Genomic DNA, 55400 nt, shown 5'->3' with positions numbered 1-55400 from the left:
CGCTTTCTCGTCGTACTTGTCAGGACCGACGTCCGCGCGCTCTGGGTACAGCACCTGCAGCTCGCCCAGGGTCATGCCGACCTTGCCGCCGCCCGGAGCGACGATCGCCGCACTGCGCACGTCATAGCGCACCAGCTTGCGTGCCTCGATCATCAGGCGAGGGTCTTCGGCGCCCTGCGGACGCAGGAAGTAGCAGCCGTCGTTGCTGTCGTCGGCCGGCAGGGGCTTGCCATTGGCGTCGGTGCCCAGTCCTTGCAGCGGCGTGCCGAAGCCGCTGCGGACCTCGGCGATGCCGGCGCCCAGCGTTGCACCGCCGAAGCCGTCCAGGCGCGCTGGACTGTCCTTGCGGAGGTCGTTGGCCGGGCGGGCGGCCAGGTCGGGATCCGCCGACTGCGCGGGCCCGGTCGCCGAGGCGGTTTCGGCCGGGGTGTCGCTGCCACTGCCGGCCGCCCCCTGCTTGTCGGGGCCAGCACTGCAGGCGGTGAGCGAAAGGAGTAACAGACCAGCAAGCGGAAGGTGCTTCATCGGTGCGGTTCCCTGGCACGAAGATGGCTGCACGCTAGCCCATCCCGTGTGCAGGCGCTGCATTGTCATCGCGGTTTCATCGCCTTCGTTCAGGCTCGGCGTGCACCGACTTGGCTGTCCCTTCCATGCAACCGCGCAAGACCGAACTCGCCCGAACCGCGCTGCAGGCCCATCGCGCGCCGCTGGACATGCGCCAGCGCCGGCTGCTGATCCTGTGCGACGGCCAGCGCAGCATCGCCGACCTGACCGGCCTGCTCGGCCAGGACGCGCCCGCCATGGTCATCCAGCTGGTGCAGGCCGGCTACCTGAGCACCGGTACCGGCGCCACAGCCGCACCGCCACCACCCGCAGACGCGGCAGCACCGGCACCCACCACGCCGGCGGCGGCACCGGCTGCACCCGCAACCGGCAGCGAGCGCCGCCGCTCGCTGGTGGCCGCGCGCATCTATGTACTGGGCATCCTGGAAATGCAGCGCCACCCGCAGGCGGCGGCGCTGTTCCGCGACCTGCAGCAGGCGCGCGCCGAAAGTGAAGTGCTGCAGGTGCTGCACTCGGCGATGCAGATGCTGCCCGGGCTGACCTCGGAGGGTTATTGCCAGCGTGTGCGGCAACGCCTGCTGGAAGCGCTGCCGCTGGAGCATTGCGACGCGTTCACCGAGGCCGCCTGAAGAAAAAGGGGACGGAGGGGATTAAGTCGTTTCAGGCACACGTGTGCTGATTGCGGCTTAATCCCCTCCGTCCCCTTTTTCGGGTCAGCGGTAGTTGTTGCGCAGGCCGTTCCAGCACTGCTGGTAATCGCCCTGGCGATGGCCGGCGGCCAGCGCCTGCGCGGTCGGGCGGATCACCGCGCGGGTCTCGAACATGAAGGCCATCGTGTCCTTGATCACATCGGCCTTGGACAGATCGGCATTGGAGGCCTTGTCGAAGGTCGGCGCATCCGGGCCATGACCGCTCATGCAGTTGTGCAGCGATGCGCCACCCGGCACGAAGCCTTCGGCCTTGGCGTCGTAGGCGCCATGCACCAGGCCCATGAACTCGCTGGCGATGTTGCGGTGGAACCACGGCGGGCGGAACGTGTTCTGCGCCACCAGCCAGCGCGGCGGGAAGATCGCAAAGTCCATGTTGCTGGTGCCGGGTGTGTCGCTGGGCGAATGCAGCACCAGGAAGATCGACGGGTCCGGATGGTCGTAGCTGATCGAACCGATGGTGTTGAAGCGACGCAGGTCGTAGCGGTACGGCGCGTAATTGCCGTGCCAGGCCACCACGTCCAGCGGCGAATGGTCGATCGGCGCGCGCCACAGGCGGCCCTCGAACTTGGCGATCAGTTCGAAATCGCCATCGACATCCTCGAACGCCGCGTGCGGGGTCTCGAAGTCACGCGGGTTGGCCAGGCCGTTGGAACCGATCGGGCCAAGGTCGGGCAGCTTCAGCAGCGCGCCGTAGTTCTCGCAGATGTAGCCGCGGCTCGGGCCATCGGGAAGTTCCACGCGGAACCGCACGCCGCGCGGGATCACCGCGATCTGCTGCGGCTCGATCTCGATCACGCCCAGCTCGGTCAGCAGGCGCAGTGCGCCCAGCTGAGGCACGATCAGCAGTTCACCGTCGGCGTCGTAGAAGTAGCGGCCGACCATGTCGCGGTTGGCAGCGTAAAGGTGGATGCCCACGCCGGCATGCGCGTCGGGCGAGCCGTTGCCACCCATCGTGTACAGGCCTTCGACAAAGTCGGTCGGCAGCTCCGGCAACGGCAGCGGGCTCCAGCGCAGCTGGTTCGGTGAAGCCGGCTGTGCGCCGAAATCACACTGCAGCTGCGACTGCGCGAACGGAGTGAACTCGCCATGGGTCACCGCCGGGCGGATCCGGTACAGCCAGCTGCGGCGATTGCTGCCGCGCGGCGCGGTGAAGGCGGTGCCGGTCAGCTGTTCGGCGTACAGGCCGTGGGCCACCTTCTGCGGTGAGTTCTGCCCGACCGGCAGCGCGCCGGCGACGGCCTCGGTGGCGAATTCGTTGCCGAAGCCGGACTGGTAGCCGCGGGCGGTGATGGCGGGGGACATGGGAACTCCAGAGATTGCCGGCCAGCGGCCGGCACTACCATTCGGACAGGCAATGCCGACGGGACGCCGACATTGCCTGCGGACCTTACAGCACGCCGCGGCGGATCTGGTCGCGCTCGATGCTTTCAAACAGCGCGGTGAAGTTGCCTTCGCCGAAGCCTTCGTTGCCCTTGCGCTGGATGATCTCGAAGAAGATCGGGCCAATGCAGTTCTGGGTGAAGATCTGCAGCAGCTTGCGCTGGTGGGTTTCCGGATCGGCGTCGATCAGGATCTTGTTCCTGGCCAGGCGCGCCACGTCTTCACCGTGGTTCGGCACGCGCTGGTCGATCACGTCGAAATAGGTTTCCGGCGTGTCGAGGAAATCCACGCCCTGCGCGCGCATCGCTTCGACGGTCTCGTAGATGTTCTCGGTGAAGCAGGCGATGTGCTGGATGCCCTCGCCCTTGTATGCGTCCAGGTACTCGTTGATCTGGCTCTTCGGGTCGGACGATTCGTTCAGCGGGATGCGCACGATGCCGTCCGGTGCGGTCATCGCCTTGGACACCAGGCCGGTCTTCAGGCCCTTGATGTCGAAGTAGCGGATCTCGCGGAAGTTGAACAGGCGCTCGTAGTAGTCCGACCACTGCTGCATGTTGCCGAAGTACAGGTTGTGGGTCAGGTGGTCGATGAAGGTCAGGCCGAAGCCGAACGGGTGCAGGTCGGCCCCTGCGATCGGCTCGTAGTCGCCGTCGTAGATGCTGCCGGCGCTGCCATAGCGGTCGACCAGGTAAAGCATGCAGTCGCCGATGCCCTTGATGACCGGCGCGCTGACCGCCTTGCTGTCCGGCTTGAAGGCGATGGCTTCGGCGCCGTTGCCCAGCGCGGTCTGGTAGACCTCCTGGCCCGGCTTCTTGAAGCGGATGGCAAAGCCACAGGCGCACGGGCCGTGCTTTTCGGCGAAGTCGGCGGCGAACGAATCGGGGTCTTCGTTGACCAGGAAGTTGACGTCGCCCTGGCGATAGACGGTAATCGGACGCTGCTTGTGCTTGAGCACCGCGCTGAAGCCCATCTTCCGGAAGTACTCGTGCAGCTCCTGGCCACGGCCGGCCGGGGCGGCGAATTCGACGAACTCGAAGCCGTCGATGCCCATCGGGTTCTCGAAGGTGGTGACCTGCATGCCGGGGTTGGGATGCGAGGCGGTCGGGACTGCGGTATTCATGGCGTGGCTCCGAATCGGTACCGCATCGGTACAAACCAGGTGCGGGCAGGTAGGGACCCGGCGAGAATGCAGGGTCTGGACCCACCCCTTATAGTTACACTTGAAACCACCAGCAAGGTGCACCGCAACATGAGCCCCGCCGATCCCGTTTCGACCCGCCTGCGTGCCTCGCACGTCCTGCTCGACCTGGAACAGTTCCTGCCGTACCGGCTGAGCGTGCTGTCCAACCGGGTCAGCGGCAACATCGCCAAGCTGTACGGCGATCGTTACGGTCTGGCGATCCCCGAGTGGCGGGTCATCACCATCCTGGCGCTGTACCCGGGCTCCTCGGCCAGCGAGGTCTCCGACCGCACGGCGATGGACAAGGTGGCGGTCAGCCGCGCCGTGGCCCGCCTGCTGGAGCGCGGCTTCATCAAGCGCGAGACCCACGGCGACGATCGCCGCCGCTCGGTGCTGGCGCTGTCGGCCGCCGGTTTCGAGGTGTACGAGACCATCGCGCCGATGGTGATCGAGATCACCCGCAAGCTGATGTCGGTGCTGAGCGAAGAGGAAGAGCAGGTGCTGGAAAAGCTGATCCTGCGCCTGGCCGGCGAAGGCCTGGAGCGGATGGGCGAAGGCGTCTAGAAGAAAAGGGGACGGAGGGGATTAAGTCGCATCAGGCACGCCTGTGCTGATTGCGGCTTAATCCCCTCCGTCCCCTTTTTTCAGCTGAGGTGCTTGCGGCGTGCGTGGATCCACGGCACGGCCAGTGCTGCGATGGCGCCGCCGGCGAAGCCCAGCGAGGCGGCCACCGTCGCTGCTTCGACCGCCCCCGGCAGCGCCAGCGCCGCCGCCACCAGCAGCAGCGACGGCAGGCCGACGAAGGTGCCCAGGAAGAAGTGCCAGCGCGGTGACCAGGTGTTGAGCTGGAGCAGGCTGACCGGCTGCCAGGCGTCAGAGGCGGCGTCCTCGGCGATCTTCGCCACGGCCTTGGCCAGGTCCACTTCCGGCAGCGCGCGCCCCAGGCGGGCGGTCGCCAGCAGCTCGGCCACCGCTTCCACCGGCGGGAAGCTGGACGGCCACGCAACCGGCGCCGGCACGCCGTAGGCGCTCAGCAGCGGCACGCTCAACCACGGCGCCACCAGCGGGCGCATGCGGCGGCGCCCGTGCACGCACCAGATCTGCGGCTGGCCGTGCGCAGTGACGCTGTACAGCGCCAGTTCGTTGGCCGGCGGATAGCCGAGCATGGTCACCCGCGCGGCCAGGCTGTCCTGGCCCATCGCGCGCAGGAAGCCGGGGCGGCTGCGACCTTCCTGCATCCACGCCAGGCCCAGTGCGCCCACCAGATACGCCTCGGCGACATCCTTGCTGCCGGCCGTGGCGCGCTCGTCACTGGCCAGATACCACGCCAGTGATTTCGGTTCGGCCACATCGTCCAGGCCCCAGCGGCTGTCGTCACCCAACACATGGCGCACCGGCAGTCGCGCGGGGGCGGTCTCGCCACGCTCGCCGGTCTGCAGGAAGGGCAGCACGCCCTGGATGAAGGTGGACAGCTCGATCGCGCGCGCGCCGTGGCCCTGCCATTCGGGCGGCAGCAGCCCGGCCAGCTGGCCTTCGGCGGCCAGCGCATCAAGCCGGGACTTCTGCTCGACCAGCTTCTGCACCGCCCCCTTCAGCACCACGTTGTCGGGCAGCGCGATCTGCGGCAGGCGATGGCGTGGCGGCGCCAGTTCAACGGCGTCCTCGCCGGTGCCCGCGTCGTCCAGCAGGGCCTCCTGCGCTGGCAGGGTCACGCCCTCGCCTGCCCCACCCTCGGCCAGGTCGCTGGCGGGTTCGGGCAATCGTTCGGCGTGGTCGCTGTGCATGGGCGTTCCGGAAGGTTGCATCGACGGGATGTCGACTGAGGTCCTTGCCGGTAACGGCGTGCTCACGGTGAAGTTGAGACGCCGATTCAGAGAGTGTGACGGTGCGCGCAGTAGATCCGCGCCAGGCGTGGATGCGCCTCAGTGCCGACCAACGGTCGGCACCCACCGGGGTGGGCGGTCAGCGGTCGGCACCCACCAGAGCATGCCGGCCAGCGGCCGGCACTACCCTATTCCGGTTTGTCAGGCGCCCACTGCTTGAGGAAGGCACTCACCCGCGCAGGCTGGAACGCCTCGCCCCTGCGCAGCTCGCCGGTGGCCTGCGATACCAGCAGGCCGCCATCTGCATCGAGCACCAGCAGGTACGGGTAGTCGCGCGCCATCACCGGGTACTGGGCGAAGAAGGCGGTGTTGGGCTGCTCGTCGCTGGCGTTGACCTTCACCCACACGTAGTGGGCATCGCGGAAGCGACGCAGGTCGCCGTTGCCTTCCACCACGTCGTCCAGCGCCCGGCAGCGCTCACAGGCGGCGTTGCCGACCTCCAGCAGGATCCGCTTCTTGCCACGCTGGGCTTCCACCTTGGCGGTGGCCAGGTCGTCGGCGGGGTTGCGGGCCGGGTCGAACTGCGCGCCGAGCCCGGCGATGGCGGCGATGTCCGCCGCCACCGGGGTGTTGCCCGAGGCCACCGGTTCGCTGGGGTCAGCAACCGGTGGCTCGGTGGGTCGGGTATCCAGGGGCTGCGTGGGCTCGGCGGCGGCAGGCGGTTGCGGTTGCGAACAGGCGCCGATCAGCGCCGCACAGACCACCACCATTGCACCACCGAGCTTGCTGCGCATGCCTTCTACCCTCTCATCATTACTTGACGCCGTGCATCAGCTTGTTGATCAGCGGGGCGATCAGGAACAGCACCACGCCGGAGCCGATCAGGGCCCAGAACCCGAAGGTATACCCCTTCAGGGCCGACTCGACCGTCATGCCGCCTTCACCACTGACCACGCCGGCGAAGATGCCCGACAGGTTGTTGCCGATGCCGGTGGACAGGAACCAGCCACCCATGCCGAAGCCGACCAGGCGCACCGGGGCCAGCTTGGTCACCATCGACAGGCCGATCGGCGACAGGCACAGCTCACCCACCGACTGGATGACGTAGACCATGAACAGGGTCCAGAACGGGATCTTGCCGTCCACGACCATCTGCGACAGGGCGAACATCAGCAGCGCGAAGGCGGCGCCGTTGAACAGCAGGCCCAGGCCGAACTTGCGCGGGATGGACGGATTGGCGCGGCCCATGGCCACCCAGATCCAGGCAATGACCGGGGCCAGGGTGATGATCGCCACCGAGTTGACCGACTGGAACCACGCGGTCGGGAAGGTCCAGTCACCGAACTGGCGGTTGACGATGTTCTCGGCCAGGAAGGTGAACGAGCTGCCGGCCTGTTCGAAGAACATCCAGAACATCACGTTGAAGGCGAAGATGATCAGCATGGCGATCACGCGGTCGCGCTGCACCTTGCCTTCGCGGACGCCCTCGACCAGCAGCAGGATGGCCAGCGCGGTGAACATCGCACCCAGGATCCAGGCCAGCGCGGTGGCGCCGGTAGCCAGCAGGAAGTACGCCACCGGGATGGCGACCACGGCACCGGCCAGCACCATGATGATGCGGCCGAAGCCTTCAGCGCCGGCCGGCGGTGCACCGATGCCCTTCAGGCCGGCGCGACCGATGTAGAACCACACCAGCGAGATCAGCATGCCCACGCCCGAGGCGATGAACACGACCTTGTAGGACGGCATCGCGTCGGTACCGAACACCTTGCGGGCCAGGTACTCGGTCAGCACCGGGGCGATCATCGCGCCGATGTTGATGCCCATGTAGAAGATGGTGAAGCCGGAGTCGCGGCGCTCGTCCTTCAGGCCGTACAGCTTGCCGACCATGGTCGAGATGTTGGGCTTGAACAGGCCGTTGCCTACGATGATCGTGGCCAGGCCAAGCTTGAAGATGTGCTCCTGCGGCAGCGAGATCATGAACAGGCCGGCGGCCATGATGATCGCGCCGGTCAGGATCGAGCGCTGGTAGCCCAGTACCCGGTCGGCCACGTAGCCACCGAAGATCGCCGCGGCGTATACCAGGGCCAGGTAGGCGCCATAGATGCGGCTGGCGTCGCCTTCACCGGCAGCGCTGCCGTTGTAGAACTGGGCGACGATGTACAGCACCAACGCCCAGCGGATGCCGTAGAACGCAAAGCGCTCCCAGAACTCGGTCATGAACAGCATCCACAACGGGCGCGGGTGGCCCAGCGTGGTCTTGAAGTCCGGCAGCGCCGGCTCTGGGGTGTTCGCAGTGGCGTTTACGCTCATGCGGATTTCCTGGTTCGGTGGATGACGAGCACGTCCGCTGTGCAGTTGGAGCAACGCGCGAGGATCACCGACTTCTGCCGTTCACGTCAAATACACGCCGTTTGAGGCAGGTGCCAGCCTGCTCGCTGAACTTGCATCTGAAACGATCCAGCCAATGGCCGGGGTCCAAGCTGAATGGGGGTCAGCCCAGTTCTGCCGGGGGTGCCGCCTGCAGGCTGGTGCGCACCTGGAACAGTTCGGGGAAGAAGGTCAGCTCCAGCGCCTTGGCCAGGAAGCCCACGCCGGACGAGCCGCCGGTGCCGCGCTTGAAGCCGATCACGCGCATCACCGTGCGCATGTGTCGGAATCGCCACAGCTGGAAGGCGGTCTCCAGGTCCACCAGGTCCTCGCACAGCGCGTACTCGCGCCAGTAGCGGTCGGTGTCCTGGTAGATGCGCTCGAAGACCGGCTGCAGCGCGTCGTCAGCCACGTGCGGCTGGGTCCAGTCGTGGGATTCGTACACCGCCGGCACGGCATGGCCGAAGCGGGCCAGGTACTTCAGGAATTCCTCGTACAGGCTCGGCGCCTCCAGCACGATGCGCAGCTGCGCCTGCCCGGCCGGGTCGTGCTCGAACACCTGCAGCATCTGCGCGTTCTTGTTGCCCAGCAGGAACTCGATGTAGCGGTACTGCAGCGACTGGAAGCCCGAAGACGGGCCCAGCACGTCGCGGAAACCCATGTATTCGGACGGGGTCAGCGTTTCCAGCACCGACCACTGCTCGGTGAGCTGGCGCAGCACCTGCTTGCTGCGCGCCAGCACCTTGCGGCACTGCCAGACTTCATCGCGCTGCAGGAAGCCGATCGCCGCACGCAGTTCGTGGCCGAGCAGCTTCAGCCACAGCTCCGAGGTCTGGTGCTGGATGATGAAGAGCATCTCATCGTGGTGCGGCGGGTTGGACAGCGGCTGCTGCGCGCTGAGCAGCTGGTCCAGCCGCAGGTAGCCGCCGTAGGTCAGGCGTCCCTGCAGGTCGGTGTGGATGCCGGCTTCGAGATCGCGTTGGTTGTTGTCGACAGACATGGGCGGGACCAGATCGGGGGCGGCAAGGGTAGCGCGTTGCCGCCGCGCTGGCAGCCGCCGGGTCCATACCGGGGCGTGCGGTGCCCCGTGGAGCATTGGCCGATGCGGGGCCTGCGCGTGGAACCGATCGGGTCGTTGCGCCAGCGGTCAGCCAGAGGCGTATTCTGATGCTTTGCAGCAACGACTGAATACGTTGTTGTTATTGGCCCCCCACCCGCCGGCAGGGGTAAAACAGGGCGTTGCCGTGTTGCGGCGCAGGAAGGCTATTCCGTACGCGTTCCTTAACATGGCGATTCATATCATTTGTAACTTCTCTGTCGAAGGTGCAGTACGCAATGACGGTTGCCGCTGAATTCAAGATCGAATACCTGCAGTACCTGGATACGGACGGCAAACTCGTCCGCGATGACCTGCCCGCGTCGCTGCGCGACCCCCAGGTCCTGGTACCGCTGTTCAAGCAGATGCTGTTCGTACGTACGTTCGACAGCAAATCCATCGCACTGCAGCGCACCGGCAAGCTGGGCACCTATGCCGCCTGCCTGGGCCACGAAGCCGCGCACGTGGGTATCGGCGCGGCGATGCAGAAGGACGACGTGTTCGCGCCTTCATACCGCGAGTATGGCGCGATGTTCATGCGTGGCGTGCGCCCGCACGACGTGCTGATGTACTGGGGCGGCGACGAACGCGGCAACGATTACGGCGGCAACGCGGCCAAGGACTTCCCGTTCTGCGTGCCGATCTCCACCCAGTGCCTGCATGCCGCAGGCGCCGCGCTGAAGTTCAAGCTCAACAAGGAACCGCAGATCGCCGTGGCGGTGTGCGGCGACGGCGGCAGCTCCAAGACCGACTTCTACGCGGCACTGAATTCGGCCGGCGCCTACAAGCTCCCGCTGATCCTGTGCATCGTCAACAACGGCTGGGCCATCTCGGTCCCGCGTTCGGCCCAGACCGGTGCCGAAACGCTGGCGCAGAAGGGCCTGGCTGGCGGCCTGCACTGCCTGCAGGTGGACGGCAACGACCTGATCGCCGTGCTGGCTGCCATGGAGCAGGCGCGCGAACGTGCGCTGGCCGGCGACGGTGGCACCGTGCTGGAACTGATGACTTACCGCCTGTCCGACCACACCACCGCCGATGACGCGCGCCGCTACCGCGACGACGCCGAAGTGAAGGATGCCTGGCAGCGCGAGCCGATGCTGCGCCTGCGCAAGTACCTGATCAACGCCGGTGCGTGGAGCGAGGATGAGGAAAGCGCCTGGGTCGCCGAGTGCGGCAAGCGCGTGGACGAGGAAGTGAACCTGTACCTCAACACGCCGGTGCAGCCGGTCGAGGCGATGTTCGACTTCCTGTATGCCGATCCGCCGCCGGACCTGCTGGCCCAGCGTGCCCAGGCGATCGCCCTGGAGAAGCGCCATGGATGAGATCAAGAACGGCGCGCCCGGCGCGCACACCAACGCCGCCGACAGCGCTGCGGTCGCGCGCGGAGAAGAGAGCATGACCACCACCCCGATCACCCTCATCGAAGCCATCACCCAGGCGCTGGCCTGGGAGCTGGAACACGACCCGTCGGTGCTGGTGCTGGGCGAGGACGTGGGCGTCAACGGCGGCGTGTTCCGCGCCACCGCCGGGCTGCAGCAGCGCTTCGGCTCGGACCGCATCCTCGATACCCCGCTGGACGAAACCACCATCGCCGGCCTGACCATCGGCCTGGCCGCACAGGGCATGAAGCCGGTGGCCGAAGCCCAGTTCGACGGCTTCATGTACCCGATGGTCGACCATATCGTCTGCCACGCGGCACGCCTGCGTTACCGCACGCGTGGCCGCCTGCACTGCCCGATGGTGCTGCGCGTGCCGTGGGGCGGTGGCATCCGCGCGCCGGAACACCACAGCGAAGCCAACGAGGCGATCTTCACCAACGTGCCGGGCCTGCGCGTGGTGCTGCCGTCGTCGCCGCAGCGTGCCTATGGCCTGCTGCTGGCCGCGATCCGTGAGCCGGATCCGGTGATCTACATGGAGCCCAAGCGCATCTACCGCCAGTACAAGGAAGTGGTCGTCAACGACGGCGAAGCCTTGCCGCTGGACGTCTGCTTCGTGCTGCGCGACGGCACCGACGTGACCCTGGTGACCTGGGGCGCGCAGGTGAAGGAAGCGCTGGAAGCGGCGGACAAGCTGGCCGGCGAAGGCATCAGTGCCGAAGTCATCGACGTGGCCACGCTGCGTCCGCTGGACTTCGCCACCATCGCCGAATCGGTGGCCAAGACCGGCCGCTGCGTGATCGTGCAGGAGGCCCCGAAGACCGCGGGCTTCGGCGCCGAGATCGCCGCGCGCCTGGCCGAGGAATCGATCTACGACCTGCTGGCACCGGTCGAGCGCGTCACTGGCTACGACACCCACATTCCGCTGTTCCGCCTGGAAATGAAGTACCTGCCGAGCGTTGAGCGGATCGTGGCTGCGGCCAAGCGCGCGGTGGCGGCCGGCTGACATGCGGGCCCGCCTTCTGGGGGCTTACCGCAGCCAGTATCCCAACCCGCTCCGGTTCCGCACCGGCCAGATCGTCGAAGTAGGTGTCCGTGACGAGGAATGGCCGGCGTTTGCCTGGGTACGCACCAACGATGGGCGCGCTGGATGGGCGCCCATCGCCTGGTTGCAGCTGCTGGACGAGGGTCGCGCCGAAGCGCTGTGCGACTACGACGCCCGCGAGCTGGATGTGGAAAGCGGCGAGATGGTGAAGCTTCATCACGAACACGGCGGGTGGTGGTGGTCCGAGCGCGCCAATGGCGCGACGGGCTGGCTGCCGGCCCGCGAACTGGAACTGCTGGAAGAGAACTGCAAATGAGCCAGACCAAGAACTTCAACCTGCCCGACCTGGGCGAAGGCCTGCCGGACGCGACCATCGTCGAGTGGTTCGTCAAGGAAGGCGATGTGATCAAGCTGGACGAGCCGCTGGTGTCGATGGAGACCGCCAAGGCCGTGGTGGAAGTGCCCTCGCCGTTCTCCGGCAAGGTGCTGAAGCTGTCCGGCGGCGCCGGCGACATCATCCCGACCGGCTCGGTGCTGGCCAGCTTCGAACTGGACCCGAACCTGCCGCAGCGAGCCGATGGCCAGGACACCGGCCACAGCCATGGCCACGCTGCACCGGCGGCCGCACCGACCCCGCCGCCGCTGCCGGCTGCGGCCGCTCCGGTTGCCGCCGAGGAGGCCAAGCCCGCCGCGGCCGAGCGCGATGACGCCGGTACCGTGGTCGGCGCGATGCAGAGCTCCAATGCCGTGCATGCCGAACAGGCGCTGGCCGTCGGTGGCGTCAAGGCCGTGCCGGCCGTGCGTGCGATGGCGCGCAAGCTGGGCGTGGACCTGAGCCGCGTGGCCGCTACCGGCACCGATGGCGCGGTCACCATGGCCGACGTCAAGCAGGCTGCCGCCAACGGCAGCGCCAAGCTCGGCGCTGCTCCGGCACCGGTTGCCGCTGCTGCCTATGCCGCGCCGGCCCCGGCGCAGGTGTCTGCCCCGGTGCAGAGCGAAGCCCGCACCCCGCTGTCCGCCGCCGGCAAGCCGATGCGTACCCAGCCGCCGGGCGTGGTCGCCAAGGGCCAGCCGGAACCGCTGAAGGGCGTGCGCCGCAACATGGCACGCGTGATGGCCGATGCGCACAGCAAGGTCGTGCCGACCACGCTGAACGACGACGCCGACATCCACGCCTGGCTGCCGGGCAACGACGTCACCGCGCGCCTGGTGCGTTCGATCGTGGTCGCCGCGCAGAAGGTGCCGGCGATGAACGCCTGGTTCGACGGTGAAGCGCTGACCCGTACCCTGCACGCGCAGGTGGACATCGGCATCGCCGTGGACACCGACGACGGCCTGTTCGTGCCGGCCCTGCGCAACGCCGACATGCTCGACGCACGCGGCATCCGCGAAGGCGTCAACCGCCTGCGCGAGCAGGTGGAATCGCGTTCGATCGCGGCGTCGGAACTGAGTGGCTACACCATCTCGCTGTCCAACTTCGGCATGTTCGCCGGCCGCTACGCGACCCCGGTCGTGGTGCCGCCGTGCGTGGCCATCGTCGGTGCCGGCCGTGCCCGCCACCAGATGACCCCGGTGATGGGCGGCGTGGAAGCGCACAAGGTGATCCCGCTGTCGGTCACCTTCGACCACCGCGCAGCCACGGGTGGTGAAGCTGCCCGCTTCCTGCGCGCGATGATGGACGACCTGGCACTGGCCAGCTGATCGGCCACCTGACCGGTGGGTGCCAACCGTTGGTTGGCACATGACTTGGAGAGAACGCCGGGCATTGCCCGGCGTTTTTTTTCCGGCATCCACGCATGGCGTGGATCTACACAATGCGGGCGATCAATCGCGCGCGACCATGCCTTCGGCGCGGCTGTACACACGCAGCCGGTGGCCATCAGGGTCGGCACCGACGAAGGTGTGGCCGAACTCCAGCGTCACCGGCGACTGCAGGATCTGCACGCCGAGCCCACGCCACGCATCGTGCATCTGCTGCACGGCCTCGGGGTTTGCGACCACCATCGCCAGTTCGGCGGCGCCTGCCTGCGCAGACACCGGCGGTTGCACGTCATCGCGTTGCCACAGGCCGAGTGCGGCGCCATCGCCGAGCAGGAACAGGGCGAAGCCAGGCGACTGCTCGACCGGCGGTTTGCCGAGGATGCCGCTGTAGAAGGTGGCGCTGGTGGCGACGTCGCGCACGTACTGCAGCAGGGTGCTGGGCGTGAACATGGGGAAGCTCCGTTGTTGGGAGCGATCATGGTGGTACGGCCCTGCTGACAGATTCTGTCAGTAGCGGCGAGCGTGCTCTACTGCCGTCGCTCCTGCCCTGGTAGAGGTCGAGCTTGCTCGACTGCCGTTGCCACTGCCCTGGTAGAGGTCGAGCTTGCTCGACTGCTGTTCGCGAAGATCAAAGGCGGTCGAGCAAGCTCGCCCCCTACCAGGAGCAAAGTGCGAAGGCCGCCCTCCCCCAGAGGCAGGAAGCAGAACGCAGCAGCAGTCGAGCAGGCCCGACGCTACGAACGATCCAGCCAGTCCGGCGCGATGCCCTGCGCCTTCTGCCAGCGCCGCAGCAGCGTGGCGCGTGGTACGAGGTAGTGCTCCTCCAGCACGCGCACCTGGCGGATGCGATCCAGGCGGAAATGGCGAAAATCCTCGCGGCGCTCACACCACGCCGCAAGCATCGGCACCTCATCGAAGTAGCCCAGCGCGAACGGCCAGACGATGCGCTCGCTGCGCTGGCCGTGCGCGTCCTCGTAGCCGAACTTCAGGCGCTGCTGTGAACCGACAGCCTCTCGCACGGCCTGCAGACGAGCTGGGGGAACCTTGGCCGCCGCACGCGAAGGGCCCACCCGCAGGCCACTGTCACGCAGGGCCTCGCGCCGCGCTGCGGGCAACACATGGGCGATACGCGCCAGGGCATCGCGTGCGGCTTCGGCCAACGCGGGTTCGGTACGGGCCGCAACCCAGCGCAGGCCCAGCACCAGTGCGTCGATCTCGGCCGGTGGCAGGGTCATCGGCGGCAGGGTATCGCTCGGCGTCAGCTGGTAGCCGACGCCGGCCTCGCCGCGCAGGTCGGCGCCCTGCTCGCGCAGGGTTTCGATATCGCGGTACAGCGTGCGCAGGCTGACTCCCAGCGCGTCGGCCAGCACCTGGCCGGCCACCGGCCGCCGATGGCGGCGCAGCAGCTGTTGGAGCTGGGTCAGGCGCAGCGCACGCGACATCAGCCGGCCAGTGCGCTCGATGCCACCACGTGCTCACCCGGTTGCGGGGCCAGCGCGGCCTCGACCAGCGCCTTGGCGATCTCGCTGGCCGGGTTGATCCGCCACGCCCGTGGCAGTACCGGCCCCAGCACGCCCAGCACCTTCAGCGCGAGACGCTCACCGCGCCGCACCTCGTTGCGCTCGCCACCGATCAACCCTGGGCGGACCAGGGTCAACGAGGTGAAGCCCAGCGCGCGCAGATCGCGCTCCAATTCACCCTTCACCCGGCTGTAGAAGATCGACGACCGCGGATCGGCACCGGCTGCGGAATTCAGCACATAGGTCTGCGCACCCTTCGCCTGCGCCAGACGGGCGAACGCCAGCGGGTAATCATGGTCGATGCGATGGAAGGCCTCGCGGCTGCCAGCCTGGGCAATGGTGCTGCCGAGCGCGCAGATGACCGCGTCCACGCCCGCCCACCCGGCGGCGGCGGGCAGCGCATCGAAGGCCAGTACCGGGTTCTCCAGCTTCCCGTGGGCTGCGCCCAACGGGCGACGGGTCGGGGCGATCACGGCGCTGCAGCGCGGGTCGTCCAGCAGCCGGGGCAGGGTCAGCCCACCGACCAGGCCGGTCGCCCCCAGCAACATCACGCGCATCACCACCTCCACTGCGGCATCCTGTCGCCCATCCTAGCCGTTCAAGCCGTCGGCGGCCGCGCCGATATGCTGGAACCAGTCCCTGCCAGCCCCCAGGATTCGCTCCATGACGGACCAGCCCGACCACCGCCCTGCCCCCGGTACCGCCCTTGGGCCGCCGGCACGCGTGCGCGCGGTGGTGGACGATGGGCTGGGCGACCGCGTGGTGCTGCAGGGCGGCGGTGGCGTGGCGCTGCAGCAGCTGTTCGCAGGCGCCGACGCGCCGGAACCGCTGCTGGCCGCGTTCGCCAACGGCATGGCCACCCTGCCCGGCGAGCTGGGCGACATGGGCGACCGCCTGCAGTCGGCGCAGGCCAGCGCCGATTGGCCGCGCTACGGGCGCGCGATGCGGCAGTTGATCGACAAGTACATCCGCACCATCGAACAGCATTCGCCGGATGGGCAACCCGAAAGCCTGCGCCTGTCCGAGCAGCTGCGGCTGCTGCTGGGCGGCGCGGTGGTGGCGCTGCTGCAGCACGACCCGGACCTGCGCGAACAGGCGCAGGCACTGGCCATGCACCTGCGCCAGTGGCAGCCAGGCACGGCGCTGGAACCGATCGAGCAGGGCGTGCGCGAACTTGGCCACCAGGTCGGCGTGCGTGCCGAGAGCTGGCAGGAGCAGCAGGCGCTGCTGCTGGAGCTGTTCGCGCTGCTGCTGGAGAACGTGAGCGAGCTGCTGGATGACCGCAGCTGGCTGCAGGGCCAGATCGCCGCGGTGCGCCAGCTGCTGGACGGGCCGTTGGAAGCTGAGGCGGTCGAGCGCACCCGCGCCGAACTGCGCGAAGTGATCTACAAGCAGGGCCTGCTGCGCCAGGGCATCGACGATTCGAAGGCGGCGATGCGCGGGCTGATGGGCGAGTTCATCGAGCGCATGGATGGCATGGCCACCAGCACCGGCGAATACCACGATCGCATCGGCAGCTATGCGCTGCAGCTGCGCGAGGCGCGCAGCATCGCCGACCTCAACCAGCTTCTGCAGGACGTGATGCGCGACACCGGCAAGGTGCAGCAGCAGGCCGCGCAGGCGCGCGATCACCTGGCCAACGCACGGCAGGAAGTGGAGCGTGCCGAGCAGCGCATCGCCGAGCTGGAGCAGGAACTGCGCGCGGCCGGTGACCTGGCACGCATCGATCCACTGACCCAGGCGCTGAACCGCCGTGGCCTGGACGAACTGCTGCAACGCGAGCTGGCCCGTGCCGCACGCAACAACTCGCCGCTGGGCGTGGCGGTGATCGATCTGGATGATTTCCACCAGACCAACGATGCACATGGTCATGCCGGTGGCGACGCACTGCTGCAGCACCTGGTGGCCGTCTGCAAGCTGCTGCTGCGCGCCACCGATGGCATCGCGCGGCTGGGCGGCGACGAGTTCGTACTGGTGCTGCCGGAAACCCAGGGCGCCGACAGCATGGCCACGGTGCAGCGCCTTCAGCGTTCACTGGCGCATCGCGTGCTGACCGTGCAGGACCGGCGCGTACCGGTGCATTTCAGTGCCGGGCTGGCGCAATGGCAACCCGGCGACGACACCGAAACCCTGCTGCGGCGCGCGGACGACGCGCTGTATGCCGCCAAGCGGCAGGGCAAGAACCGCGTGCAGGCAGGCTGACCGTCCGGCCCGCAGCAAACTACGTTGGTAGGTGCCAACCTTGGTTGGCACACGCAGAAACAAAGCGCCGACCAAGGTCGGCCTCTACCCGGCGACCCGCCGGCGATGATCCCGACCACCCTGAACCGCTTTGGTAGGTGCCAACCTTGGTTGGCACACGCAGGAAACAAAGCGCCGACCAAGGTCGGCCTCTACCGGGGAACCCGCCGGCGACGATGCCGACCACCTTGAACCGCTTTGGTAGGTGCCAACCTTGGTTGGCACGCGTGGGAAACAAAGCGCCGACCAAGGTCGGCCTCTACCGGGAACCTGCCGGCGACTACTTGCCGCGCAGCTTCTGGAACCCGGTCACCGCCGCCAGCACGATGGCGCCGGCGATGATGCCCACCACCATGTTGCCCGCCGCGCTGACCAGCCAGCCCCACTGGCCCTCGCCGCCCAGCGCCTGTACTGCGTGGTGCAGCGCCGGCACGTTGTGCACCAGGATGCCGCCGCCGACCAGGAACATGGCAATGGTGCCGGCCACCGACAGGAACTTCATCAGCCACGGTGCCGAGGCGACCAGGCCGCGACCGAAGGCGGCAACAGCCCCACCCTTGCGCGACAGGTACAGGCCCACGTCATCCAGCTTGACAATGCCCGCCACCAGCCCATAGACGAAGACCGTCATCGCCAGTGCAACCACGGCCAGCGTGACCAGCTGGTTGGTGAACGATGCGGTGGCGACCACGCCCAGGGTCAGTACGATGATCTCGGCCGAAAGGATGAAGTCGGTGCGGATCGCACCCTTCACCTTGTCCTTCTCCCACGCGACCATGTCCACCTGCGCGTCGGCCAGCGCCTTGCGGCGTTCGGTCTGGCGCTCGGCATCGTCGTCGGCCGAATGCAGGAAGCGGTGCGCCAGCTTCTCCACGCCCTCGAAGCACAGGAAGGCACCACCGATCATCATCAGCGGCACGATCAGGGGCACGTTCCAGCCGCGGCTGTGCAGCCAGGCTTCCAGCGCACTGATCGCCAGGGCCGCCGGCACCAGGATCACCTTGTTGACCAGCGAGCCCTTGGCCACCGCCCACACCACCGGCAGTTCGCGGTTGGCGTTGACCCCGGTGACCTGCTGCGCGTTCAGCGCCAGATCGTCACCGAGCACGCCGGCGGTCTTCTTCGCGGCGACCTTGGTCAGCACCGAGACATCGTCGAGCAGGGTGGCGATATCGTCGAGCAGGGCGAACAGGCTGGCACCGGCCATGGGGCGTCCAAGAAAGGGAATAGGCGGATTCTGACCGATCCGGTGTGGACTGCGGAAGACACCGGGTTCACCGCATGCCCACCGCCCCCCGGCGACACTGCGGAATCCGGACATTGCCGGCCCGCAGCCGGCGCTACCTGTCTTCGTCGCATGGGAGTCCCGCTTGAGCAATCCGTCCGCCGCCAATGGCAATCCCCCGCTGGTCAAAGGCATGAGCCGGCGCAGCCAGATCCTGCGCCTGCTGATGCGCTACCGCCATTCGGGCGTGTTCTCGGGCATGAACCTGGATGCGGCAAGCAACCAGGCCGACGTGCCCGCCGACGGCAATCCGGAACAGTTCGTCAGCGACCTGGAAGCGTTGGGGCCGACCTTCGTCAAGCTGGGCCAGATGCTGTCCACGCGGCCGGACATGGTGCCGGTGGAGTTCGCCACGGCGCTGGAGCGCATGCAGGAGAAGGTGGCGCCGATCCCGGTCGAGCGCATCCACGCGATCATCGAGCAGGAACTGGGCGTAGGGGTGAACAAGCTGTTTGCCTCGTTCGATCCCGAGCCGTTGGGCTGTGCTTCGATCGCGCAGGTACATCGCGCGGTGCTGCACGATGGCCGCCAGGTGGCGGTGAAAGTGCAGAAGCCCGAAGTGGCCGCACAGCTGCGCTCGGACCTGGAGGCACTGCGCAGCTTCGCGCTGGCCGCCGATCACCTGACCCAGGTCGGACGCCGCGTGCGCCTGCGCGACTGGCTCAACGAGTTCGCCAAGACCCTGATGCAGGAGCTGGATTACCACGCCGAGGCCGAGAACCTGGCGCGCTTCGGACGGCACCTGCGGCCGTTCCGCCGGTTGTGGGTGCCGCAGCCGATCTGGGACTACAGCAGCCAGCGCGTGCTGACGATGGAGCTTGCCACCGGCGTGCGCGTGGATGCGATCTCCGGCGTACGCCGCACCGAGCAGGACATGGACCCATTGGCGGCGGCGCTGATCCGCGGCTACCTGGACCAGATCTTCGTGCATGGCGAGATCCATGCAGACCCGCACCCGGGCAACCTGCGGGTGATGCCCGACGGCCGGCTGGCGATCTTCGACCTGGGCATGGTCGCGCACATGCCGCCGCGCCTGCGCGAGCGTCTGCTGAAGATCCTGTTCGCGGCGGTCGACGGCCGTGGCGAGGAAGTGGCCGATGACCTGATCAGTATCAGCACGCGGCTGGAGGCCTTCGATGAAGAGCGCTACCTGCGCGAAACCGGTCAGCTGATCGCGCGCTATGCGGCCAGTGGCAGCTTCTCCGAAGGCCGCGTGGTGCTGGACATGGTGCGCATCGCCACCGCCTGCGGCCTGCGCACGCCGCCGGAACTGAGCCTGCTCGGCAAGGCCCTGCTCAACCTGGAAACCGTGTGCCGGCTGCTGGCGCCAGAGCTGGACACGCGCCGCATCGTCGAGCGCCAGCTGCAGCACGTGATGCGTGCGCGCCTGAAGAAGTCGCTGTCTGCAGCCAACATCGCCAGCGAGGCGATGGAGCTGCAGCAGCTGCTGCGTGATGGGCCGCGCAAGCTGTCGGACATCATGGCGCTGCTGGCCGAGAACCGCCTGCAGATGAAGGTCACCGGCCTGGAAGAATCGCGGCTGATGGAGAACCTGCAGAAGATCGCCAACCGCGTGGCGGCCGGCATCATCAGCGCCGCATTGATCATGGCCGCCGCGATGATGATGAGGATCGACACCGGCTGGCACCTGTTCGGTTACCCGCTCATCGCCCTGATCCTGTTGTTCATCGGCGTGGTGCTCGGCCTGGGCATCGTAACCAGTGCATTGCTGTTCGACCGTCGTGCGCGGGCACGCGAAGAACGCGGGCATCGCTAGCGCATCGACGAAAACGCCCGTATTCATGCAGTTTTTAATGCAATCCAGCTACCCCTTTCACGCTCGTTTTACCTTCTGAGCGCGATTACGCGCGCGTCATTTCAACAAACATTTCAGTCAGGTTCGTGCATGCACTATCGGGTCATCGGCCTGTCACATGCATGTGCTTGCGGCAGCGCCGGTCGGATGGACACGCGTCGGTACGACGTCCATCACCACCACCCCGTCACTGCCGAAGCTGCCTATGCTCTGGATACTGCTGCTGTCGTTGTTGCTGTTGTGCTGGTTGTTCCTCGCGTCCGACAAGTGGGTGTGGTGGAAGGCCGGCGCGTTCTCGCTGCTGCTGCTGATGCTCAGCGCGTGGTGGCTGATCGACAAGCTGTCCGGTGATGGGCTCAATGCCGCCACCCTGTACCACCTCGGCGCCGACATGGAAGGTGCCGGTGTCTCCGACTTCAAGGGCTACATCGCCGGCTTCATCGTGTTGGCGCTGGTCTCGCTGCTGCCACTGTTCGCCACACGGGTGAAGCGCTGGCGCCGGCCCGGCCACGGTGGCGCGTTGTTCGCCGGTTTCGCGGCCGTGTGGGTGGCCACGATCATGATCAGCCCGCTGGCCCGTGACGGCCAGCGCCTGTACCAGCAGCTGCGCCCGGTCGACTTCGCCCGCATCGCCCCTGAGTACCAGGTGCCGACGCAGCCGCTGCAGCGCCCGCGCAACATCGTCTGGATCTACGGCGAAAGCCTGGAACGCACCTATCTGGACGAGGCCGTGTTTCCCGGCCTGATGCCCAACCTCAACCGCCTGGCGTCCGAGTCGCTGGACGTGCGTGGGCTGGCCTCGGCCGAAGGCAGCGGCTGGACCATCGCCGGCCTGGTGTCGTCGATGTGCGGCGTGCCGCTGACCACCTCGCAGGGCGATGAAAACAGCATGGACCGCATGGGCAGCTTCCTGCCCAAGGCGGTCTGCCTGGGCGACTACCTGAAGCAGCAGGGCTACACCAACCATTACCTGGGCGGTGCCAACGGCCAGTTCGCCGGCAAGGGCCAGTTCCTGGCCAGCCACGGTTTCGATGAAGTGCACGACCTGGCATGGTTCAAGCAGCAGAAGAAGATCGGCCGCATCCACTACTCGGCCTGGGGCGTGCACGACGACGTGCTGCTGGATACCGCCTACCAGCGCTTCGAGCAGCTCTCGCGTGCCGGTTCACCGTTCATGCTGACCACGTTGACCATGGACACCCACCACCCGGCGGGCCACCTGCCGGTATCGTGCAAGGGCGAGCGCTACCAGAGCCAGTACGGCAACATCAACATGCTCAACGCGCTCAAGTGCAGCGACCGGCTGATCTCGCAGCTGGTGCAGCGCATCCAGGCCAGCCCGTACGGCAAGGACACGCTGATCGTGATCGCCTCCGACCACCTGGCGATGCCCAACGATCTGACCCACATCCTGACCCGGCAGAAGCGCGAGAACCTGCTGCTGTTCCTGGGCGATGGCATTACCCCGCAGCAGCTCAGCGCCGACGCCGGCACCACCCTGGATTCGGGTGCCACCCTGCTCAGCCTGCTGGACCCGAACCTGAAGACGATGGGCTTTGGCCGCTCGTTGATCGACAGCCAACGCGCACCCAGCGCCAGCGTGGCGGCCCGGCGCGATGGTGGCCGCGACTACCCGCAGTACCTGGCCTTCGCCCGCTCACTGTGGCTGGGCGAACCGACCCGCGAACTGAAGATCGATGGCGATGACCAGGTAGTAGTCGGCCTGCAGCACGTGCAGCCGCCGGTGCTGCTGGAGTACGACAAGGACTGGGGGCTGAAGTCGGTCTACCTGGAGAACACCTCGCGCCAGTTCGATGACGCGGATCCGGACAACACGCTGGCCTATGTTGATCGCTGCACCGCATTCGAGGACGGCTCGGCCGACGGCGACTGGTGTGCGCTGCTCGTCAACCGCGACAACGGCATCAAGCTGTACCGCGACAACGACCTGCGCGGTGGCATCGCGGTCGATGCACCGCTGGACGCATTCCAGGGCCCGCGCCCGAGCGTGCGCCAGGCGCACATGATCACCCAGAAGGGCCGCCGCACCCGTGCCGGCCAGTACATGCTGCAGCTGGTGGCGAGCACGCGCCCGGATCGCGGTTTCTGGATCGAGGCGGTGTCCTCGCAGCGCAAGGTGGTGCTGGCCCAGCAGTGGGTGCAGCCCGATGCCGACGGCAAGATCAACGTGTCGTTCGGGCTGGACCACGAAGTGGATGATCTGGAGATCCGCGCGTGGTTGAACCATGCCGAGAAGCTGGCGGTGGATACGTTCGCACTGGTGCCCTCGCGCAGCCGACCACGGGGGTAGGGTTTTGCAGGGCTGCGCCCTGCACCCGTGGTAGTGCCGGCCGCTGGCCGGCAACCTCAGAAGCAACGGCAACAGCGTGCAATCCGTGGTTTGGCGGGGCGGTGTCGACCTTGGTCGACACACTCTGTCAGATATCGAAAATCAAGATGGGGTCAGATCCGTTTTCCTCCGGAAAACGGATCTGACCCCAAGAGCATTTCCGACAGATCGCGGGAAACTGTCGAAGGCGGGGTGGGTCCGGTCGCGGGAGTGTCCGCGGCATGGATGCCGCGGCCAAGCCCCCATGGGTGAGGGCGCTTTGCTTGCGAAGCACTGCTTCGCAAGCGCCCGAACGCACAGCCGCCAGCGGCTGAGCCGGCCTGGGGGTTTACGGCGTCTCCCGCAACCGGACCCACCCCGCCATCCCGCAGGAAATCAGCTGTTGCTGTTGCTGTTGCTGTTGCTGTTGAAGTTGCCGGCCAGCGGCCGGCACTACCGCGGGTGCAGGGCGCAGCCCTGCAAAACAACCCCTACTCCTGCGGGTCGCGGATGATGTGGATGTCGGTCGGGGTCGACAGCGGAATGTTACGCTCGGCCAGGATCTGCAGCAGGCTGAAGTACAGATCGCTGCGGGTTGCATACACCTGCCGCGGGCTGGCCACGTACGCGAAACTGTTGATGGTGATCTGGCCACCGGCAATGCTGTCGATGTAGACCGTCGGCGCCGGCTGCTTCAGCACGTTGGTGTGCGCGGTGTACGCATCCAGCAGCGCCTGCCGCAGGTTGCCGACATCAGTGCTGGGCGGCACCGCGAACTGGATCTGGATGCGGCCCTGGTTGTTGCCCATCGTCATGTTGCGCACGGTCTTGGTGACCAGCTCGGAGTTGGGCACGATCAGCGTCGACTTGTCGCCCACCTGGATCTCGGTCGATCGCAGGCTGATGCGGCGGATGTCGCCCTCCTGGTCACCCAGCTTCACCCAGTCGCCGATCTTCACCGGGCGCTCGGCCAGCAGGATCAGGCCGGAGACGAAGTTCTGGGTGATCACCTGCAGGCCGAAGCCAATACCCACCGACAGTGCGCTGACCAGCAGGGCCAGCTTGCTCAGCTGCAGCCCCATCGCCGACAGCGCCCAGATCACCGCGATGATGATGCCCACGTATCGGGCAACGGTGCTCACCGAATTGCGCGCGCCCAGGTCCAGCTCGGTCTTGGGCAGGTAGGTGTCGGTCAGCCAGCGCTGCACCAGCTGGGTGATCGCCAGGCCGGCCAGCAGCGCCAGTACCGCCAACACGATCCCCGCCGGTGCCAGCTTGGTGCCACCGATATCGAATCCGGTCGTGAACAGTGAAGTGAAGCGCTCCACCACCGCGCCGATGTTGCCGAACGGTGCCACCAGCGCCAGCAGCGCGATCAGTACGACGATGGTACGCAGCGCTGCCGACAGCAGCACGCCCGCCTGTTCCAGCCGCGATACGCTCAGGCCGGTGCTGAGCAGGATGGTCTGGCCGACCTTGCTGTCGGCGTTGAGCATCCACGTGCTCAGGTCATCGACGAACTTGAACAGCAACGTCGCGGCCAACACCACGATGCTGCCGCCGATCAATTGCTGGTTCACGAACTTGGCGAAATTCAGGTAGCCCAGCAATGTGGCAATGATGGCGGCCACCACCGCGATGTTGCCCGCTACCCGGGCCAGTACCAGCCAGCTGCTGCGGCGCACCGGCGTGGCTGCACCCACGCCATCGGCCTGCGCTTCCAGCTTGGCCTCGGCCTCGGCGGTCTGCCGGCGATGCAGGCGCGCCAGGGTCACCAGCATGGCCATGATCAGGCCGAGGTAAGTCAGCGCAATCAGTCCGTCCAGCGCCACCGTGGTGACGTCGCTGGTGCGCGTGGCCTGGTCCAGGGCCACCAGCACCGTGCTCAGCCAGGCCAGCGCCGCCGCGCCCCAGGCGTATTTGCGCAGCTTCAGCGCGGCGGTGTCGTCCAGGTTCAACAGCCGCCATGACGGGCGCTTGGGCACCAGCAGGCAGGCGCTGAGTGCGGCGATGAAGGCCGCGCGGAACGTTGCGGTCTCCAGGCCGTCGGCCACCACCTGCAGGCGCGGCGCGATCGCATCGATGGCATCCAGCGCCGCCATCAGCACCACCACGGCGTAACCGGGCAGCAGCGTGCCCACCAGCAGCAGCCACATGGCCAGGCCGGACCGGCGCAGTCGACCATCAGGCGCACGTTCGGACGCAGCAAAACGGCGCCCCAGCCTGCGCAGCCACAGCCGCAGTGGGAACATCATCACCAGCGCGGCCAGCAGGCCCAGCAACGGCGTGCCCCAGCCATGGGCGCGGATACCGGCGACCAGCGCATCGCGGCCCTGCCCGGCCAATGGCGCAACCCGCGCGATATCGATCGGCAGACGCTCGGCCACCTTGCTCCACAGCGCGGGCGACAACGGCGAGGCCACCTTCTGGCCCAGTTCTTCCGTGCGTTGCGCGGCTCGCTGCTGCTCGATGTCCGCCGCCAGCTGCTGCGCACGCACGGCACTGGCCTTGGCCTGCACCACCGAAGCGGCCAGGCCGTCACGCTGTTTGGTGAGGGTGCGCCGTTGCGCCGCCAGCTCCGGCGGCTCAGCGGCCCCTTCTGCCGGCGTTCCCAGCTGCGCCAGCTGTTCGTTGAGTCGGTCCAGCTGCGGCTGCAGCGCCTTTTCCAGCGCCTCGGCATCGCGCCGTGCCTGCGAGGCATTCTCGGACAGCATCGCCAGCGTCTCGGTGGCTTCTGCATCGCCACGCTTGCGCTCCACATCCTTCAGGCTGGAATCGATATCCGCCAGCTGCTGCTTCGGCGTGGGGTCCTCATCCTGCGCCAGCACCGGCGCGGACAGCAGGAAGGCGGTGCACAGCAGCAGGACCCACCAGGGCCCCCGTGCACGGATCGATCGCAGGAAAGAAGACACGCAGCCACACCGGTTCGCGCGGACCACCGCGCCTGCGCGCGACTATACGGCAGAGCCGGTCAAGGCCGGATGGGCGGCCCCGCCAGCGTCGCGCATCAGTACTTCAGGCGAAGCTCTTCCACCGTCGGCTGCTGCAGCGCATACCAGTCCTGGAACTCTTCCTCGGTGATCTCATCGGGCGCGTACACCGCCACCGGGTGCCAGTCGTGGTCGGTCGGCAGCGGCTGGCGCGGGCCGGCGCGCAGGCTGTAACTCACACCTTCGTAGTCGACCAGTTCGTCGACCTGCGGCCACTGTTCGCGCGCGAACGCAGATTCACTCTTCAACAGGATCACCTGGTACATCGGCACCTCCACCTCGGTTGGATCAGGAAAACACGGCGCTGGCGGCAGGATACCCCCAGGCCGGTGACAACGGGCGCTCCGCCGGGGCGATGGAACGTTCTGGACACGGCCATCGCCCCGGCTTCACCCGCCCATGGCAAGGCCATCGGCATCGTGGAGGCCCACCCCTGCCACGACCGCCGATGACCGAGCACCCGCCGCTGAAAACCGTCGCCGACCTCAAGCTGCCGCGCTACCTGGGCACCTGGTACGAGATCGCACGCCTGCCGATGCGCCACGAGCCGGAAGGCTGCACCGACGTATCGGCGCACTACACCCTGCTCGACAACGGCAACGTCGGCGTCACCAACCGCTGCCGCATGGACGGCGAGATCGAAGAGGCCACCGGCGAGGCCTGCGCTGTCGACAACGACAGCGCGCGGCTGGAGGTCAGCTTCCTGCCCAAGGGCCTGCGCTGGCTGCCGTTCGCCAAGGGCGACTACTGGGTGATCCAGATCGCCCCGGACTACAGCGTGTCGCTGGTCGGCAGCCCGGATCGCAAGTACCTGTGGCTGCTGGCGCGCGAGCCGCGCCTGGACGCGACCGTGCAGGACCATTATCTGGCGGCGGCCCGCCTGCAGGGCTTCGATCTGTCCGAACTGATCCAGACGCCACATACCGGCAAACCCACAGCCTGAGCCCCACGCACGCATGGACCTGAAAAGCGGTTACCCGTGGTGGGCCGTACGCAACGGACTGATCCAGGCGTTCCCCCCGCTGGAGAAGGATCTGCGCTGCGATGTGCTGGTGGTCGGTGGCGGCATCACCGGCGCGCTGATTGCCGACGAGCTGTCCCACCATGGCCATGACGTGGCCGTGATCGAGCAGCGTGACATCGGCTGGGGCAGCACGGCGGCCAGCACCGCGCTGCTGCAGTACGAGATCGATACCCATCTGCTCGAACTGGCCGAACGCTACGGGCAAGACGCCGCAGCACGGGCGTACCGGGCCTGCGCGGAGGCAATCCCGGCACTGGGCGAAGTGGCACGCGGGTTGAAGGACGTGGATTTCCAGCGCATGGACAGCCTGTACCTGGCCAGCCGCCATCGCGACGTGCCGCGCCTGATGGCCGAAGGTGAGGCGCGGCGCAGCATCGGCCTGGATGCCCGCTGGCTGGACCGCGAAGCGCTTCGCGAGCGTTTCGACGTGGATGCCGGCGGCGCCCTGCTGACCCGCCAGGCGGCGCGGGTCGATCCCTACTGTCTCACCTACGGCCTGCTCAAACGAGTGCGCCGCCGCGGCGGCCATGTGCACGACCGCACCGTGCTGCACACGCTCAAGCCTGGCGCGCAGGGCGTCACCGCGATGACCGAGGCCGGCGCCTCGGTCCGTGCCCGCCACGTGGTCCTGGCCATGGGCTATGCCAACCAGACGTGGCTGGAACAGCGGGTTGCGCGCAACCGCAGCAGCTATGCCTTCATCACCGATCCCATCGAAGCGGACGTGCTCGGCAGGCTGCGCAACACGATGGTGTGGGAAAGCGCCCGCCCGTACCTGTACCTGCGCGCCACCGGCGACCGCCGCCTGCTGGTGGGTGGGCTGGACGACGCCATCGATATCCCCGCCCGGCGCGACCGGCGCGTTGATGGCAAGGCCGGCAAGCTGATGAAGCAGCTGCGGCACTGGTTCCCGCGACTGGATCCGATACCCGCCTTTTCCTGGGCCGGCACCTTCGCCGAAACCGCCGACGGCCTGCCCTTCTTCGGCCCGCACGCGCAGTGGGGACCGCGGGTCCATTTCGCCATGGCCTACGGCGGCAACGGCATCACTTATTCGATGATCGGCGCCCAGCTGCTGCGGGCCCGGATCGAGCGGCGCAGGCATGCGCTGGAATCGCTGTTCGGGTTCGAACGGTTGTAGCGTGCAGCCAGGCATGACCTGGCTCTACCGCAAGCGGGCGCCGACAGGCATCATTCAAGCAACCCCTGCTAGCGTCGGCCTGTACCGCCGCGTGTTGCGTGGCCACCTGTCCGCTGGAGCGCCGTCATGATCCGCCCCCTGACCCTGCTGCTGTGCCTGGCCCTGCCGGGAACCGTGCTGGCCCAGTCCGCCGCTGGCGCCACTGCGCCGCAGGCTGCCGGCCTGGACTTGACGCTGCCGCAGGCGCCGATGCGCTACCTCAACGACCCGGCCCTGCAGCAGGACCCGCCCGGCACCTATTACGGTGACAAGAGCGGCCCGCGCGTGCACGACGATGCGAAGATCGCCGACGTGACCGACGACAAGGTCAAGGTGTCCGGCAGCTTCACCACCGGCATCGGCTATTCGAAGAACGGCGGCAACAGCCACTACAACGCGGCCACGCTGAACCTGAGCAAGAACTACACCACCGATGAAGGCAAGACCCACGGGGTCAACCTCAACATCCACGTGAGTGAGGGCAAGGGCCCGGGCTTCTTCGGCCCGTATGGCGGCTACTACGGCCGCGGGCCGGGCTGGGATTACCCGCCGCCGTACGGCTGGTAAGCCAGCCCCTGTAGAGCCGAGCCCATGCTCGGCTACGGTTGGCCGCAAAGCCGAGCATGGGCTCGGCTCTACAGAGGCCAACGTCAATCCAGCCAGCCATCGCGCTCGCTGTGCAGGATGCGGCCATCATGACCGCTCAGGCGCACCTCTACCTTCTGGTTGCGGGCATTGCGGGCTTCCAGCGACCAGGTCGCACCATCGCGTTCCAGCGAATGGATCTCGCGCAGGCCATGCGACTGCGCCCGTGCCAGCACCTGCTCGGTAGTCAGCAGCGCGCGGCCGCTGTGCTCATCGAAGATCTCGCCGGTCTTCGGGTCAACGTAGACCTCGCTGAAGCGGCCATCGGCGCGGCTCACGTCAGCCTCCCACAGGCCATCATCGCGTTCGATCTCGTGGATCTGGGTGTAGCCGGCCTTGCGCAGGGTCTGTTCAACCTGGGCCATGCCCAGCGGCGCGGCCTGTACGGCCGGCGCGACGGCGAGCAGGGCAACAGTGGCGAGGGTGAGCGACTTCAACATGGGGGTTCTCCTGTTCGTGGCCGGACCATCCCGGCAACGCCACGATGCATGGCCCGGTTAACAGCGCCGTAGCCGTGGCTGTTAGCCGGCTGTTAGTCATCCCCGCCACACTCGTGCCTGTACCCCTCTCTCTTTCGTTACCCGCATGCTCGCCACCCTGCCCCTGCTGCTGGCCCTGGCCAACGCCCCGACCGCCGCCGCGCCCCTGCAGGACCCGGCGCAGCAGGTCGCGCGTCGCGCCGTGCAGCAGGGCCGCTACGTGCCGCTGGAGAGCGTGGTGCGCGATGCGCTCAAGCGCTACCCCGGCCAGCTGCTGGAAGTGGAGCTGGACGACGGCGTCTACGAAGTGGAGATCCTGCGCGGCGACGGCGTGGTGGTGGAGCTGGACTATGATGCGCGCAGCGGAAAGCTGCTGAAGACGGAGCTCGACGACTGATGCGCATCCTGTTGGCCGAAGACGATGCCGCACTGGCACAGCGCCTGGTGCCCCTGCTGGAACAGGCCGGCTATGTGGTGGCGGTGGTCGCTGACGGCCGCGAGGCCGAAGAAATCGGGCAGATCGAAGACCTCCAGGCCGCCATCGTCGACCTCGGCCTGCCCGGGCTGGACGGGCTGAGCGTGATCGAGCGCTGGCGCGGCAACGGCCGCAGCTTTCCGGTGCTGGTGCTGACCGCGCGCGGGCGCTGGCACGACAAGCTGGCCGGCTTCGATGCCGGTGCCGACGATTACCTCACCAAACCCTTCCAGGCCGATGAGCTGGTGCTGCGCCTGCGCGCCCTGATCCGCCGCAGCCATGGCCACGCCAGCCCGCGCCTGCACTGCGGCCCGCTGCAGCTGGACGTCAACGCCGGCCGCTTCGAGCTGGATGGACAGGCGCTGCCACTGAGTCCGCAGGAATTCCGCCTGCTCAGCTACTTCATCCACCACAGCGGCCAGGTGATCGGCCGCGACCGGCTGGGCGAGCAGGTGTTCGACGGCGGCCACGACCCGGACTCCAACGCACTGGACGTGCTGCTCGGACGCGTGCGCCGCAAGCTCGGCATCGACCTGATCCAGACCGTGCGCGGCCAGGGCTGGCGGCTGGCCGAGCCATGAACCGGCAACCGTCGCTGCGGCGGCGCCTGCTGCTGGCCGGCGGCGTCGGGCTGCTGCTGGTCTCGCTGCTGGCCAGCGCTCTGCTGGGCGAGCTGTTCAAGCGCAGCGCGCGCGACCGCCTCGACCACGAACTGCAGCAGGACATGCTGACCCTGCTGTCACAGGCCGAAGTGGACCCGGACGGGCAGTTGCGCCTGCGCCAGGAACCCAATGATGCGCGCTTCCAGCGCGTGTTTTCCGGTGCCTATTGGCAGATCGCCGGTGCCGATGGCCGCGTGCTGCTGCAGTCGCGCTCGCTGTGGGATGAAACCCTGCCGGCGAAGGCCGCCGGGCCGGCCACGCGCAATCTGCCCGGGCCGCTGCAACAATTCCTGCGTGCACGCGTGCAGCAGGTGCGCCTGCCACGCGCCAGCGAACCGTTCGTGGCCGTGGTCGCCACCGACCGCAGCGCGCTGGATGCCGATGTTGCCGCGTTCCGCAAGCGCACCGCCATCGCACTGGGCGTGCTGGTCGCGGCGTGGCTGGCGGTGCTGGCCAGCCAGGTGCACTTCGGCCTGCGCCCGCTGCATCGCCTCGGTGCGCAGCTGGAACGGGTACGTCGCGGCGATGCGCAGCGCATCGACACACAGGGACTGGGCGCGGAGGTCGCACCGCTGGGTGAGGAACTCAACGCGCTGCTGGACCACCAGCAACGCATGGTCGCGCGTGCGCGCACCAGTGCACAGGATCTGGCGCACGCGCTGAAGACTCCACTGAGCGTATTGGCCACCGAAGCTGACAGCGACGGCACGCATTGGCGTGCCACCGTGCGCGAGCAGAGTGCGCGCATGCAGGCCAGTGTTGACCGTTACCTGGCTGCAGGACTGGCTGCCGACCATCGCCAGCGCACCGACGTGGCGGCCGTCGCACAGGCGATGTGCCGGCTGATGGCACGCGTGCATGGCGAACGTGGCATCACGTTCACGGCGGCAGGCATCGATCCGGCGCTGCAGTTCGCCGGCGCCAGTGCGGATCTGGAAGAGATGCTGGGCAACCTGCTGGACAACGCCGGGCGCTGGGCGCAACAGCAGGTCACTGTCGAAGCGGAAACCAGCGAAGGGCAGCTACGCATCGAAGTGCGCGACGATGGCCCCGGCCTGGCCGCAGACGCGCTGGAACGGGTCACCCAGCGTGGTGTGCGGCTGGACGAGCGCGAAGGCAGCAGCGGGTTGGGCCTGGCGATCGTGGGCGATATCGCTGCCAGCTATGGCGGGCGGTTGCAGCTGGAGAATGCGCAGCCGGGCCTTCGTGCGACGTTGTGGTTGCCGGTGGCGTGACGCGGCCAACCCAACGGTGGGTAGTGCCGGCCGCTGGCCGGCAGCCACGTGATCACCGGGAACACCCAGCGGAAGCCGGCCAGCGGCCGGCTCTACCGAGCGCCAATCCGACCGGTCGCCGTGCCCCGGTAGGTGTCGACCTTGGTCGACACGCACCAAGCATCAACGGTGATGCATCCACCAGCAATCAATCGCGTCCAGCACGATGTGGATGATCAGACCGATACCGAACAACCGCGTTTTCTTCGGCACGCACAGCCCGGCATAGACCGCGATGGCCGGTGCGGTGTGCAGCGGGTGGAACCCGATGCTGCAGCGATTCGGTGCGTAGATCGGATCGGCCAGCAGATGATCCAGGTCGATGATCCAGCCCAGCAACATCAGCAGCCAGGCCGAGGCGAAGCGCTTGCGCCAGAACAGCCATGCCAGCAGGGCTGGCACGGCGGCATGCAGGAACAGGTGGAAGATCGCGCGCGCGCTCATCGGCAACGGTGGCACCGGGCGGGCCCGGTGCCGTCCATCACACCAGCGGTTCGTCGGACAGGTAGGTATAACCGGTCAGCCCGGCTTCCAGCGCTTCCGACAGCTCCTGTGCGCGTTCCGGCGACAGCTGCGCCGCGGCCACGCGCTGCGCATAGGTGGCACGCAGTTCGTCCAGGCGATAGCCCACGTAATCCAGCATCACGTCGGTGGTGTCGCCGCGGCGCTGCTGGGTGATGGCATAGCCATCGGCGTCGGCCAGCACTTCAACCGCGTCGGTATCGCCGAACAGGTTGTGGATGTCGCCCAGGATTTCCTGGTAGGCACCGACCATGAAGAAGCCGATGCGGTAACTCTCGCCCGGATTCATCCTGTGCAGCGGCAGCGAACTGTCCAGGCTCTCGTTCTCGACATAGGTCTCCACCATGCCGTCGGAGTCGCAGGTCATGTCGGCGATGATGCCGCGGCGGTCCGGGGCTTCATCCAGGCGCTCGATCGGCACGATCGGGAACACCTGGTCGATCGCCCACACGTCCGGGATCGATTCGAACACGCTGAAGTTGACGAAGTACTTGTCGACCAGGCGCTCGTTCAGTTCGTCCAGCACCGGGCGATGACTCTTCTCGTCGTAGCTCAGGCGCGCACGCACGCCGTGGGCGATGGCGTAGAACAGGTCGTCGATGCGCGCACGCTGCGGCAGGTCGATCTGGCCCAGCGCGTAGCTGGCCAGGCCTTCGGCATGGAAATGCTGCGCCTCCTGGAACAGTTCCACCGCCGGGCGCACGTCCAGCTCGTCGTGGATCTCGCGCAGGTGGCGGATCGCTGCCGGCTCGTCGTCGTGCTGGTCCGGCACGCGGCCTTCCTGCGCTTCTTCCACTTCCGACACATTGGCGATCAGCACCGCGTGGTGCGCGGTCATTGCGCGGCCGCACTCGGTGACGATGCGCGGCGGGGTCAGGCCGAATTCCTCGCAGGCGTTGGCCAGCGGCTGCACGATGTTGCTGGCGTAGGAATGCAGGCCGTAGTTGATCGAGCAGAAGCTGCGCGAACGGGTGCCTTCATAGTCCACGCCCAGGCCACCGCCCACGTCGACGTGGGTGATCTTCGCGCCCAGGCGCGACAGCTCCACGAAGTACCGGGTGGCTTCGCGCATGCCGTTGGCGATGTCGCGCACGTTGGAGATCTGCGAGCCCATGTGGAAGTGCAGCAGGTTCAGGCAGTCGGCGTACTCGGTGTCACGCAGCGACTTCCACAGGTCCAGCAGCTGGCGCGGCGACAGGCCGAACTTGGCCTTGTCGCCACCGCTGTTCTGCCACTTGCCGGCACCCAGCGAGGCCAGGCGCATGCGCACGCCCAGGCCCGGCTTCACGTCCAGCGCCTTGGACTCTTCCAGCACCAGCTTCAGCTCGGACGGCTTCTCGATGACGATGAAGGTCTGCAGGCCCAGCTTGCGGCCGATCAGGGCCAGGCGGATGTACTCGCGGTCCTTGTAACCGTTGCAGACGATCAGGCCACCCGGGCGCGACAACGCCAGCACGGCCATCAGTTCGGGCTTGCTGCCCGCTTCCAGGCCGAAGCCTTCGCCGTGGTGGCTGGCCAGGGTGCCGGCCACGCCGCGGGTCTGGTTGACCTTGATCGGGTACACGGCGGTGTAGCCGCCGCTGTACTCCCAGTCCTGCTGGGCCTGGGCGAAGGCCGCCTGCAGCTTGCCCAGGCGCTGGCCGAGGATGTCCGGGAAGCGCACCAGCAGCGGCAGCTTGGCACCGGCCGCGCGCGCAGCGTCCACCACCTTGGGCAGCGATACCACCGGGCCGTCCGCCCCGGTCGGTCTCACCACCATGTGCCCGGCCTGATCCACGTCGAAGTAACCGTCCGCCCAATGCGGGATCGAGTAGGTCTTGCGGGCTTGGTCGAGGGACCAATCGGTCATTTCAGTCGGCCTTGTTGGCAATAAAAGGGGGGGGCATGATAACGCCTATATGCCCACAGGTTCGTTATCATGCGCGCCCGCGCCCGTGACAGGTTCCAACCTGAACGGGCCGATCCGTCCGGATGTGGCATCTGTGCCACGCGGCCCCGCCCGCCAGCCCGGCTCCACCCCTCCGAACAGGACTGTTTTCCAATGACTGACAGCAACAACTGGTACATCGAACACTTCGAGCGCACCGGCTCGGCCATCGGCTACCGCATCACCGGCAAGCTGGACGAGGTGCAGTCGCCGTTCCAGAAGATCGAGATCTTCCAGACCACCGACTGGGGCAACCTGATGACCATCGACGGGGCCATCATGCTGACCAGCAAGGACAACTTCTTCTACCACGAGATGATCAGCCACCCGGTGCTGTTCACCCATGCCGCACCCAAGCGCGTGGTGATCATCGGTGGCGGCGACTGCGGCACCCTGCGCGAAGTGCTCAAGCACAAGGGCGTGGAGAGCGTGACCCAGTGCGACATCGACGAGCAAGTCACCGTGATGGCGCGCAAGCACTTCCCGGAACTGTGCGACTCCAACGACGACGCCCGCGCCGAGCTGCTGTTCGACGACGGCGTGGCCTACATGGCCAACTGCCCGGCCGGCAGCGTGGACGTGGTGATCGTCGATTCGACCGACCCGGTCGGCCCCGGCGAAGGCCTGTTCAACAAGGCCTTCTACGAGAGCTGCTTCAAGGCCCTGAAGGACGACGGCATCCTGGTGCAGCAGTCCGAATCGCCGCTGATGCAGCTGGACCTGATCAACGAAATGCGCACCGAGATGGGCAAGGCCGGCTTCGGTTCGTTCAAGACCCTGCCGTTCCCGCAGCCGTGCTACCCCACCGGCTGGTGGAGCGTGACCATGGCGCGCAAGGGCGACAGCAGCTTCGACTTCCGCCAGGCCGACTCGGCCGCCAAGACCTTCAACACCCTGTACTACACCGCCGCGCTGCACACCGGCGTGCTGGTGACCCCGCCGTTCGTACAGGCGGCATTGAAGGGTTGATCCAAACAAAAACCCGCGCTGGCGACAGCGCGGGTTTTCTGCCTTCTGTAGAGCCGAGCCCACGCTCGGCTGCTCTTCGGACAGGTTGCGGTAAACCCAGCCGAGCATGGGCTCGGCTCTACAGTCAAAGCGCCCAGATGCCCGCAATCACCGCCACCACCAGGCCCCACTTGATCAGCTGGTAGGCCACCACGCTGCGCTCTCTGAGCGCCTTGGCCTTCAGGCGTACCTTGTACAGGCCGCCGAACGCCTTGTTGACGCCACCGGTCGGGTCACCCGGCAGGTTCGGCGATGCACCACCGGCCAGCAGCGTGGCCGCCACCGCGCGGTTGAACAGGCCCGGCAGGCCGAAGCGCAGCGGGCGGGCGATGTCGCAGAACAGGATCACCCGGTCCTGCTGCGTCTCGTTGTGCGCATGGTGGATGTAGGTCTCGTCGAACATCATCCACTCGCCGTCGCGCCAGCTCTTCTTGATGCCGTCCACTTCGATGTAGCAGGCATCGTCGTTGGGCGTGCTCAGGCCCAGGTGCAGGCGCAGCGAGCCAGCGAACGGGTCGCGGTGCGGGCGCAGCTCACTGCCCGGTGGCAGCTGCGCGAACATCGCCGCACGCACGTCCGGGATCGACTCGATCAGCGCCGTGGTCTTCGGGCACAGCGTCTTCGCCGACGGGTGCGACGGGCCGTACCACTTCAGGTAGAAGCGCTTCCAGCCACGACGGAAGAACGAATTGAAGCCGGCATCGTTGAACGTGCTGGAGGCAGCGATCTTCTGCGCGTCGCGCAGCGCCAGCGCCTCGTCGCGGATCATCTGCCAGTTCTGGCGCAGCGGCTCCAGCTGCGGGAACTCTTTGCCCGGGTCCAGGAACGGCGTGGTCGGCACCTTCGAGAACATGTACATGACCACGTTGATCGGGGCCATGAAACTGGAGTGGTCCAGCAGCTGGCGCGACCAGCGCGCGCGGACCTTGCCACGGAAGTGGATGTACAGCACGCAGGCCACGAACAGCGCTGCAATGACGATTTTGATGATCAAAGCACTTTCCTCCAGCCGCGGCCGGAACGGGAAACGGGGCGATGCACGGCCAGGCGGCCAGCACCGGTTCGGAACGCGGCAGGGGACGGGGACGTGCCGGAGGGGGGCGGCCGCCGATGTCGCGGGTTAACAGCTTATGGTCGGCAGGGCGTGCGCCGGGGTCAAGCTGGACGTGCGTGGCGTTCAGCGCGCCGCCGATGAATGGGCTGGAAGCGCGCCCAACTCATTGATCCAGCGGGGCAATCCTTATAAGTGAGACGGAATTGTCCGATTCTGCGTGACGAACTGTTCCAGCCACGACCCCGACATTTCTCCGACAAATCGTGGAATAGCGAACTGGCGAGTACTAAAATTAACGAAAACTTAGTAACTCCCTGTAACACCGGTTCGCTTGACGCTTTGCGCCACCCACCGGGTCGTTCGAGACCCCGACATGCATCTTCCTGCTCTTCCCCCCTCCTCCTGCGGCAATGATGCCGCCTCCCCGCTGCTGCTCAAGCGCGGCGAACGTTTCCTGGCCCCCGACGTCTACCGCACCTGCCTGGACGGGCGCGAGGCGGTCATCAAGGACTACTCCCGCTACCGCGGCACTCCCGTTTCGCTGATCGCGCGACTGATGGTGCGCCGCGAGGCCCGCATGCTGCAGCGCCTCGGCGGCTGGAAGCATGCCCCCGCGCTGCTCGGCACCCTCGGTGGCCTGGCTCTGGGTATGGAGTTCATCCCCGGCCAAACCCTGAGCACCGCGCAGGCCGTCGGCAATGACGTGTTCGAGCAGCTGCAACACGCGCTCAGCCGCCTGCACGCCGCCGGCATCACCCACAACGACCTGCATGGCACCAACGTGGTGGTCAGTGGCGGCGTGCCGGTGCTACTGGATTTCACCTCCGCCTGGCGCGTACCCCGCTGGCTGCGCCGCGGCCCGCTGAGCCGGCAGATGCGCCGCAGCGACATGAAGAACCTGCTGAAGATCCGCCAGCGCGTGACCGGCCAGGCGCCGAGCGCCGCGCAGGCCGCGCTGGTGGCCGACCCGGGCTGGGTCGCCGCGGTGCGTCAGGGCTGGAAGCGGTTCTACAAGTGGGCCAAGCGCCGGTAGGGGTCGAGCTCGCTCGACCGCTTTACCGCTCTTTGTAGAGCCGAGCCCGCGCTCGGCTGCTGTTCCTGCATCGCGCGAAATGCAGCCGAGCATGGGCTCGGCTCTACAACATCCCGCCGAGCGGGTTACAACGCGTCCGCGTCCAACTCGCCGGTACGGATACGCACCACGCTGCCCAGGTCGTACACGAACACCTTGCCGTCACCAATCTTGCCGGTGCCGGCGGCCTTCACGATGGCCTCAACCACCGCCTCCACCTGGTCATCGGTCACCGCCACTTCCAGCTTCACCTTCGGCAGGAAATCGACCACATACTCCGCGCCACGGTACAGCTCGGTGTGGCCCTTCTGGCGACCAAAGCCCTTCACTTCCGTCACCGTGATCCCGGTGACCCCACGCTCGGCCAGCGCTTCGCGCACGTCGTCGAGCTTGAACGGCTTGATCACCGCCATGACCATCTTCATCGTCTATCTCCTGTCTTCCGGCGTGGAGGATAGCGCCTGAACACGGCCCGTGCGAAGCCGCTGCCGCCTGTCCGGGCAGTGGGTGCCGGCAGTATCCTTGTGCCCGAACGGCCTGCCCGCGCCGGATGCACGGGCCCACCCCCACGGAGCACCCCATGATCGACCTGAATCAAATCGATGACCTCGCCCGTCGCCTCAGCGACCTGGTGCCGCCGGGCCTGCGCGAATCGCGCGAGGAACTGCAGGCCACCTTCAAGAGCGCGCTGCAGGCCGGCCTGGCCAAGCTGGACCTGGTCACCCGCGAGGAGTTCGAAGTGCAGCGCGCGGTGTTGTTGAAGACCCGCGAAAAGCTGGACGCGCTGGAAACGGCCGTGCGCGAGCTGGAAGGACGCGGCGCCGCAGAATGAAAAAAGGAGGCGCACTGCGCCTCCCGTTTACAGATTATTTCCCGGATGGGGCCTTGCAGCAAGGCCCACCGGGCGCCCTAGACTCGCCGGCCTGTCGATCCGGCAGGACAAGCAGGGGCAGCAGCGATGGCGCAGGACACTGAATGGACACCCGTTTCGCATGACACCTGCGACCAGGTCGCCGGGCCGTTCTATCACGGCACCCGCGCTGACCTGGCGGTGGGCGAGTTGCTGAGCGCGGGCTTCCGCTCCAACTACCGCGACAGCGTGGTGATGAACCACATCTACTTCACCACCATTGCCAAGGGCGCCGGGCTGGCTGCGGAGATGGCTCGCGGTGAAGGGCGGCCACGCGTGTATGTGGTGGAGCCGACCGGGCCGTTTGAAGACGATCCGAATGTGACCAACAAGAAGTTTCCCGGGAACCCGACGCGGTCGTATCGGAGTGCGCAGCCGTTGCGGGTGGTTGGGGAGGTTTCGGAGTGGGAAGCCTACGACGCGGAGTTCGTTCGGCAGCTGAAGGCGTTTGTTGCTTCGGGGAGTGGGGAGATCATCAATTGATGGCCTGCTGGCGTTGGGCGTCGCGCACCTCTTCATCGGCTTCATAGATGTCCAGCCCGAGCTCAATGCCGCGCTCACCCAAGGCCAGCAGCGCGCGAGGCGAAAGCGAGACACCACCGTTGCTGCTGCACATGAAAAGGCCACAGAACAGATCAGGCCGGAAGCGTGCCAGAGCCTGCCATACGGCGAGATCGCCGGTGAGTTGATCGAGGATCTCGAAGATCTGAGCGTCCAGATCTTCAGGCTCACGACGCTCCGCATCAAGTTGCCAGCTTCCAGTCCTGGCGATACGCACGGTGCCTGATTGGTTGCCTCTGAATTCCTGGCCCTTGTGATGCGCGGCGGTTGGATTCGCGCCCAGCAAAGCAGTGATCTCGGCTGGATTGAGGTCATCCCCGAAGAGCCGGAGGGTTACCAAGGAGTGATGGAATATGGTCATTGGATTTCAGTTGCGTGCGTTCTGCTCTGTCAGCTTTCGGCCAGTAGCGAACGTTCAACGCCTGACTTAAGCCATTCCGCGAAGCGGCATCGGCTTGAACAAATTGTTAGATCTGCGGCCTCGAATTCTCCGCGAGCAATTCGTCAAGTCGGGTGCAGGAGTCGCCTGCGTACTTCTTACGTCGCGTGGGTTCATGAGGCTCCTATTGTGCGCCCTAACGCTGGAGTTAAGCGGCTGCCCATATGGGTCGTCCGCCTTGAACGAACTGTTAGGTGCGTGTGCGACGTTGCACCGAGATCTGTTGGGTGATGCGGCGATTGATCTTGCGCTTCCATTCAAGCTGTTTTTCCGACAGCTTCCGCTTGAGGCGCGTACTGACCAAGAGTTCATATTCAGTGTCGTAGATGTACCCCATCTTGCGCCCATGCTCGATGACGTCGAGGTTAGCGTTGGCATACGGGTCTTTTGCGATGCGTTTCAGGCCATCGAACAGGTTGCCCGTATCAATGCCAATAAAGCGATTGATGCAAACGTTGCCAACGTAAGTCGACTTGCCTGTGATGCGATTTGTTATGTAGCAATGCTCTTTTATTTCTTGGCCGCAAGGGCAGTGATCGAACTCTTCCGTGATCTCCACACTCACCAAGTCCCACTCGGTGCGGGCTACCTCGAATAAGTCCGAGCGTGACAGCGGAAGTATGTGGGCTTTCAGCCTTTCGAAGTTATGTTCCACAGTGGTCTCCGGCACGGGCCTAACGCCTGAGTTGAGCCAACCGGCGAAGCCGGTTCGGGTTGAATGAATTGTTAGGCCTCAACGCCCCTCCCGAACACGATTTGCAGCGAACCAGGCGAAATCAGACTTGGTGCCCGATGACTGGCGCTGGTTGGACTGCTCATGCGGACGCTGAAGCCGTGTTGAGCAAGAATGCCAAGCTCCCGAATCGACTCAACACGAACGTAGTCCTGCTCGAACCGACTCATGCTCGCTACGTACTTACCGTCCTCATGCAGGTGCGGAGTGAGAACAGCCCCCGGCTCGTTGCCGCGCGACACGGTGTAAGATATGGCCGTTGCTTCTGACACTTTGCGATCCCCTGTGATTGAGTCCTAACGCCAGAATTAAGCCGAGCCGCGAAGCGGATTCGGCTTGAATGACCTGTTAGGGCACGCACCGAGCAAGCCCAGCGCATGGTAGTAGGACGCACCCTCCCGTTCGGCTTGGACTGCTGTGCAGCCGATACTGGAAAGTGACTGGAGTAATGGGCCACGAAGTGACCCAGCAGGAACTACTTTACGTCTGTCCGGACCCAGAGCAGTACGAAGAACGTCTTGCGTTACACGGTGGGTAACATTGGCGATGCGAACCTGGTGAGCCTCCGGCGCTAGAGCAACAAGGGCCAAGAGGACCCTCTCCGTGAATCGTTGTCCTCTGGTGATGCATGCTCTCTCAATATTCTCTAGCTGGATCACGCACTGCGAAGAATTCAGCCAGCCCCTGATGTAGGGAAGGCTACGTTCTTGCGGCTCAGCGAGAGACGCCGAATAGTCAAGGGTTGAGAGCCTGACAGAAACGTGAAAGTCATCGCGGCCAAGCGAGAATGTCGATGCGCACCTCGACACAATCACTTCAACTTCCCGCTCGTTACCAGCAACTTCAGCTCGAAAGGTTCCGATTGACCGTTCACTTTGCACAGCGGCCCAACCACCTAGTAGACGGACCCTTGGGTCCGATTATACGACTTACGCACAAAGCACCGTATGGGGGACTTCTCCCTTGATACGGCGCGATCTTAGGGTGCCTGATTCCGATTAACAAGCCAACGTAAACCGGACCCAGCGGTAGGCTCGACGACCGCAGCAAGCAGGGTGCAAATGCCCGCTTTGGGTCGAAAGCGGAGAATAGCACAGGGCCAAGCGCCGGCGCAGTACTGATGTCTGCTTCCGGCCAGAAGCGGGAATCGTCAAGAATTGCAATCGACCAGTTGCGAATCAGAGTTGAACTCACTGGATCAGGGCGGGATGTCATCAGCGAACCCGCCAAGCCCTGAATCATTGAGTAAAGTGACGAAATCTCCTAGCTCTCGCACGCCTTTTGTCTTCTTGTGGAGCGCGTTGAGAAGACCGGGAAAATCAAAGCTCCCGACGATCTCCTCATTGGCTGCCGACCCTGTGATTATTCGCTGCGCATGCTCAACGGAGAGCTCAGATGCATATACTGTAAGTAATCGACCAGTTTTATTTGCCTCTGAAAAAGACCGGGATCGCAGGTAGATGTCAATGAGGCGATCGGCCACTGAAGCAGGTATGTCAAACCAAAAGACGTTCTCGATCTCGTCGACGGTCGATCTCGCAATTCGCTTCTTTGCTTCTTTGGCAAAGGCATCGAAGGACAGGGCGTTCTCAATGACGTCGAACTTATCAGAGGGAAGTTCTCTGATGAAGCTTAATACCCGCTGTGAGACGTCAGCTTCTACGAGACTCCACGCCTCATTGCAAATCGACAAAAATTCGACGACAACTCCTAGTTTGGTGTCGTCGAGCTGCCGAATCACGGGCGAGCAGTGTGCTCGGACAGCTTCATTCCATTGTTGATGATGTAAGTTGCGTACCGCCTTTAGCGCGGATGAGTAGCGCGATTTTTCAGGGTAGTCAGCTTCGCCGATCAGATAATCCTTAATAAGCACGGCCACGAAGTTGCGTGTAAGCGAATCACGAGGCCTGCGCATGGCGCCGTTAGCCAGCCACGCTTGTGCTTCGTCTACCTTCCTTGGAAACAGCTGCGACCTAACATCGGTTAGCAGCCGGTCCAGGGCATATTTCCCCTGCGCTGGAGGGTGCATAAGAAGCACCGTTACAGCGTTTCTGATATGTAAGCGTGCGAGTTCTCCAGGAGGAGAGTAGGCTTCCCCGTCCGCGACGAACGAGGGATGAGCGCAACGGTTTCTGTCGTCGTAGAGCCGCGTGAGGTCTATGTATTCTAGGTTGTTCACGAGCTCGAAGGGCGACTTTGCTTTGTTGAGGAGGTCCTTTTCGAACCGCATAGCTGCGGTCACGTCGCCGTTGGCCCTGATTCGCTCAAGGGCTTCCGCTTCTTTTCCCGCAGCAGCATCGCCGGCGATGGCAAGCTCGTGAAACTTTTGCATGATGTCGAAGCAGACTGCGATCCATGTTGAGACGATAGCCGCTCGAAATGCCCCAGCTCTGTAGCTGGACACTGCTTCCCGAATGTAGTTGCGTGCACGCTCATTTCTGCACTGGAGCACTAGCTCGTCCAAGTCATAAAGCGGCGAGGTCATTGGCGCTTCCGTCGTCTGAAAGCCCTAGTATCGGGCGTGTCTGCGAATTCGCCAAAGACTGCGATAGCTTTGGTCGAAATGCTACGTATAATCAGTGACTTAGAACCGTTATTCGGGCTTCGGGTTTCGCCTAGGAGTAATGGGGGGCTCAACCTTACGCCGTCAACCCGGACGGACAACGACAGGAAGTCGGGACGCCAGAAGCCGCAGAGAGCCGGCCGACGCATCTTCCCAAAGGGTGTTGTATTAGAAGCCCTCCCGACGCAGAGCACCAAGTCGGTTGCACCGTAGGACCTGAGACACAGAAAACCCACCGATTGACGGAGGTGGGTACCGCCCTCTGAGGAGTTTCTAGGCTCCATGATTAGGGATGCCGTTACTGAATTTTGGTGGTATCAATCGTTGGCAGGGCGAAATCCCGATTGGCGAGGGTAGCCATCAATCCCAGATTTCAACCTTCAACGTCTGCGAGAACGATGGCGGAGAATCGGGGCTGCTTTCGGCCAATAGCGGACATTCATTTGTTAGCCGCGTCCAACGGGCGGGCGCCACATGAACCGGACCGACTCTGACGACCTGTCTCGTGGGACCAACATGCGAACGTACGATTTCTCGATGTGTGGCCTGGCGTCGGCTGGCTTGTAGATTTGCAGTTCATAGAAAAAACGCTCCGTGGGAACGCTCCCGATGATCTGCTCCCAGTCTGCACCTGGCGTGCCGCCCGTGAGTAGACCATGCATCCCCAGCTCATCGAGCTCAGCAGGCGTCAAGGATCGGCAGCCGCAGTTCGGAAAGCCAACCTCGCGAGCTCCTTGGCCTCGTCAAATGTTCTCCGAGAATACAGATGACTCATGGGAGCAGCGAACTTTCCAGATGACCGCTTTGGGTCGAAAGCGGAGAATAGCACCGGACTAACGCCTACGCAGTGCTGATGTCTGCCTCCGGCCAGAAGCGGACGCTCACCACAGGCGCGAATTCACAAGCCGAGTCTTCTCGCCAGAAAACGGGCACGAAAAGCAAGTGGAGCCGCACTTCATCGCGTGCCGCACCGCAGCCAACTGACGCTATCACTCTTCGATCTCTATTCTCACAACGAAGTCCAGATACTGAGGAAGCCCGTTTCTCAAGGGACACTTAAGCTCATCGTACGCGTAGTGAATTTGAACTTTCCGTCCGATGGCGTATGCAGAAATGGAATTTGGATCATCCGTCAAGATTGCTTCCGACCTTGAACTCCCATCGTTTAGGGTGAACTCGAATTCGTTTGGGTGATCGAGGCGCTCCTGCCCCGCAACGTACAGGCTCGCAATTACACCCGTGACGCACTCACCCTCAATGACTCCAGACTCGATATTGGACCACCACTCCTCGCTACCAAATAGCCCCTTATTGCCTTTTAATCCGAGCAATGGCTTCGCATCGTTCAACGTCAAGGATTGCGTATCTCGAATCCTGGACTGATCTTTCTCAAGATCATTGCGCAAGCTGTAGACGACCTTCATCCATCGCTCCTGACAGTGTGAGCCCGTGGTATCGGGAGATCGTACTTGAGGACGCTCGCGTTGAAAATATAGAGCGTGATCCCCGTTCCAAGCACAGCTTTCAGAGCCTGTCCTTGTATGAAATTTATCTCGCCTTCCTTGATTGGCAAATCACTGGCGCGCAAGAGTCGGATCTCTGTCGGGCAATCGCCGCCGAGCATCGTATCGCTGGCAATGACTGAGGATCACTTAGGTCAACCCGACGTTAGCAAGTATGTTCGAGCTCCAATAAACGCCACGTCTTCACCCGTTAGATAAAGTGCACCGGTCACGCCCTCAGGTAGCGCCTGTACTCGCCGCCTGTTTGCATCTATTGCATCCACACCAATAGAGATGTCACGGACGTTTTCTGGAGAGGTGCGCCGGCGTCCCAGCTGGATGTCTTCCAGTGTCCTCGGAATTTCATACATCGAGACAAACTTGTCTCCGACGCATATCGGGCCGCCCGTGACAACAAAACCCACGTACACCGACTTCCCAGTGCGATCCTTGGCGATCGTCTCAACAAAGAACTCGACGGTCGAACTCATGACTGGCCTCTAGCTATTTGGATGCGCAGGACTTCTGCGATTCGTTCCAGCGTAAATTCCTGTTGCTGCGTTCGAAAAGTGCTATCAGCGCCACCCGGCACCTAATCCCGTGAAGAGCAATCTTGTTGTTCAGCCAATCAAACTAACATAATCAATGGAGCGTGCAGAAATGCATCTCCAAGATCCTCATCCCCCCTGAGCCGAAGTCATCACCTGAAATGGTTCTTCGTGCTCCACGTAGGTGTGTAGAGTCGAATTCTGGCGTCACACTGGCTTACGTCATTTATTGGATTCATCGTGTCCGTACTCTCTCGCAGGCGGATGGCTGCACCTATATCGGAATCATCTGGACTGCGGGTCCGCTTCGGCCAGAAGCGGACGTTGGTTGTCGGCTACCACGTGCCGGTCAAGAGATGAGAAGGAAGCTCTTCCAGCGCACACTGCGGTGCATCCACTTCCCAATACACGAAGCAACAACCGCACCCCTCAAAGTTTTCGGGGCAGGTAGCCATGTTGTCTCGCCAGCGGTCCAACCATTGCTCGACAAGCTCCCACTCGGCATTGAACTTAGCCTCGGATCCGGCGTCGTCACCCTCACCTAGCAGGACAGTTATGACAGCTCGCGGCATCGGAGGAGAATGTCTGCTTTGGGTCGAAAGCGGAGAATAGCACCGGGCTAACGCCTAAGCAGTGCTGATGTCTGCTTCCGGCCAAGAGCGGACTCTCGCAATGCCTCGAACCGGCCCACGAATCTGCGTGGTATAGAACGAATATCGGGCCGAACCCTACTTGAACATCTCCAACAGATCCTTGTCTTCATGCCGCTGCTCCCACGTGGAGAGAAAACAAAAGCTCACACCACTTCGCATGGCAGCCTTCTGAAACCCGGCCAGTTCTTCCTTGGTAACCGGGTACTCAGCCGGATCAAAGTGCAGAATCCCCCACGGCTTGACGAGAGAGAACCCAGGCAGGAGTTCCGAGAAGATCGCCTTGAGCTGGGGCTGGAGGGTAGAAAAGTCCTTGATAGGGCCCGCGTGATTGCCAAGGGCATGACATTGGCGACGGATGGTCCTGTCTCCACCGACCAAGCGCGCAATAAAATGGTCCTGGTGCACTTGGACGTAGATCAGCTGGCGGCGAAAGATTCTCATCTTGCTCTCAACTCCGCACGCTCAATCATCGTCCAAGTGCAGCATACCCTTCCATCAATGCGCAGCCTGCGCCTTCAGCGCGCTTGAATCCCTGCGCAGCAGGTACAGCGCAACCAGGAACGGCCACAGCGAGTTGATCGACGAGAACAGGCGCTGTGTCAGCCCCCTGAATCCCTCCGGATCCGCCCCCACCACGTTCAACCAGAGATAGACAATCCCCGCGATGCTCACCACAGCGGTCACGGCGTACGCCCTTCGGTTGGCCGACCACGCGCTCAGTTCGATGTGCGACATCGCCGGTGCAACGATGTTGGCGATACCGATGGTGTAGAAGCCGTGCATCGGGTGGCCCATGGGCCAGAGCCCGTTGGTCAGCATGGAGATGCCAAAGATCGCCCAGCAGATTGCGCCTACGGCAATCCGCCGGCCGGACTCCCGCCATATCCCGATGGCAAACGCCACGAAGCCCACGCCGGAGCCGAGGGCGGCGATCCTGCCGCAGATGCTTGCAAGCGTGGGCGCCTGCAGCAGCTCGCTGGCGTGCTGCGCAAGCGGGTTGTAGCCCGGCGCGAACAGGGCAGCAACGCTGGTCCAGAACAGGAACCACGGAAGCGGGAGCAGACCCGCAGACAGAAGAAGTCGATTGCGGCGTAACACGTACAGTGATCCTTGTAGCGGCCTGCGCCAGTGGGTGGAGTCCGTTCAAACGCCGCAGAACCTTCCTGCTGCGGGCAGGACAGTTCCTGGTGACTACAGCAGTAGTCAGATTCTGCGTGACGCCCCACGGGGTCAATAGGCAGAAAGTCACTCACGCATGGAGGCGAAATACGCGGCATCCATCAGCGACCGTCGGACCAATGCTGTCGCATTTGCCGCGCCCTACATCTCTGACGGAAGGTTCTGACGACTCCGTTCCAGAAGTCCCGCTGCGCCAAGCACGCCAAGGCTCTCGCCGCTTCCGGTGCTATGCGACAATGCCAAAAGCGTCTCGGGTTTTGGCGGCATTGCCCCCCACCCGTTGGCATTCCGAACAACAGCAGGTAATCGTTACTGCGCCACCGTGCATCGGTGGTCGGGACTCGAAAGCCCGTTTTGTTGGGAAGTAGTTTGCGCTTGCCAGCCGGCACCACCGCGCGTGGTGCCGGCTGGCAATCCGTCTGCCGGCTATGGCGGGCGGGGCGTGGGGGTCTTGTACCCGCCGGTTCCCAACATCCGGTTTTCGAGCCACGCTCTGCCCGCCACCTTTATCGGTGGCGGCGTCCGCCTGCATGCACGGAGCCCGCCATGACCACGCCGCACTCCCCTCCCCCGCGCCCGATCCAGCAAGCGCCCTCGGCCGCTCCGGCCCCGGACCCCAACAGCCTCATCGCCATCCTGCGCGCCATCGGCGCGGGCGCTGCGGCCGATGGCCAGCCGTGGCCTGAGCGCCATCACCTGCGTGGCCGGCAGATGGCGTTGTCCGACGCCGACTGCGCACTCACCGGCCAGCGCATCGTGCAGGAGATCCTGCTGGCGGCCGAGCGCACGCGCCAGAACGGCGGGCCAGAGCAGTACGTGGGCGACCGGGTGATGGAGGGGCTGGTGATGGCCGATCTGGCGCTGACCGCCTTCATTCACGAGCGGATGCGACCCAAGGACTGAGCGCGCTTATCGCGCGGACCTTTCTGCCTGTGTGTGGGGTGACGAATGAAGAAGCTCGGCCTGGCCGCTGCGGTGATATGCATCGCGGTGATCGGCGCGATGTGGGTGGATTGGCCCGAGCCTGCGGGCGATCAGGTGTGGGCCTACCAAAAGCTGCAGCCGGCCGATTACCGCCTGCTGCACAGTGATGCGCGCGGCTTCGTGACCGCGAAGGCCCACGAGGGCTTTGAACTGCACGCGCGCCATGCCGGGGCGATATCCTTCGAGATCCGCCGCAAGGGCGTGCTGGTGATGGACGTGGAGAACGCGCCCTCGCGCGTGCTGATCCGCATGCCTGCCGATGCACGGTGGCGCGCGCCGGACATCGAGCGTCTGCGTATCAGCTTCGAGCGTTGGCTGGATCTGCACCAGAGCCAGGGGCGGTTGCTGGTGGAAAGCGCGGGGCCTTCGTGGGTTGAGGCACGGTTTGGGCGCTTCAATGGGTTGGTGCTGGATGAGCAGCGGTGTCTGCTTGGGGCGCCAGCCGACCGCCAGGCCGCTCCCACCAATTACCTCAGCGCTGAAGTGCCCTCGTAGGCTGACGCTCACGGTTGCGCTGTGCCTGCACCGCATGCGGCACAGCAACTGGTCAGGGGCCAAACCCCAGCGCCATCGCAACCACTTTCCCATCCCGAACGTAGAAGCAAATGCTCGATCCACCTTCCGAGAACCCACAGGTGCGCTCGACATCGAAGCCCCCCAGCGTTGCCTGCTCTGTCTTCCGCTGGCCATATCTGCGTGCTGTGCCGATGGCCTCGGACGCCGGATCACCCATCGCAACGCCTTTCAGCTTCACGCCGCGCAGGCTCTCGGTTCTACCTGCAGTGGGTTGCGCCGCGCTGATCGATGAAACGCGGATCTCATCAATGGTTCGGAACTGCGGAGCCACGTCAGGGTTGGAGGTGATCAGCACCTCCAATCGGGTAGTGGGATCCAGGTATCTACGCCGCATCAGTCCTGTGGCATCCACGACCAGCTCGCCATCACCATAGCGGCGCAGGAAATCCCTCTCGCTGTAGACATGCGGGATGAAACTTCCATCGCGGAAGGCTTTCGATACAAAGTCCACGCGTGGATTCCCTGCGGGGAAGCCTGCTGCTGCAGGCAACATACCCAGCGCAATCAAGATGAGTCTGCGTGTCTTCATGACAACTTCGTCCATCCATCTGAAAGAATGATCACAGAGCATTCTTGACTCGGATAGCCCACTCGTTCCAGAGGCGTATCACCATTCCGGACGATAGCGGTCCTTGTACTCGTCTTGAATCAGTCCTTGGTTCACATAGCGCCCCTGATTGGTCCTCAGCACGTCCCGCGCGAACCTCAAGGCGCCGTCAACCGAATCAAACGTCCACTCGGTACCAAAGGGATGATCAGGATCCACCGCCTCGAACTCGTACACATCGATGAAGCCAGGCGCTCCATTGTCAAATACTTCGCAAAGACGAACCCTCCAGGCGTTCAGATTGGCCTGCTCAATGGAGACAAAGCGAATCACACGCTGATCCAACTCATATCGATCGGAGAGCAGCTGCTCGACATCGCGACCCGCCGAAAGATTGCCTGTTACATCCAGATCACAAAGATAGCGCTGCAATGGATCCCTCATTCCGTTGAGAAAATTGACCAGCAAGTGAGCATCGGTGACTTCCGGAGCGACTAGGACGCCTCGCCCGAGGCATAGTGCCATGCACCCGACGATTGGCCGTTGTAACGGCTATCGATGTCCTCCAGCCATACCTTCAGATCCATCAGAAACCTTGCATGGTCGAAGTCCTTGAACTTCACCCTGCCCAGTTGCTCCGCCAACTGCTCAAGCAATTCGCGGGAGACATACCGCATTTTCTCCTTCATCGAGAGCGGAACGATGGTCGGCAGGTCAAGCATCACATCGGTATAGAACTCCGCCTTCTTTCGTCGAAACTGCACTCTTCGCTTGAAATCCAGCTCGGGATCTCGACACACGAAAAGCAATGCCACAGAAGCCACTTCGTTCCCGTAGCTCCTGGACTCGAATGTGGCGGAGCGCTCTACGTAATGACTTTTTATCCTGCCAACATGCGACTCCCAGTCGCAGTCCGCCACGAAGTTCAGTTTCATCAGTCCCACGCTCCATGTCAGTGCTGCGCGCGCATCCCGCACCTATTCGAGCAGGTCGTGTAGATCGATGCCAGACGGATTCACCAGGCGCTTCTCGCGACCCACATGGTGAAGCTCGAAGGTGCCTTTCTCTGAATCGATGACACGGGTGCCATCAAGCACCGCCAGAAACCCGAAGACCGCCGAACGGGCAGCTTCACCGGCAACGGCTCGCAACATGTCGGCTTCTACAGCGGACAAGCTGTTGAACCATTCGGACCGTGCCAACAGGTCTGGGGCCACCCGACGGCCCGGTGGATACGCCAGGTTCGAGATCGTACTACCCACGGATGATTCAAGCACATAGCGCTGGATAGCGGATACAAATTCGTCAGCTTTCATGCCACTCCCCCGGCTTTGAAAATGAGCCAGAACACATTCGCCTGTCCGGACCTGCTGCCTCTTGTCCCCGCTCAGCCCGCCTCTCGCAGGCAGTGCGGCACAGCATGAACTCAATCCCGTCCAGACGAGTTCAGATCAAGCGGAATACCCTCCGCAACACAGATTTTCCGCAACGCGGCCTCCAGCTTGCTGCCGTTTTCCAACGTTTTCAGTGTCACTGCAATCCCACCAGTGATCCCAAGCTTCCTCTGTGCACTTTCGGAGAGAGACAGCTCAAGCTCCATGCGCCGCAGAGAGATATGCACCAGACCGCCATAGCAAGGCTCAAGACCTCCACCGACCTCGATATGGGCGTGCGCCATGCCCAACTCTTCGTCCTGGTCGTCATACGCCTTCGCGTTCTGCAATACCACGTAACGAGACGGATTCGTCGAGCTGTCGGCCAAGCCAACTACGATGCAGTAGTCATCTTCCTCTATGGAAACGACTTCGGCCTTGAATCTGTACATTTCCCGGGTACTCCTGACATGTGGAAAACTCAATGTCTACTCCGCCGCTGTCCTGGTGCCGCTCTCAGCACGCAGGGTCGTATCGTTGTCACCCTTCCAGCCCACCTGGGTGCCACTCGCCCCGCCTGCGAGCCCATCCGTACTTTTGTCTGTTCCCCCGCCGCTCGGTCATCAAGGGCGGCGCCAACGTCAGGGGCGGTCTGTACTGACGGAAACCGAGCCGTCTTCCAGCAGGTGGACGCTTACATATGCGTCTGGCGGAGGTATCCGATCGATCGACGCCCCTGCGGGGAGAATGTCCCAACTTGTGATCGGGCCGCAGACTGTCCTATGCACCAAACGGCTGCTATCCAACCCTCGCTTGGCAAGCTCGGCCACAACTACTTCAGGCGGCTGGCGCTCGAAGCCCTTGTAGGCGGTGCACGTCTCTCCCGTCTGGCCAATGGGATACGTTGAACTCTCCACCTCATCCCGGCACCCCGGCAGGCCCATGGCGAGCGAGAGGGCCATCAGTACTCGAATGCACTGCATTTCAGCTCGCTCCTTTCCTTCACTGCCCTGTAGTACCCCTTGTCTGACGCAAGACCTGCGAGACCGCCATCCCAGAGCCGCGCTGCACAGATCATTTGCCCTCGATGCGCACGCTGCGCCCTTTGCAGGCAGAAATACCCCGAGACGCATTGCCGGCAAACCCCGATAGTCCCACGCAGATTACCTGCCGCACCATCAGGCGTCTTTCTGCAGGAATCCACACATGAGCCTGGCGCTGGTCCACAGCCGTGCCCGCGCCGGGGTCGATGCCCCACTGGTGCGGGTGGAAGTGCACCTCTCTGGCGGCCTGCCTGCCACCCAGATTGTCGGCCTGGCCGAGACCAGCGTGCGCGAATCGCGCGAGCGCGTGCGTGCCGCCCTGCTCTGTGCACGCTTCGACTTTCCGCAGCGGCGCATCACGCTCAACCTCGCGCCTGCCGACCTGCCCAAGGAAGGTGGGCGCTACGACCTGGCCATCGCGCTGGGCATTCTTGCCGCGAGTGGCCAGGTCGATCCGCAGTCGCTGCTGCAATACGAGTTCCTGGGCGAGCTGGGGCTGACCGGCGAACTGCGGCCGGTGGCCGGAGCGCTGCCTGCTGCGATTGCGGCGGCTGATGCCGGCCGCATCTTGGTGGTGCCGCCCGGCAATGCCGCCGAGGCGGCGCTGGCCGAGCACGCGGATGTGCGCGTGGCGCGCACGCTACTGGAGTGCTGTGCCGGTCTGGGCAATCCGCGCCTGCTGCCGCCCGTGGAGCGCGTGGACACGACACCGTTGCCCCTGCCCGATCTGGCCGACGTGCGGGGGCAGGCGCATGCACGGCGCGCGTTGGAAGTGGCGGCCGCCGGTGGGCACCATCTGTTGTTGATCGGCAGCCCTGGCTGCGGCAAGACGCTGTTGGCTTCGCGCCTGCCCAGCCTGTTGCCGGATACTGAGGAAGCCGAGGCGTTGCAGCTGGCCGCGATTGCCTCGGTGAGTGGCGAAGGGCTGGACCCAAGACGATGGCGGCAGCGGCCCTTCCGGGCACCGCACCACAGTGCGAGCGCGGCGGCGCTTGTGGGTGGCGGCAATCCGCCCTGCCCTGGCGAAATCTCGTTGGCCCATCACGGCGTGCTGTTCCTGGATGAGCTTCCGGAGTGGAACCGCAGTGCGTTGGAGACCCTGCGAGAGCCGCTGGAATCCGGCCACATCCGCATCGCCCGCGCGGCACGCAGCGTGCAGTATCCAGCGCGATTCCAGCTGGTGGCGGCGATGAATCCCTGCCCCTGCGGCTGGGCTGGCGACCGCAGCAACCGCTGCCTGTGCAGTGATGAGCGCATCAACCGCTACCGTGCGCGCGTGTCCGGCCCGTTGCTGGACCGTATCGACCTGCATATCAGTGTGGCCCGTATGGACGCAGTGGAGTTGCGGGAGAGCACGCCGCTGGGGGAGCCCAGTGCGGCGGTACGTGCACGGGTGGAAGCCGCCCATGCCAAGCAGCAGGTGCGTGGCGGGCTCAACGCGCATCTGCCGCCGGCGGCACTGCGGGCCTGTACCCGACTGAGCGAGGCAGATCAGGACATGCTGGAACAGGCCATCGAGCGCCTGCAGCTGTCGGCGCGGGCGATGCACCGGATTCTGCGGGTGGCGCGCACGATTGCCGATCTGGCGGGTTGCGAAACGATCCAGACGGCGCATCTGGCCGAGGCCATTGGCTACCGGCAGCTGGACCGGGGGAAGGCGAGCACGTAATCGCAGCGGGCAGAATCAGGCCGCGTCATGCGGGCACACGTTCAAAAAGATCCGGCAGCCATTCCGGCTTGAACAGGGAAGCAGGCTGTTCTCTCATCTCTTCTACGCGCCACCATTTCCACGCCCTGATCGTGGCATTTTCCTCCTCCGTCCACCCGTCACGCTGGATGTCGGGCTGGTTGGGGCTGCGGACCAGAAAATACTCTTCCAGCCATCGCGCGGGCGTTGATCGGGCGACCGCGTAGACGGCATCGCGCGTTTCCAGCCGCACGCCTATCGGCAGATCCAATCCGGTCTCCTCCCTGAGCTCACGCCGTGCGGCGTCCGCATATCCCTCCCCGGGCAGAAGCTCCCCGCCCGGTGTAGCCCAGAAGGGAGCGTGGTGTTCATCGTGATACCGGAACAGCAACACCGCATCCTCAGCAACGATCACAAGGCGTGCAGATCGTCTGATTTCCATCGTTTCCCGTCCTTACCAGCCCGCCCCAGAATAGGCCAAAAGCAGGCGGACCAAGAGAAAGCCATCAACGCGTGTCGATTCCTGGCCAGTGATTCACTTTCCCAGGATGGGCGCCTGTCGCCGGACGGCAACGGACGCCATGCGGCGGCTGACAAGGCCGAAGAGGTCCTGCAGTTCGGCTGCGCGCTCGGGCGTGCTGTTGCTGCCGAAAAGCACACGCGCCAGCGCGGCTTCACGGGTGTCATGCGGGAACCGCAGGCGGTCCCGGTACACCTTCTGGCACACCAGCCAGGCCCGGCGCAGCCCACCGCCGGGCAGCGGGCGGACCACGCGTTCGTAGACCTGCCAGAACTGGTACTCGCCCTGCAGATCGATCGCCGGCGCCACGGACAGAGCCTGCCGGGGCCATCCTGGGCCCCGGATGCCGAACAACGGGGTTCGCGGGTTGTGCTGTGCCATGCCAACAGGATGACCCAGCAACATTGTGGGAACCTTGCGTCGCCGCCAGAAAACCCCTGTTGTTTGCGCAAGGCGGGTTTCTAGGCGGGTTTTGGGGGTCAGAGCCCTTTGCTGCGCAAAGGGATCGGACCCCGATCACGGGGTGGCTGCGGGGTCGGATCCCTTTGCGCAGCAAAGGGCTCTGACCCCACCTTCATCGCCTCAGAACGCCATCGAGGTACTGAACATCAGCTGCCGTGGCGCGCTGCGCTGCAGGGTCTGGTAATCCCCCGAGAACGACGAGCCGGCAATGGTGGCGGTGCCGATGTTGTGGCGGTTGAACAGGTTGCTCACGTCCAGCCGCAGCTCCAGGCCGGGCACCGCGCTGTCGGCACCGAAGCGGTAGGCGGCATAGGTGTTGACCTGCCAGAACGTCGGCACGCGGATGTCGTTCTCGTAGGTGAAGGGCTGGCGCAGGTAGGAGGTGCTGGTGGCGCCAAAACGCCAGTCACCGAAATGCGCTGACAGGTCGCTGACCAGCGAGATCTGCGGGTAGCCCGGCTGCGCGTTGCCCTTGATCGGGTACACCGTGTCGCCCACCACGAAATCGCTGTCGTAGTACGAACGGGCCACGGCCACGCCCTGGTAGAACTGCAGGTGGTCAGTCAGGTCGGCGGTGATGCCGAGGTCGGCACCGATCACGTGCATCTTCGGCATCAGCCGCACGGTGTTGATCTGTGCGAACTGGGTGCCGATGGCGGCCGACAGCAGTCGGTTGCGGATGTCGTTGTAGAACACGTCGCCGGTGATCGTCAGCCGGTCGAAGCGATGCGATGCGCCCACGGTGAGGTTCCAGTTCTTCTCCGGGCGCAGCGTGCCGGCCACGCGGTCGAACTCCTCCTGGTCGGTGATGGTCCACGCCGAGGCGGTGTAGCCGATGTTGCCGCGCTGGGCCACGCGATAGCCGTTCATGGTATTGGCCAGGTCGATGAAGGCATCGGTGGATTCGGTCGGGCTCCAGAACAGCGAGACGTGCGGCAGGAAGTTGCTCTTCGCGCGCAGCGTGCCGTTCACCGGCCGGTCCTTGGCGTCACCGAGGCCGCCGCCGCGGGTGCGGAAGTCCACGGCCTTGAAGCCGACACCCAGCTTCAGCGTGTCGTTCAGCACGATGTCGTCCTGCAGGTAGAACTGGCGCGAGCGGGTCACCCAGCTCGATGCGTTGTCGGTCTTGAACGCGGGGCCGTACACATCGAACGGACCGGTGGCCTTCAGCGGCGGGCCCTCGCCCAGCAGCGGCTGCTGGTACCACTCGGTCTTGGCGGCGGCCTTGCTCTTCTCCTGCCAGAAGCCGGCGGTGACGGTGTGCGCGCCGGTCTCGAACTGCAGGTTGACCATGCCGCCCAGCCGGTTGAGGCGCGGGGTCTGCACCTGTTCGGAGAACGGCGCGCCGTTGGGCGACGGCACGTTCGGGTCGGTCAGCGTGGCCTGGGTGTGGCTGTTGGCGTTGTACAGCTGCACGTTGCCGCTCAGCGCCGGACTGATCTGGAAGCGGTGGTTGATCGAGGACACGCGGTCACGCGTGCTCTGGCCGGTGTCGTAGGGAATAAGCCCGGACAGTTCACCACAGGTATAGGCGCCGCAGGATTTGTCTGCGTTCTCCGGCGAGGCCACGTAATACGCCCAGGCGTAGTCCGGGTAGAAGATGTCGGCCTTCCAGCCCAGCTTGCGGATCATGTCGAAGGAAATGTTGTTGTAACCCCAGACCTTGGCCTTGCTGTCGGACAGGAACACGGTGACATCGCCCCAGGCGACGTCCTGCTGCAGCTTCAGGTCGCCGCGCAGGAAGTTCTGCGTGCCCTCGCCCTGGTACTTGTCGGCGGACACGCGCTGCAGGTCGACCAGCACTTTCGGGCCATGCTCGCCGAGCTGGCCGCTCTGCCCGGATACGGTGGTGACCAGCGTGCTGTTGCTGCCCACGCCCTGCTTCACGCGCAGGCTGGGCGTGTCCTGCAGGTCGCGCAGGCGGTATTCCAAGCTGCCGCCGTTGACGCTGCTGGAGAACACGCTGACCGGTGCGCCACCGGGGCTGACCGTGATCGCGCCGATGCCATCGGGCACGCCCACGTTCACCACGCTGGTGCCGGTAAGCGAGAGGAAGCCGTTGTCATTCAGCGGCACGCCTTCGAAGGTGATGCCCATTTCGTTCATGCGGAAGCCGCGCACGAACAGGCTGGTGGCGGAGATATCCAGGCCCAGCCCATCGGTGGCGGTATAGCTCGCGCCCGGCACCTGCTTCAGCATGGCCAGGCCATTGTTGCCGGTGACCATCGCGTCGAGGTCCTCGGCCTTGATGATGTAGCGGTTGGGACCGACCACCTGGGTCGGTGCCACGGCCGCGCCGCGCGGCGTGGCGA

General features: G+C 65.0%; 55 protein-coding genes (2 of these 55 only partly in view). 22 read left to right on the top strand and 33 right to left on the bottom strand.

What is annotated here, in order from left to right:
• Window positions 1-525: the 5' portion of a hypothetical protein gene (locus tag E5790_RS11650; protein ID WP_032957138.1), read on the bottom strand. 132 nt of this gene lie to the left of the window's left edge; only the first 525 of its 657 coding nucleotides appear in the window; the start codon lies at window positions 523-525; its stop codon lies beyond the left edge, outside the window.
• A 125-nt stretch (window positions 526-650) separates the two neighbouring features.
• On the opposite strand from E5790_RS11650, the gene E5790_RS11645 reads away from it, so the two are divergent.
• Window positions 651-1193, top strand: a complete 543-nt coding sequence (locus E5790_RS11645; protein ID WP_046432894.1) for a hypothetical protein — start codon at window positions 651-653, stop codon at window positions 1191-1193.
• Between the two features lie 84 nt (window positions 1194-1277).
• Here the strand turns inward: E5790_RS11645 and hmgA are convergent, their stop codons facing one another.
• Both hmgA and hppD read right to left on the bottom strand, forming a co-directional pair.
• Window positions 1278-2576, bottom strand: a complete 1299-nt coding sequence (gene hmgA / locus E5790_RS11640) for a homogentisate 1,2-dioxygenase (RefSeq protein ID WP_032957134.1) — start codon at window positions 2574-2576, stop codon at window positions 1278-1280.
• 85 nt (window positions 2577-2661) lie between these two features.
• On the bottom strand, window positions 2662-3774 hold the full coding sequence (gene hppD, locus E5790_RS11635) for a 4-hydroxyphenylpyruvate dioxygenase (RefSeq protein ID WP_014648684.1): 1113 nt from the start codon (window positions 3772-3774) through the stop codon (window positions 2662-2664).
• A 129-nt stretch (window positions 3775-3903) separates the two neighbouring features.
• Here hppD and E5790_RS11630 point away from each other — a divergent pair, with 129 nt between their 5' ends.
• Complete coding sequence (locus E5790_RS11630; protein ID WP_014648685.1) at window positions 3904-4398, top strand: MarR family winged helix-turn-helix transcriptional regulator; 495 nt, start codon at window positions 3904-3906, stop codon at window positions 4396-4398.
• 80 nt (window positions 4399-4478) lie between these two features.
• Here the strand turns inward: E5790_RS11630 and E5790_RS11625 are convergent, their stop codons facing one another.
• The 4 genes from E5790_RS11625 to E5790_RS11610 all read right to left on the bottom strand — a co-directional run bounded on the left by E5790_RS11625 (window position 4479) and on the right by E5790_RS11610 (window position 9027).
• Entirely contained in the window at window positions 4479-5618 is a 1140-nt protein-coding gene (locus E5790_RS11625; protein WP_111205881.1) for a hypothetical protein, read from the bottom strand.
• Window positions 5619-5845: 227 nt separating this feature from the next.
• On the bottom strand, window positions 5846-6451 hold the full coding sequence (locus tag E5790_RS11620) for a thioredoxin family protein (protein ID WP_014648687.1): 606 nt from the start codon (window positions 6449-6451) through the stop codon (window positions 5846-5848).
• Window positions 6452-6470: 19 nt separating this feature from the next.
• Window positions 6471-7970, bottom strand: coding sequence for an oligopeptide:H+ symporter (locus tag E5790_RS11615; RefSeq protein ID WP_014648688.1), 1500 nt, complete (start codon window positions 7968-7970; stop codon window positions 6471-6473).
• A gap of 181 nt (window positions 7971-8151) precedes the next feature.
• Entirely contained in the window at window positions 8152-9027 is an 876-nt protein-coding gene (locus tag E5790_RS11610; protein ID WP_014648689.1) for a tryptophan 2,3-dioxygenase family protein, read from the bottom strand.
• A 335-nt stretch (window positions 9028-9362) separates the two neighbouring features.
• Here E5790_RS11610 and pdhA point away from each other — a divergent pair, with 335 nt between their 5' ends.
• The 4 genes from pdhA to E5790_RS11590 are packed head-to-tail and all read left to right on the top strand — an operon-like array spanning window position 9363 to window position 13245.
• Window positions 9363-10445 (top strand): pyruvate dehydrogenase (acetyl-transferring) E1 component subunit alpha, encoded by a 1083-nt coding sequence (gene pdhA / locus E5790_RS11605; RefSeq protein ID WP_111205880.1) that lies wholly within the window; start codon window positions 9363-9365, stop codon window positions 10443-10445.
• Window positions 10438-11505, top strand: a complete 1068-nt coding sequence (locus E5790_RS11600; protein ID WP_005414714.1) for an alpha-ketoacid dehydrogenase subunit beta — start codon at window positions 10438-10440, stop codon at window positions 11503-11505. Before pdhA ends, E5790_RS11600 begins: the two co-directional genes overlap by 8 nt.
• Window position 11506: 1 nt before the next feature.
• Complete coding sequence (locus tag E5790_RS11595; RefSeq protein WP_012512332.1) at window positions 11507-11860, top strand: SH3 domain-containing protein; 354 nt, start codon at window positions 11507-11509, stop codon at window positions 11858-11860.
• Window positions 11857-13245 (top strand): dihydrolipoamide acetyltransferase family protein, encoded by a 1389-nt coding sequence (locus E5790_RS11590; protein WP_046432903.1) that lies wholly within the window; start codon window positions 11857-11859, stop codon window positions 13243-13245. Before E5790_RS11595 ends, E5790_RS11590 begins: the two co-directional genes overlap by 4 nt.
• 123 nt (window positions 13246-13368) lie before the next feature.
• On the opposite strand, the gene E5790_RS11585 is transcribed toward E5790_RS11590, so the two are convergent.
• The 3 genes from E5790_RS11585 to E5790_RS11575 form a co-directional block, all read right to left on the bottom strand.
• A complete protein-coding gene (locus E5790_RS11585) occupies window positions 13369-13755 on the bottom strand; it encodes a VOC family protein (protein ID WP_014648692.1) in 387 nt (128 codons plus the stop codon).
• 284 nt (window positions 13756-14039) lie between these two features.
• Window positions 14040-14747, bottom strand: a complete 708-nt coding sequence (locus tag E5790_RS11580) for a YafY family protein (RefSeq protein ID WP_014648693.1) — start codon at window positions 14745-14747, stop codon at window positions 14040-14042.
• Window positions 14747-15382: an NAD-dependent dehydratase gene (locus E5790_RS11575; protein ID WP_172617726.1), complete on the bottom strand. Its 636-nt coding sequence runs from the start codon at window positions 15380-15382 to the stop codon at window positions 14747-14749. Before E5790_RS11575 ends, E5790_RS11580 begins: the two co-directional genes overlap by 1 nt.
• A 106-nt stretch (window positions 15383-15488) precedes the next feature.
• On the opposite strand from E5790_RS11575, the gene E5790_RS11570 reads away from it, so the two are divergent.
• On the top strand, window positions 15489-17027 hold the full coding sequence (locus E5790_RS11570; protein ID WP_014648695.1) for a GGDEF domain-containing protein: 1539 nt from the start codon (window positions 15489-15491) through the stop codon (window positions 17025-17027).
• A gap of 319 nt (window positions 17028-17346) precedes the next feature.
• On the opposite strand, the gene E5790_RS11565 is transcribed toward E5790_RS11570, so the two are convergent.
• Window positions 17347-18273 (bottom strand): DUF808 domain-containing protein, encoded by a 927-nt coding sequence (locus E5790_RS11565; RefSeq protein WP_014648696.1) that lies wholly within the window; start codon window positions 18271-18273, stop codon window positions 17347-17349.
• A gap of 211 nt (window positions 18274-18484) precedes the next feature.
• Here E5790_RS11565 and E5790_RS11560 point away from each other — a divergent pair, with 211 nt between their 5' ends.
• Entirely contained in the window at window positions 18485-20128 is a 1644-nt protein-coding gene (locus E5790_RS11560) for an AarF/UbiB family protein (RefSeq protein ID WP_227863714.1), read from the top strand.
• Window positions 20129-20372: 244 nt separating this feature from the next.
• Window positions 20373-22478 carry a phosphoglycerol transferase I gene (locus E5790_RS11555; RefSeq protein ID WP_126411443.1) on the top strand — a complete coding sequence of 702 codons (2106 nt, stop codon included), beginning with the start codon at window positions 20373-20375 and terminating at the stop codon, window positions 22476-22478.
• 509 nt (window positions 22479-22987) lie between these two features.
• Here E5790_RS11555 and E5790_RS11545 read toward each other — a convergent pair.
• Entirely contained in the window at window positions 22988-25408 is a 2421-nt protein-coding gene (locus E5790_RS11545; RefSeq protein WP_111205618.1) for a DUF3772 domain-containing protein, read from the bottom strand.
• Window positions 25409-25503: 95 nt separating this feature from the next.
• Entirely contained in the window at window positions 25504-25752 is a 249-nt protein-coding gene (locus E5790_RS11540; RefSeq protein WP_014648700.1) for a hypothetical protein, read from the bottom strand.
• A gap of 182 nt (window positions 25753-25934) precedes the next feature.
• On the opposite strand from E5790_RS11540, the gene E5790_RS11535 reads away from it, so the two are divergent.
• The 3 genes from E5790_RS11535 (at window position 25935) to E5790_RS11525 (ending at window position 28257) form a co-directional block, all read left to right on the top strand.
• Window positions 25935-26429, top strand: a complete 495-nt coding sequence (locus E5790_RS11535; RefSeq protein ID WP_032958822.1) for a lipocalin family protein — start codon at window positions 25935-25937, stop codon at window positions 26427-26429.
• A gap of 13 nt (window positions 26430-26442) precedes the next feature.
• Complete coding sequence (locus tag E5790_RS11530; RefSeq protein WP_049441947.1) at window positions 26443-27651, top strand: FAD-dependent oxidoreductase; 1209 nt, start codon at window positions 26443-26445, stop codon at window positions 27649-27651.
• A gap of 126 nt (window positions 27652-27777) precedes the next feature.
• Window positions 27778-28257: a hypothetical protein gene (locus tag E5790_RS11525; RefSeq protein ID WP_014038776.1), complete on the top strand. Its 480-nt coding sequence runs from the start codon at window positions 27778-27780 to the stop codon at window positions 28255-28257.
• Between the two features lie 83 nt (window positions 28258-28340).
• Here the strand turns inward: E5790_RS11525 and E5790_RS11520 are convergent, their stop codons facing one another.
• Window positions 28341-28775, bottom strand: coding sequence for a PepSY domain-containing protein (locus E5790_RS11520; RefSeq protein WP_032958820.1), 435 nt, complete (start codon window positions 28773-28775; stop codon window positions 28341-28343).
• 145 nt (window positions 28776-28920) lie between these two features.
• On the opposite strand from E5790_RS11520, the gene E5790_RS11515 reads away from it, so the two are divergent.
• Genes E5790_RS11515 through E5790_RS11505 form a run of 3 tightly spaced genes read left to right on the top strand, consistent with a single transcriptional unit; the run spans window position 28921 to window position 31186 of the window.
• Window positions 28921-29211, top strand: a complete 291-nt coding sequence (locus tag E5790_RS11515; protein ID WP_049403791.1) for a PepSY domain-containing protein — start codon at window positions 28921-28923, stop codon at window positions 29209-29211.
• The gene (locus tag E5790_RS11510; protein WP_111205620.1) at window positions 29211-29870 is read left to right on the top strand and encodes a response regulator transcription factor; all 660 of its coding nucleotides are present in this window, start codon (window positions 29211-29213) and stop codon (window positions 29868-29870) included. Before E5790_RS11515 ends, E5790_RS11510 begins: the two co-directional genes overlap by 1 nt.
• On the top strand, window positions 29867-31186 hold the full coding sequence (locus E5790_RS11505; RefSeq protein WP_111205621.1) for a HAMP domain-containing sensor histidine kinase: 1320 nt from the start codon (window positions 29867-29869) through the stop codon (window positions 31184-31186). The genes E5790_RS11510 and E5790_RS11505 overlap by 4 nt, the downstream gene beginning before the upstream one ends.
• A 162-nt stretch (window positions 31187-31348) precedes the next feature.
• On the opposite strand, the gene E5790_RS11500 is transcribed toward E5790_RS11505, so the two are convergent.
• Window positions 31349-31669, bottom strand: a complete 321-nt coding sequence (locus E5790_RS11500) for a DUF6122 family protein (protein WP_005411369.1) — start codon at window positions 31667-31669, stop codon at window positions 31349-31351.
• A gap of 37 nt (window positions 31670-31706) precedes the next feature.
• Complete coding sequence (gene speA, locus E5790_RS11495) at window positions 31707-33596, bottom strand: arginine decarboxylase (RefSeq protein ID WP_111205622.1); 1890 nt, start codon at window positions 33594-33596, stop codon at window positions 31707-31709.
• 192 nt (window positions 33597-33788) lie between these two features.
• Between speA and speE the strand changes: the two genes are divergently transcribed.
• Complete coding sequence (gene speE / locus E5790_RS11490) at window positions 33789-34643, top strand: polyamine aminopropyltransferase (protein ID WP_008268330.1); 855 nt, start codon at window positions 33789-33791, stop codon at window positions 34641-34643.
• Between the two features lie 124 nt (window positions 34644-34767).
• On the opposite strand, the gene E5790_RS11485 is transcribed toward speE, so the two are convergent.
• Window positions 34768-35673 carry an aspartyl/asparaginyl beta-hydroxylase domain-containing protein gene (locus E5790_RS11485; RefSeq protein WP_168708244.1) on the bottom strand — a complete coding sequence of 302 codons (906 nt, stop codon included), beginning with the start codon at window positions 35671-35673 and terminating at the stop codon, window positions 34768-34770.
• Between the two features lie 436 nt (window positions 35674-36109).
• On the opposite strand from E5790_RS11485, the gene E5790_RS11480 reads away from it, so the two are divergent.
• Complete coding sequence (locus tag E5790_RS11480; RefSeq protein WP_032958814.1) at window positions 36110-36769, top strand: RIO1 family regulatory kinase/ATPase; 660 nt, start codon at window positions 36110-36112, stop codon at window positions 36767-36769.
• 125 nt (window positions 36770-36894) lie between these two features.
• On the opposite strand, the gene E5790_RS11475 is transcribed toward E5790_RS11480, so the two are convergent.
• Entirely contained in the window at window positions 36895-37233 is a 339-nt protein-coding gene (locus E5790_RS11475; RefSeq protein ID WP_005411374.1) for a P-II family nitrogen regulator, read from the bottom strand.
• Window positions 37234-37388: 155 nt separating this feature from the next.
• Between E5790_RS11475 and E5790_RS11470 the strand changes: the two genes are divergently transcribed.
• Both E5790_RS11470 and arr read left to right on the top strand, forming a co-directional pair.
• Window positions 37389-37640: an accessory factor UbiK family protein gene (locus E5790_RS11470; protein ID WP_005411375.1), complete on the top strand. Its 252-nt coding sequence runs from the start codon at window positions 37389-37391 to the stop codon at window positions 37638-37640.
• A gap of 126 nt (window positions 37641-37766) precedes the next feature.
• Window positions 37767-38201: an NAD(+)--rifampin ADP-ribosyltransferase gene (arr, locus tag E5790_RS11465; RefSeq protein WP_111205624.1), complete on the top strand. Its 435-nt coding sequence runs from the start codon at window positions 37767-37769 to the stop codon at window positions 38199-38201.
• Here the strand turns inward: arr and E5790_RS11460 are convergent.
• The 7 genes from E5790_RS11460 to E5790_RS11430 form a co-directional block, all read right to left on the bottom strand.
• Complete coding sequence (locus E5790_RS11460; protein WP_111205625.1) at window positions 38194-38640, bottom strand: DUF4279 domain-containing protein; 447 nt, start codon at window positions 38638-38640, stop codon at window positions 38194-38196. The genes arr and E5790_RS11460 overlap by 8 nt on opposite strands.
• Window positions 38641-38908: 268 nt before the next feature.
• A complete protein-coding gene (locus E5790_RS11455; protein WP_210730430.1) occupies window positions 38909-39388 on the bottom strand; it encodes a hypothetical protein in 480 nt (159 codons plus the stop codon).
• A gap of 1261 nt (window positions 39389-40649) precedes the next feature.
• Window positions 40650-41936, bottom strand: a complete 1287-nt coding sequence (locus E5790_RS11450; protein ID WP_111205627.1) for a hypothetical protein — start codon at window positions 41934-41936, stop codon at window positions 40650-40652.
• Between the two features lie 1067 nt (window positions 41937-43003).
• On the bottom strand, window positions 43004-43438 hold the full coding sequence (locus tag E5790_RS11445) for a hypothetical protein (protein ID WP_111205629.1): 435 nt from the start codon (window positions 43436-43438) through the stop codon (window positions 43004-43006).
• 233 nt (window positions 43439-43671) lie between these two features.
• Window positions 43672-44007, bottom strand: a complete 336-nt coding sequence (locus E5790_RS11440; RefSeq protein ID WP_136191753.1) for a hypothetical protein — start codon at window positions 44005-44007, stop codon at window positions 43672-43674.
• Window positions 44008-44792: 785 nt separating this feature from the next.
• On the bottom strand, window positions 44793-45158 hold the full coding sequence (locus tag E5790_RS11435) for a hypothetical protein (protein ID WP_111205630.1): 366 nt from the start codon (window positions 45156-45158) through the stop codon (window positions 44793-44795).
• Between the two features lie 54 nt (window positions 45159-45212).
• Window positions 45213-45815, bottom strand: coding sequence for a DUF998 domain-containing protein (locus E5790_RS11430; protein ID WP_111205631.1), 603 nt, complete (start codon window positions 45813-45815; stop codon window positions 45213-45215).
• Window positions 45816-46442: 627 nt separating this feature from the next.
• Here E5790_RS11430 and E5790_RS11425 point away from each other — a divergent pair.
• The gene (locus E5790_RS11425) at window positions 46443-46799 is read left to right on the top strand and encodes a hypothetical protein (protein ID WP_049441958.1); all 357 of its coding nucleotides are present in this window, start codon (window positions 46443-46445) and stop codon (window positions 46797-46799) included.
• 45 nt (window positions 46800-46844) lie between these two features.
• Complete coding sequence (locus E5790_RS11420) at window positions 46845-47375, top strand: cold-shock protein (RefSeq protein WP_111205632.1); 531 nt, start codon at window positions 46845-46847, stop codon at window positions 47373-47375.
• A gap of 52 nt (window positions 47376-47427) precedes the next feature.
• On the opposite strand, the gene E5790_RS11415 is transcribed toward E5790_RS11420, so the two are convergent.
• The 5 genes from E5790_RS11415 to E5790_RS11395 all read right to left on the bottom strand — a co-directional run bounded on the left by E5790_RS11415 (window position 47428) and on the right by E5790_RS11395 (window position 49828).
• On the bottom strand, window positions 47428-47985 hold the full coding sequence (locus tag E5790_RS11415; RefSeq protein ID WP_136191752.1) for a hypothetical protein: 558 nt from the start codon (window positions 47983-47985) through the stop codon (window positions 47428-47430).
• Between the two features lie 78 nt (window positions 47986-48063).
• On the bottom strand, window positions 48064-48471 hold the full coding sequence (locus tag E5790_RS11410) for a hypothetical protein (protein WP_136191751.1): 408 nt from the start codon (window positions 48469-48471) through the stop codon (window positions 48064-48066).
• 26 nt (window positions 48472-48497) lie between these two features.
• Complete coding sequence (locus E5790_RS11405) at window positions 48498-48938, bottom strand: hypothetical protein (protein ID WP_049441965.1); 441 nt, start codon at window positions 48936-48938, stop codon at window positions 48498-48500.
• 42 nt (window positions 48939-48980) lie between these two features.
• Window positions 48981-49319: a hypothetical protein gene (locus E5790_RS11400; protein WP_134709220.1), complete on the bottom strand. Its 339-nt coding sequence runs from the start codon at window positions 49317-49319 to the stop codon at window positions 48981-48983.
• A gap of 110 nt (window positions 49320-49429) precedes the next feature.
• Complete coding sequence (locus E5790_RS11395) at window positions 49430-49828, bottom strand: Imm10 family immunity protein (protein ID WP_101766221.1); 399 nt, start codon at window positions 49826-49828, stop codon at window positions 49430-49432.
• 754 nt (window positions 49829-50582) lie between these two features.
• Here E5790_RS11395 and E5790_RS11385 point away from each other — a divergent pair.
• The gene (locus E5790_RS11385; protein ID WP_014648717.1) at window positions 50583-52088 is read left to right on the top strand and encodes a YifB family Mg chelatase-like AAA ATPase; all 1506 of its coding nucleotides are present in this window, start codon (window positions 50583-50585) and stop codon (window positions 52086-52088) included.
• A 25-nt stretch (window positions 52089-52113) separates the two neighbouring features.
• Here the strand turns inward: E5790_RS11385 and E5790_RS11380 are convergent, their stop codons facing one another.
• The 3 genes from E5790_RS11380 to E5790_RS11370 form a co-directional block, all read right to left on the bottom strand.
• A complete protein-coding gene (locus tag E5790_RS11380) occupies window positions 52114-52548 on the bottom strand; it encodes an NUDIX domain-containing protein (protein ID WP_111205634.1) in 435 nt (144 codons plus the stop codon).
• Window positions 52549-52641: 93 nt separating this feature from the next.
• Window positions 52642-53031 carry a hypothetical protein gene (locus tag E5790_RS11375; RefSeq protein WP_111205635.1) on the bottom strand — a complete coding sequence of 130 codons (390 nt, stop codon included), beginning with the start codon at window positions 53029-53031 and terminating at the stop codon, window positions 52642-52644.
• Between the two features lie 177 nt (window positions 53032-53208).
• Window positions 53209-55400, bottom strand: the 3' portion of a protein-coding gene (locus E5790_RS11370) for a TonB-dependent receptor (RefSeq protein ID WP_136191750.1). 127 nt of this gene lie beyond the right edge of the window; only the last 2192 of its 2319 coding nucleotides appear in the window; its start codon lies off the right edge, out of view; the stop codon is at window positions 53209-53211.

This window comes from Stenotrophomonas sp. PAMC25021, assembly GCF_004795795.1.
Taxonomy (GTDB): Bacteria; Pseudomonadota; Gammaproteobacteria; order Xanthomonadales; family Xanthomonadaceae; genus Stenotrophomonas; species Stenotrophomonas muris.
Note: the sequence above shows the minus strand (reverse complement) of the source record. Positions and strands in the feature narration are given on the sequence as shown.

Bases quoted from the DNA above. Each gene is read 5' to 3' on its own strand.
- E5790_RS11645 (WP_046432894.1), top strand. From the start codon at position 651: ATGCAACCGCGCAAGACCGAACTCGCCCGAACCGCGCTGCAGGCCCAT.
- hmgA (WP_032957134.1), bottom strand. From the start codon at position 2,576: ATGTCCCCCGCCATCACCGCCCGCGGCTACCAGTCCGGCTTCGGCAAC.
- hppD (WP_014648684.1), bottom strand. From the start codon at position 3,774: ATGAATACCGCAGTCCCGACCGCCTCGCATCCCAACCCCGGCATGCAG.
- E5790_RS11630 (WP_014648685.1), top strand. From the start codon at position 3,904: ATGAGCCCCGCCGATCCCGTTTCGACCCGCCTGCGTGCCTCGCACGTC.
- E5790_RS11625 (WP_111205881.1), bottom strand. From the start codon at position 5,618: ATGCACAGCGACCACGCCGAACGATTGCCCGAACCCGCCAGCGACCTG.
- E5790_RS11620 (WP_014648687.1), bottom strand. From the start codon at position 6,451: ATGCGCAGCAAGCTCGGTGGTGCAATGGTGGTGGTCTGTGCGGCGCTG.
- E5790_RS11615 (WP_014648688.1), bottom strand. From the start codon at position 7,970: ATGAGCGTAAACGCCACTGCGAACACCCCAGAGCCGGCGCTGCCGGAC.
- E5790_RS11610 (WP_014648689.1), bottom strand. From the start codon at position 9,027: ATGTCTGTCGACAACAACCAACGCGATCTCGAAGCCGGCATCCACACC.
- pdhA (WP_111205880.1), top strand. From the start codon at position 9,363: ATGACGGTTGCCGCTGAATTCAAGATCGAATACCTGCAGTACCTGGAT.
- E5790_RS11600 (WP_005414714.1), top strand. From the start codon at position 10,438: ATGGATGAGATCAAGAACGGCGCGCCCGGCGCGCACACCAACGCCGCC.
- E5790_RS11595 (WP_012512332.1), top strand. From the start codon at position 11,507: ATGCGGGCCCGCCTTCTGGGGGCTTACCGCAGCCAGTATCCCAACCCG.
- E5790_RS11590 (WP_046432903.1), top strand. From the start codon at position 11,857: ATGAGCCAGACCAAGAACTTCAACCTGCCCGACCTGGGCGAAGGCCTG.
- E5790_RS11585 (WP_014648692.1), bottom strand. From the start codon at position 13,755: ATGTTCACGCCCAGCACCCTGCTGCAGTACGTGCGCGACGTCGCCACC.
- E5790_RS11580 (WP_014648693.1), bottom strand. From the start codon at position 14,747: ATGTCGCGTGCGCTGCGCCTGACCCAGCTCCAACAGCTGCTGCGCCGC.
- E5790_RS11575 (WP_172617726.1), bottom strand. From the start codon at position 15,382: ATGCGCGTGATGTTGCTGGGGGCGACCGGCCTGGTCGGTGGGCTGACC.
- E5790_RS11570 (WP_014648695.1), top strand. From the start codon at position 15,489: ATGACGGACCAGCCCGACCACCGCCCTGCCCCCGGTACCGCCCTTGGG.
- E5790_RS11565 (WP_014648696.1), bottom strand. From the start codon at position 18,273: ATGGCCGGTGCCAGCCTGTTCGCCCTGCTCGACGATATCGCCACCCTG.
- E5790_RS11560 (WP_227863714.1), top strand. From the start codon at position 18,485: ATGAGCCGGCGCAGCCAGATCCTGCGCCTGCTGATGCGCTACCGCCAT.
- E5790_RS11555 (WP_126411443.1), top strand. From the start codon at position 20,373: ATGCTCTGGATACTGCTGCTGTCGTTGTTGCTGTTGTGCTGGTTGTTC.
- E5790_RS11540 (WP_014648700.1), bottom strand. From the start codon at position 25,752: ATGTACCAGGTGATCCTGTTGAAGAGTGAATCTGCGTTCGCGCGCGAA.
- E5790_RS11535 (WP_032958822.1), top strand. From the start codon at position 25,935: ATGACCGAGCACCCGCCGCTGAAAACCGTCGCCGACCTCAAGCTGCCG.
- E5790_RS11530 (WP_049441947.1), top strand. From the start codon at position 26,443: ATGGACCTGAAAAGCGGTTACCCGTGGTGGGCCGTACGCAACGGACTG.
- E5790_RS11525 (WP_014038776.1), top strand. From the start codon at position 27,778: ATGATCCGCCCCCTGACCCTGCTGCTGTGCCTGGCCCTGCCGGGAACC.
- E5790_RS11520 (WP_032958820.1), bottom strand. From the start codon at position 28,775: ATGTTGAAGTCGCTCACCCTCGCCACTGTTGCCCTGCTCGCCGTCGCG.
- E5790_RS11515 (WP_049403791.1), top strand. From the start codon at position 28,921: ATGCTCGCCACCCTGCCCCTGCTGCTGGCCCTGGCCAACGCCCCGACC.
- E5790_RS11510 (WP_111205620.1), top strand. From the start codon at position 29,211: ATGCGCATCCTGTTGGCCGAAGACGATGCCGCACTGGCACAGCGCCTG.
- E5790_RS11505 (WP_111205621.1), top strand. From the start codon at position 29,867: ATGAACCGGCAACCGTCGCTGCGGCGGCGCCTGCTGCTGGCCGGCGGC.
- E5790_RS11500 (WP_005411369.1), bottom strand. From the start codon at position 31,669: ATGAGCGCGCGCGCGATCTTCCACCTGTTCCTGCATGCCGCCGTGCCA.
- speA (WP_111205622.1), bottom strand. From the start codon at position 33,596: ATGACCGATTGGTCCCTCGACCAAGCCCGCAAGACCTACTCGATCCCG.
- speE (WP_008268330.1), top strand. From the start codon at position 33,789: ATGACTGACAGCAACAACTGGTACATCGAACACTTCGAGCGCACCGGC.
- E5790_RS11480 (WP_032958814.1), top strand. From the start codon at position 36,110: ATGCATCTTCCTGCTCTTCCCCCCTCCTCCTGCGGCAATGATGCCGCC.
- E5790_RS11475 (WP_005411374.1), bottom strand. From the start codon at position 37,233: ATGAAGATGGTCATGGCGGTGATCAAGCCGTTCAAGCTCGACGACGTG.
- E5790_RS11470 (WP_005411375.1), top strand. From the start codon at position 37,389: ATGATCGACCTGAATCAAATCGATGACCTCGCCCGTCGCCTCAGCGAC.
- arr (WP_111205624.1), top strand. From the start codon at position 37,767: ATGGCGCAGGACACTGAATGGACACCCGTTTCGCATGACACCTGCGAC.
- E5790_RS11460 (WP_111205625.1), bottom strand. From the start codon at position 38,640: ATGACCATATTCCATCACTCCTTGGTAACCCTCCGGCTCTTCGGGGAT.
- E5790_RS11450 (WP_111205627.1), bottom strand. From the start codon at position 41,936: ATGACCTCGCCGCTTTATGACTTGGACGAGCTAGTGCTCCAGTGCAGA.
- E5790_RS11445 (WP_111205629.1), bottom strand. From the start codon at position 43,438: ATGAAGGTCGTCTACAGCTTGCGCAATGATCTTGAGAAAGATCAGTCC.
- E5790_RS11440 (WP_136191753.1), bottom strand. From the start codon at position 44,007: ATGAGTTCGACCGTCGAGTTCTTTGTTGAGACGATCGCCAAGGATCGC.
- E5790_RS11435 (WP_111205630.1), bottom strand. From the start codon at position 45,158: ATGAGAATCTTTCGCCGCCAGCTGATCTACGTCCAAGTGCACCAGGAC.
- E5790_RS11425 (WP_049441958.1), top strand. From the start codon at position 46,443: ATGACCACGCCGCACTCCCCTCCCCCGCGCCCGATCCAGCAAGCGCCC.
- E5790_RS11420 (WP_111205632.1), top strand. From the start codon at position 46,845: ATGAAGAAGCTCGGCCTGGCCGCTGCGGTGATATGCATCGCGGTGATC.
- E5790_RS11415 (WP_136191752.1), bottom strand. From the start codon at position 47,985: ATGAAGACACGCAGACTCATCTTGATTGCGCTGGGTATGTTGCCTGCA.
- E5790_RS11405 (WP_049441965.1), bottom strand. From the start codon at position 48,938: ATGAAACTGAACTTCGTGGCGGACTGCGACTGGGAGTCGCATGTTGGC.
- E5790_RS11400 (WP_134709220.1), bottom strand. From the start codon at position 49,319: ATGAAAGCTGACGAATTTGTATCCGCTATCCAGCGCTATGTGCTTGAA.
- E5790_RS11395 (WP_101766221.1), bottom strand. From the start codon at position 49,828: ATGTACAGATTCAAGGCCGAAGTCGTTTCCATAGAGGAAGATGACTAC.
- E5790_RS11385 (WP_014648717.1), top strand. From the start codon at position 50,583: ATGAGCCTGGCGCTGGTCCACAGCCGTGCCCGCGCCGGGGTCGATGCC.
- E5790_RS11380 (WP_111205634.1), bottom strand. From the start codon at position 52,548: ATGGAAATCAGACGATCTGCACGCCTTGTGATCGTTGCTGAGGATGCG.
- E5790_RS11375 (WP_111205635.1), bottom strand. From the start codon at position 53,031: ATGTTGCTGGGTCATCCTGTTGGCATGGCACAGCACAACCCGCGAACC.